Consider the following 54,117-nt stretch of genomic DNA (forward strand, 5'->3'; position numbering starts at 1 on the left):
TCCGCTGGTGCCCGCCCTGAAGGCCCCGCTCGTGGGCGCGCCGCGTCCGCAGACCCCGCAGCCGTACGGCATGCAGCCCGGCCAGCCGGGTCAGCCGGGCGTCCCCGGCGGCTACGGCTACCCGGGTGCGCAGCAGCAGTTCGGCACCCCGCAGGACCCGTCGCAGGGTGCGGGCCAGCCGTTCGGCGCGCAGGCGGCCCCGCAGCAGCACGCCCCGCAGCCGCACGCCCCGCAGCAGCCGGAGCCGCAGGCCGCGCAGGCCCCGGCCCCGCAGCCGCAGGCCTCGGCGCAGCCGGGTGCGGACTTCACGCCGTTCTGGTTCGCGGTGCCGGTCGCCCGCCAGCTGTACGCGGAGGACGGCTCGCAGGCGCCGATCGCCGAACTGGCCCCCGGTACCTGGTACCTGGCGGTCGAGCAGCGCGGTCCGGCCCTGGTGGCCCAGACCCAGGACGGCCGCCGCGGTGTCCTCCAGGACACGACGGGCATCCAGCGCGGCTGACACCGCGCGCGCACCACGTAGCACTCGACGGCCCCTCGTCCGGAATCCCTTCCGGGCGGGGGGCCGTTGGCGTACAGTCCCGGGAAACTGACCTGACGGACCGTCAGAAAGGTGGCTCGTCGTGCGCCTCGGACTCGCCCTCGGCTACTGGGGCCGCGGCCCCTCCCCCGGCCACCTCGACCTCGCCCGCGAGGCCGAGCGGCTCGGGTACGACTCCGTGTGGACGGCGGAGGCCTGGGGCTCCGACGCGTTCACCGCGCTGACCTGGATCGCCGCGCACACCTCCCGCATCAGGCTCGGGACGGCCGTCGCGCAGATGGCCGCGCGCACCCCGACCGCGACCGCGATGCACGCGCTCACGCTCGACCACCTCTCCGGCGGGCGCGTGATGCTCGGACTCGGCCTGTCCGGACCGCAGGTCGTCGAGGGCTGGTACGGCCGCCCCTTCCCCCGCTCCCCGCTGACCGCGACCCGCGAGTACGTGGACGTGATCCGCCAGGTGCTGCGCCGGGAGGGGCCCGTCGCGCTCGACGGCCGCTTCCACGCGCACCCGTACGCGGGCGAGGACGGCACCGGGCTCGGCAAGGCGCTCAAGCCGATCACCCACCCCCTCCGCGCCGACCTCCCGATCCTCCTCGGCGCCGAGGGCCCCAAGAACATCGCCCAGACCCTCGCGATCGCCGACGGCTGGCTGCCCCTCTACTGGTCCCCGGACCGCTGGGCCGAGGTGTACGCGCTCCCCGAGAAGCTCCCCGAGGGCTTCACCGTCGCCCCGATGGTCCGCGCGCAGCTCTGCGAGGACGTGGCCGCCGGGCTGCTGCCCGTCAAGGCGATGCTCGGCTTCTACATCGGCGGCATGGGGCACGCCGCCCGGAACTTCCACGCCGACCTCATGGGGCGGATGGGGTACGCGAAGGAGGCCGGCCGCATCCAGGAGCTGTTCGCGGCGGGGCGGCGCGAGGAGGCGGTGCTCGCCGTGCCGGACGCCTTCGCCGACGAGATCTCGCTCGTCGGCCCCCGGAAGCGGATCGCCGCGCGTCTCGACACATGGCGGCGGGGCCCGGTGACGGACCTGCTGGCCACCTCACCGGACCCCGCCACACTCCGCGTGCTCGCGGAGCTCAACTCCTAGTATTACCCGCCGAGTTGCGAGGCGCTCGGCACCTTCTCGACCACCACGGCACCGGCGCTCTTGCCGGCGTCCTTGACGCTGTTGATCACGGACTCGAAGGCGCCGATGTCCGCGGCGCCCACCTCACCCTTGCGGAGCTTCGTGCCGAGCTCCTTGAGCGACTCGATCCCCGCGGAGAGCGGCGCGACCGCCTTCGAGAGCAGCGGGTCGCCCTTGGCGTTCTCGACCGCCGCCTTGAGCCGGTTGTACGTGAACGCGCCCGCGAGCCCGGCCTTCACGAGGGCGAAGGTCCGCCCGTCCGCGCCCTTCGCGAACTTGCCCGCGCGATACGGCTTCACGATCCACTGGTACGTGGCACCCGCGGCGAGACCCGCGTTGGCCACGAACCGGGTCTTGGCCAGCTTCTGCTTCTCGAAGGTGCTCGTACTCGTCGGGGTCGCGGCACCGCTCGCGCTCTGCTCGTCGTCGCCGTTGCAGGCGGCGGTGGTCATGAGCAGGACGCAGGACAGCAACAGCGCCACGACACCGCGCGAAGGACTTCTGGGCACGACGGAACCTCCCTGGGGCTTGTGGCGCCAGCCTCACCCCGCCCCCGCACGCCCGCCACCGGGACGGCTCCGTACGGGTCCGTACCCCGCGTACGGACGTCCCTGGGCGACCCCGGGCGTCCCTAGGCGTCCCCGGACGTCCCCGGGCGTCCCTGAGATGCCGCCATCCCTGGTCCTGCCGCCGACGGGCGTCCGATAGTGATGCCGCCTGTTCGGCTTCACAGACTGGGGAATCTCATGAACAAGTCTCTGGCCACGCTCGCGGCTGCCGGAGTCGCCGCCGCGTCGCTGCTCGCCTTCGCCCCCACGGCCTCGGCCGCCGGGTGCGTGACCTCCGGGATCACGACGGGCTTCGACGGCCCGGGCACGGTGGCGTACAAGGCCGCCGGCCCCTGCAACGACGTGAACCTGACCTACGCCTACTCGGCCAGCTGGACCGGCCCCATCCCCTACGCCGGCTACTACAAGAACGCCTCCGGTACGTGGGTCCAGGCCTCGGCCGGCTGGATCAAGGTGAAGAACGGCGCGTACGCGGTCGACCAGATCGTCCTGATCTCCGACCTCATCCCCGGCACACCGTTCAGCGTCGGCACCTTCCTCCAGGGCGGCGAATGGACCGTGGTCACCCACTGATCACGACGGGGGCCCGCCGGGCGAGGCAGGCCCCCGCTCCCCCCGTCGCCGAACCCGAGGAAGCAGCATCAGCCATGTCCCGCCCCGCCCGTCCCACACGTCGCACCCACCGCCGCGGCGCCGCCGCGCTGTGTGCCGTCCTGCTCCCCCTCGTCGGCGCATGCGCGAGCGGCCCGGACACGGCCGCCCCTCACCAGCGGTCCGCCGATGCGCCCGCCACATCCACGACGTCCGCCACCGTCTCGTACGGCATGCCGGCGGACGTCACCGCCATGGTGCTGCCGACGACGGGAGAGGCCGGCCGGCAGGCGCAGGGCCTGGACGCCTTCGGCGCGCTGGCAGCCGCCTGGGCCGTCGACGGCTGTGCGCGCCGACAAGGCGAAACCGTGCCGGACTCCCCTCCCCCGATGTTCACCCGGTACTCCGACCTGCCCGACCTGGACTTCCTGCGGGAGTACGGCTTCGGCGGGAACACCCGGGTTCCCGGTGCGCCACACGTGGCACCGGCCCAGGCGGACGCGGCTGCCACGCCGAGCCCAGCCCTTCGGCGGTGTCTGACCGAGGGAGGTTCCGTGATCCAGGAACTCCGGCAGATCTACGGCCCGTTGCGGTCAGGGTGGTTCACGGAGATGGACTCGGTCAACCGGGCGCCCGAGGCGCAGCGGGCCTGGCGCGGCTTCGGGGAGTGCCTCGCCGGGCAGGGGGTGGACACCAAGGACGAAGCGGCCTTCTTCGCCCTCGCCGACCGGACCATGCAGGCCGCCGACACCGCCGGCAGCCGCCGGCTCGGGGGCTTCTACGCGACCTGCATGAAGCCCGTGGAGGCCGCGCGGGAGCCGCTGCGCGAGCGGGCGGCCAGGAGGTTCCTGGCCGCCAACTCCGCCGACATCGCCCGCTTGCGCACCGAACTCCCGAAGAAGGTCGGCGAGTTGGAGAAGCGCTACCGGATCCGGATCTCGTTCCCGAAGATCTGAGCCGCCCGGCCCGCGGCCCGGACGGCTCCGTGCGCGTCAGGCCCCGCAGCAGTCCGGTTCGAGGCCCTTCGGGAGGCGTTCGCCGCCGAAGACGGCGACGGTGGCCTCCTCGCCGCCGAGGGCCGCCACCGCGAGCAGCAGGGACCCGGCGGTCCAACTGGTCTGCTCCTCGGGCCACATGGCCTTGTCGCTCTCCGTGTCGCCCTCGAAGACGTACCCCGTCCAGTACATGCCGTTCGCGGCCCGCAGGTGCTGGATGTCCTGGAGGATCGTGAGGGCCCGGTCGGACTCCCCCATCGCCCAGAGGGCGAGGGCGAGTTCGCAGCTCTCGCCGCCGGTGACCCACGGGTTGGGGATCACGCACCGCACGCCGAGGCCGGGCACGACGAACGCGTCCCAGTCGGCGTCGATGCGGGCCAGGGCTTCTGGCCCGGTGACCGCGCCGCCGAGGACCGGGTAGTACCAGTCCATCGAGTAGCGGGACTTGTCGAGGAAGCGCTCGGGGTGCCGGCGGATCGCATGGCCGAGCGCACCCGCCGCCAGCTCCCAGTCGGGCTGCGGCTCCTCGCGGGCCTCGGCGATGGCGAGGGCGCAGCGCAGCGCCTGGTGGACGGAGGACGAGCCGGTGAGGAGCGCGTCGTTCACCGGCGTGCCGTCGGCCTCGCGCTTCCAGCCGATCTGGCCGCCGGGCCGCTGGAGCCCGAGGACGAACTCGACGGCCGCGAAGACGACGGGCCACATCCGGTCGAGGAAGGCGTCGTCGCCGGTGGCGAGGTAGTGGTGCCAGACGCCGACCGCGATGTACGCGACGAAGTTGGACTCCCGGCTCCGGTCGCTGACGTCGTCCGGGTCGCCGTCGTGGTAGGCCGCGTACCAGGAGCCGTCCGCGTTCTGGTGGCGGGCGAGCCACGCGTAGGCGCGGTCCGCGGCGGCGTGCTCGCCGGCCGCGTCGAGGGCCATGGCCGCCTCGGTGTGGTCCCACGGGTCGAGGTGGTGGCCCCGGAACCACGGTATGGCCCCGTCCTCGCGCTGGACGGCGAGTATCCCGGTGACCGTCTCGGCGGCCTGCTCGGCGGTGAGCACCCCGGGCAGGACGAGGTGCTCCGCGATCCGCTCGGGACTCGTCACTTGGCCGCGTCCGAGGAGTCCGCCTTCGGCAGGTGGGGCTTGGTCGCGTACGCCACGAAGCTCTTGCCGACGACCGGGTTGAGCAGCTGCTCGGTGACCCGGGTCAGGGCGGGCTTCTTCATGATGTCCCAGACCAGGAGCTTGTGGTAGGCGCGGACCGGCAGGGCCTTGTCGTTGTCGACGCCGAAGGCGCACTTCAGCCACCAGTACGGCGCGTGCAGGGCGTGCGCGTGGTGGGTGCCGTACGGCTTGAGGCCGGCCTGCCGGATCTTGCCGAGGAGCTCGTCGGCCTTGTAGATGCGGATGTGGCCGCCCTCGACCTCGTGGTACGCGTCGGAGAGCGCCCAGCAGATCTTCTCGGGGCCGTAGCGGGGGACGGTGATCGCGATCCGGCCGCCCGGCTTGAGGACGCGGACCATCTCGGCGAGCACGCCCTTGTCGTCCGGGATGTGCTCCATGACCTCGGAGATGATCACGACGTCGAAGGAGTCGTCGGGGAAGGGGAGGTTGAGGGCGTCGCCCTCCATCGCGGTGGCGGTCGCCCCGGCGGGGGCCTCCCCGGCCTCCTTCATCGCCGCGAACCACTTGGCGACCTCGCGGATCTCGTCGCCGTTCTGGTCGAGCGCCACGACCTGGGCGCCGCGCCGGTAGCACTCGAAGGCGTGCCGGCCCGCACCACAGCCCAGGTCGAGCACGCGGTCGCCGGGGGCGAGCGGGAAGCGGGTGAAGTCGACGGTCAGCACGAGGGCCTGCCTTCGCGGTCGGGACGGGGGCGGTGCGGGTGCATGTGGTGCGGATGCGTGAGGTGCGGGTGCACGTGGTGCGGATGTCGCGTGGGCGGGGCGGTCACCGGCGGACGCCCTGCCGGGCGCCCTGTCCGGCCACGGCGTCGCGGTAGAGGTCGGCCGTCCCCTGCGCCGCGCGGGCCCAGGTGAAGCGCTCCAGGACCCGGGCCCGACCCGCCGCACCGAGGCGGGCGCGGAGCTCCGCGTCGCCGAGGACCCGCCCGAGCGCTGCCGCCAGCGCCCCCGCGTCGCCCGGCGGCACCGCGAGGCAGGTCTCGCCGTCGGCTCCCGCGACCTCGGGGATCGCTCCGCCGGTGGTGGCGACGAGCGGCGTCCCGGTGGCCATGGCCTCGGCGGCGGGCAACGAGAAGCCCTCGTACAGCGAGGGCACGCAGGAGACCTGGGCGGAGCGCACGAGGTCGACGAGCTCGGCGTCGCTGATGCCCTTGACGAACTCGACGGCGCCCCCGAGCCCGTACCGCTCGATGGCCTGGGCGACGGGGCCGTCCTCGGCGCGCTTGCCGACGACGACGAGGTGGGCGTCCGGGTTCTCGGTGCGGAGCTTGGCGAGCGCCTCGATCAGGTGGATCAGGCCCTTGAGGGGGACGTCGGCGCTGGAGGTGGTGACGATCCGGCCGGGGACCTCGGCGACGGCCGGGTCCGGGGACCAGAGCGTGGTGTCGGCGCCGATGTGGACGACCCGGATGCGGTCCTCGCGTACGCCGAGGTGCTCGACGATCTCCTGGCGGGAGGTGCCGGAGACGGTGAGGACGGACGGCATCCGGCGCGCGACCCGCTTCTGCATGCGGGTGAAGGCGTACCAGCGGCGGACGGAGGCGCGGCGCTTCCAGTCGGCTGCGGCGTCGAGTTCGAGCTGCCGGTCGACGGTGATGGGGTGGTGGATCGTGGTGACGAGCGGCGCGCCCAGGGCTCGGGGGCCGCCGAGGAGGCCGTAGCCGAGGGTCTGGTTGTCGTGGACGACGTCGAAGTCGCCGCGGCGGGCGGCGAGCATGCGCCGGGCCCGCAGGGAGAAGGTGAGCGGCTCGGGGAAGCCGCCGGTCCACATGGTGGCGACTTCGAGGCCGTCGATCCAGTCCCGGTACTCGTCGCGCTTCGGCGTCCGGAAGGGGTCCGGCGAGCGGTAGAGGTCGAGGCTGGCGATCTCGGTGAGCGGCACGCCGTCGTCGAGCGTCGGGTACGGCTGGGAGCCGATGACCTCGACGTGGTGGCCGAGGCGGGCCAGCTCACGGGAGAGATGGCGGACGTAGACGCCCTGGCCGCCGCAGAACGGGTTCCCCTTGTACGTGAGGAGAGCGATCCGCAAGGGACCGGCACCGTCCGCGGTGACGCCCTGTCGGGGGCTTGCCGGGCTTGCCTCTATGGCTTCCGCGGTCATGCGCGACCCCCTTCGAGCGTGTTTCGCCGGAGCGTAACCGCTCGCGCTAATCTAGAACAAGTTACAGACTTGATCGTTCTCGATCTTCTTGCATGATCTTCTTGAGCGTTCAAGGAGGACAGAATCTACCGGCAGGTAGCTCCGTGGTGAGAGCCGGAACAGGTGATTCGCGCCACGACGGCCGGACCGCGATACTGTCGCTCCCCACCTCCGCTCCCACCGCACGGAACGGGACCTCATGACCGCAGACAACAGAGCGGACCTCAGCCCCTCGGCACCGGCCCTCACGGAGCGCCAGGAGGCGCGGCGCCGTCGCATCCTGGACGCCAGCGCCCAGCTCGCGGCGCGGGGCGGCTTCGACGCCGTACAGATGCGTGAGGTCGCCGAGGCGGCCGGGGTGGCCCTCGGCACGCTGTACCGCTACTTCCCGTCCAAGATCCACCTGCTGGTCGCGACGATGCAGGACCAGCTCCAGCACATGCACACCACGCTGCGGAAGCGGCCGCCCGCGGGCACGGACCCGGCGGAGCGGGTCGCGGAGACCCTCATGCGGGCCTTCCGGGCACTCCAGCGGGAACCGCAGCTCGCCGACGCGATGGTGCGGGCGCTGACCTTCGCGGACCGGGGGGTGAGCCCCGAGGTCGACACGGTCTCGCGGCTGACGACCGCGATCATCCTGGACGCGATGGGGGCGGAGCACCCGAGCCCGGAGCAGCTGTCGGCGGTGCGGGTGATCGAGCACACCTGGCACTCGGCGCTGATCACCTGGCTGTCCGGGCGCGCCTCGATCGCGCAGGTGAAGATCGACATCGAGACGGTCTGCCGACTGATCGACCTGACGGCGCCGACACCGGGCCAGGCTGCGCGCTGAGACGTCCGGCTCACGCCGGATCGTGAGGCGCGCCGAGGTCCCGCCCTCGCCGCTGCTCACACCGCCGCTCACGCCGCCGCCCGCACCGCCCGCGCCCCCGGCGTTCCCGCACGGGGGCACGAGCCGCACAAGGTCAGGACTTGGCCTTGGCGTTCTCCTCGGCGATGGCCGCCGCGCACTCCGGGCCGCTGTCGACGGCGACGAACATGACCAGCTTCAGCGGGCCCTGGGAGTGGTTGCTGGCCTGGAGCTGCCAGCTGCTCTTCTTCAGGGACTTGATGACCGAGCCGCCCTGACCGGAGCTGCGCTCCTCCGTCCAGCCGCCCTTGGTCAGGGTCGCCACGGTGTCCGTGTAGGACTTCGCCGGGTCGGCGGCCTTCTCGGCGTCGGCCGTCCAGCTGACCATGCAGTCCTTGACCTCGGCCGGCACCTGCTCGCCCGAGGCGTCCTGCGTGAAGCCGGCCCCCGTCGCCGCGTCGGTCAGCTCCTTGGTGACCGCGGCCCCGTCGAGCCGCTCGCCGCCCGAACCGCCCGAGCCGCCCGTCGCCGCCGAGCCGGCCGAGGACGAACCCGCGGACGACGAACCGCCCTTGTCCGCACCGCCCTCGCTGCCACAACCCGCGACCAGCAGCACCACACCGGCGGCCGCGGCCACCCACTTCGCCTTGCGCACAACACTCCCAAAGACGTGCGCACGAAGGCCCCTTGCCCCCGTGACCAAGGGCCTAGTTTTGCACAAGGGAACGACAACGGGCCGTGATGCGCCAGCCGTTCCCGTCGAGCGTCCGGTCCTGCCGCTTCCCGGCCGGCCCTCCAGCCGCCGCGCCTCCGTGGCCCCGTCCGACGCCGTGCCGAGGGAGTGTCGCACGGGGGCCGGGCCCCCCGTCACCGGAGGAATAGGGGGACGGGGGACGGGCCCCCGTCCCCCTATTCCTCGGGCGGGAACACCGGCTCCCCTCCGTCCGCGAGGGCGATCAGGATGGCCTCCACCGGGCAGCCCTCGGCCGCCGCGAGCAGCGTCTCCCCCGCGTCCACCTCCGGTTCCACCGGATGGGACTGGCGGGCCGTGTCGAGACGGAAGGCGGCCGGGGCGTGGTTGACGCACATGCCGGAGCCGATGCAGACGCTCCGGTCGACCTCGACGTGCCAGCGGTCGCCCATCACTCCGCCGCCGGGGACTCGTAGCCGCCGGGCAGGTGGATCATCTTGTGCTCCAGGTACTCGCCGAAGCCCTCGGGGCCGAACTCCCGTCCCAGACCGGAGTTCTTGTAGCCGCCGAAGGGGCCGAGCATGTCCAGGCTGAAGGTGTTGACGTTGAACGTGCCCGTCCGCACGCCCCGTGCGAAGTCGATGCCGTGCTCCACGTCGCCGGTCCAGACGCTGCCGCTGAGGCCGAAGTCGGAGTCGTTCGCGATCCGGAGGGCCTCGGCCTCGTCCCCGTACGGCAGGAGGCAGATGACGGGGCCGAAGATCTCCTCGCGGGCGATCCGCATGGAGTTGTCGACGCCGCCGAAGAGCGTCGGCTCGACGTACCAGCCGCGGTCGAGGGAGGCCGGGCGCCCGCCGCCCGCGAGGACCTTGGCGCCCTCGGCCTGGCCGATGCCGATGTAGTCGAGGGAGCGCTGCTGCTGGCGCCGGGCGACGAGCGGGCCGACCTGGGTGGCCGGGTCGAGCGGGTCGCCGACGACGAGCGCGCCGGCCGCCGCGGCGAAGGCCTCGGCGATCTCCTCGTAGCGGGAGCGCGGGGCGAGGATACGGGTCTGGGCCACACAGGCCTGACCGTTGTTCATCCAGGCGGCGGGGACGATCCCGGCGACGGCGGTGTCCAGGTCCGCGTCGGGCAGGATCACGGCGGCCGACTTCCCGCCGAGCTCCAGGGTGACGCGGGTGAGGTTGCGGGAGGCGACCTCCATGACCCGCTTGCCGGCCGCGACCGAGCCGGTGAAGGAGACCTTGTCGACGCCGGGGTGGCCGACGAGGTACTCGCTGACCTCGCGGTCGGCGGGCAGGATGCTGAGCACGCCCTCGGGCAGCCCGGCCTCGGTGGCGATCTCGGCGAGGATGTACGAGTCGAGGGGCGACTCCGGCGAGGGCTTGAGGACCACCGTGCAGCCGGTGAGCAGCGCGGGCCCCAGCTTGGCGGCGGCGGTGAACTGCGGCACGTTCCACGGGATGACGGCCGCGACCACGCCCACCGGCTCGCGCCGGACGAGCAGCGGGCCGAGGACACCGCCGCGCCGCTCCTCGTACGCGAAGTCCCGGGCGACGGTGATCGCCGCGTCCCAGACCATCATCGCGCCGAGCGCCTGGGCGAGGACGGACCAGGAGTACGGGGAGCCGTTCTGCGAGCTGATGGACCGGGCGATCTCCTCGTAACGGACGGCGATCGCGTCCTTGATGCGGGTCACGACCGCGATCCGCTCCTCGACCGCCATCCGCGGCCAGGGCCCCTCGTCGAAGGCCCGGCGGGCGGCGGCGACGGCCCGGTCGACATCGGCCGCGGAGGCGTGCGGGACGCGCCCGATGACCTCCTCGGTGTGCGGCGAGATCACCTCGATGACCGCATCGCCGAGCGGATCGGTCAACTCCCCGCCGATGAACAGCTTTCCGTGCTCCACAAGCTCGGTCATGACCGCGGCCTCCCGAGGAGATGAAATTCTCTGACGATGCCTCAGAACTGATACCAGTTCTAGTTATAGTGAGCAATGCAGCGGACGAAATAGGTCCCCACCAGCCACTTTGCTGCCGGTGGGGGCCATCGTCATGCCGCCTGGGCCGCCTCTGGGCCGTCAGCCGCCCCGCTGACCCTCCGATACATGTCGTCGACGGCCGTCCGGGTGCGGCTCTCACTGCTCGGCATCAGGCGCGTGTACACCCGGAGCGTGAACCCAGGGTCCACGCGCCCGAGGTAGCCAGCGCGACGGACGACCCGATGGTGGTACATCAGCTTGCGCGCGAGGCGGGGGCAGACGTTCTGGCCGCCGTCGCGGCGGCGCTCACGGCGGCGGAGGTCAGAGCAGGCAGTGTCGCCGACGCGCCGACTGTCGGCGCCGTTGACGCCCTGAAAGCGGCACGTGCATCAGGGCGGCGTGTCGCTGTCGTGAGCAACAACTCCGCCGAGTGCGTGCACGCCTACCTGTCAACGCAGGGGCTTTCGGATGCCGTCGAAGTGGTGGCGGGTCGGCCGGCCCTACGGCCGGATCTCATGAAGCCGTCACCACACCCCCTACTCGAAGCCGCGGCGATCCTCGGCGTGGCACCGGATCGGACCGCGCTAGTGGGTGACTCCGTCAGCGACACCGAGGCCGCCAGAGCAGCGGCTGCAAACAGCATCGGCTTCGCCAACAAACCGGGCAAGACCGAAGCGCTCGCCGTAGCCTGCGCCGTCATCGCGGACACGGGTGCGCTTGCTCGGGCTCCGACTGCGCTGCCAGGCGGTCGCTGAACTCGTCCCGGCGGGAAGGAGGCGGCTCAACTCAATTCACCTGCCGGGTCAAGTACGTCAGCCTGGATACGATCCCCTTATGCCGAGTCCGCCCACGAAGCAGACTGTCGCCATGCAAATAACCGAGGCAGTTACTCGGATTTCTTCCACCATCGACTGCTGGAGACCCCAGAGGCTTTAGGCTCGCCCTTCTCTTTCTGCTTCTTTAGGTGCTTCCGCGCAGATTTCAACCTCCACCAGGCTTCTGGAGACGCACCGTCCTCGTTCTCTGGATTCGCTGCCCGCTCAAGGTAGGGAATAGCCTCCTCGTATCTCTCTAGACCAAAGAGTACGATCCCGAGCTTCTCGTTTGCGACACCAACTCCACCCTCAGTCGATTTTCGGAGCCATGAAATAGCACTCTCATATTCTTCCGTTTGATCGAGTTTGCGGCGCGTGGCCCCCTGCGCAAACTCAGCCCGCATGAGGATTCTGGAAGCCACCTTGTAGCAGGATTGAGGATCCCCCACCTCGGCAAGTCGCTGAGTCCAAGCTGTGGCGTTGTTAGCCCTCTTGGTTACCTCATATAGCAGCACCAGGAGTTTGCCAGCCTCGATGTTGCCAGCCTCAGCTGCCGTCAACAGCGGAAACTCGGCCTCCTGAAAGTCTCGGGCCTCGAGCTTCATCCGGCCATAGCGGTAGCATGTCTCAGGGTCCGCGCCAGCCAAAGCACCGCCGCCATAGAAGTACTGCGTCACCTCATTACTCTGGGTCCCCTGACCTAGGTTGAAGACGACGGACTCGCCGTTCGCGTTTACTGACTGCGTAATACCCTCCTCCGGGCCTTCGCCACTCATGCGCCGGGTACCGAGTTGTGCTGAGTTCCGGATCCGAGATTGAAGACGATTCCGCCGCTGGTCCGAACATGCTGCTCCACGCGGTACCTCTGCTCTGCAGATTTATCGCCTTCGAATTCTGCCAACATTGTACGAATTTCATCAAGGAGCATGGGGTTCTGCGTCAGGGCTCGTCGGAACCTGCTCCGCCACTCGGCCATGACCTCGTTCCGCGTCTCCTCGCCGCCTTCTGCGCCGAGGAGACGCTGACGCGATTCTTCAAGCTCCTCCGCGACGTCGGACGCGTCCTCGGAGCGTCGCGACAGGATGCCGGTGAACCGATCTCTGACGCTGCCCCACAAGTCCCCCATCATCGCGCCCACAAGAGCTTGGGCGGCTGGAGCCGCCCATTGCGCGATCTCAAGCTCGCTCACTTCGACCCCTCGTACCGTGAAGCACCCCCGAAAGGGGACTGCTTGACCGAATGCTGGGCGCATTCTAGGAGGAGACCGCTCCAGCGGACAGGCGGTGGCTGGTTCTGGCTGATCGACCTTCCATACCGGATCGCCGCCCCCTCCACGAGCCCGTGCGGGCAAGCCCAGCGCGACTGGGCCGATGGCCAACAAGGCCCGCCGCCGCAGGGGTTGAGACGGCAGACGCCTCGAACTGCTGCCCGAAGGGCCTTCGCCTCTCATCGGCAGGCAGCTGCCACCCGATCGATGGCCACTCTGAAACTCCCCGGCGAGTCACCGCGCCCCACGTCACCCCTCACCAAGTGAGCGAAGCTCATCCCGCTACAGGGCCGCCGACTCCGCAGTCCTCATGCAACGCCAACTTCAGCAAGACGTGATCCACAAACAAACCTCAGCCGTGCGCGCCACATGCGACTCGGTGTCGACGCACCCACATGTCGGGCTGCCCCTGGGCCGTGCGAGGCGGCCCGGCAGCGACCAGCAACGACCAATGACGACGGCGTGATCCCAGGTCAGGAACAGGGCAATGACGGTGCGACGCAAGCCACTCTGACGGATCGTCAGTTCTAGTTATGATGGACAACAGAACGAGCAGCAGTACCGGCAAGGTCGAGCAAGCTCCGCAAGGTCTTGGAGAGATGAGGGCACATGACCCAGGTGACCGAGCACGGCGGAGGCGTCTGGTCCTTGCGGGTGCCCATCCCGGACAATCCGCTCGGCCACACCCTCGTGCACGTCGTCGATACCGACCGCGGTCCCGTCCTCGTCGACACCGGCTGGGACGACCCGGACTCCTGGGCCGAACTCACCGGCGGACTCGACGCGTTGGGGCTCTCCGTCCAGGAGATCCACGGGGTCGTCATCACCCACCACCACCCCGACCACCACGGTCTCTCCGGCCGCGTCCGCGAGGAGTCCGGGGCCTGGATCGCGATGCACGCCGCCGACACCGCCGTCGTCCGCCGCACCCGCGAGGCCGAACCCGGCACCTGGCTCGACTACATGGTCCAGAAGCTGACCGCCGTCGGCGCCCCCGAGGAACACGTCGCCCCGCTGCGGGCCGCCCGGGCCGCCGGCCACCTGCGGACCCTTCCCGGCCTGCGCTCCGCCGTCCCCGACCGCGAGATCGTCCCCGGCGAGCTCCTCGACCTCGCCGGCCGGCGGCTGCGCGCGATCTGGACGCCCGGCCACACCCCGGGCCACGTCTGCCTCCACCTGGAGGAGGAGCACCCCGCCGGGCTGCCGGGCCACGGCCGGCTCTTCTCCGGCGACCACCTGCTGCCCGGGATCTCCCCGCACATCGGGCTGTACGAGCACCCGGGCGACGCCCACGAGACCGACCCCCTCGGCGACTACCTCGACTCGCTCGAACGCATCGGCCGCCTCGGCGTCGCCGAGGTCCTCCCCGCCCACCAGTACGCGTTCGCCGACGCCGCCGGCCGGGTCGACGAGCTCCTCGCCCACCACGAGGAACGGCTCACCGGGCTCCTCGCCCTCCTCGCCACCCCGCTCACCCCCTGGCAGCTCGCCGAGCGGATGGAGTGGAACCGGCCCTGGGCGGAGATCCCCCACGGCTCCCGGAACATCGCCGTCAGCGAGGCCGAGGCCCACGTCCGCCGCCTGGTGAAACTGGGCCGCGCGGAGGCGACGGGGGACACGGACCCCGTCACGTACGTCGCGGTGTGAGGCGCCTCGCCCCGAAGTCGCCCGGCGGGTGCGAGCCGGTGTGAGGCGGTGTGAGGCGCCTCGCACCCCCGGGGCGGCGGGCGTACGGGCCGGTAGAGTGAGCGGGTCGTCATCATGCCCGTACGGGGGGAAGCCGGTGCGAATCCGGCACTGACCCGCAACCGTGAGCCGCCCCGTCCAAGGGCGGCGAGTCGGAATGCCCCGCCCGGGACGTGACCGCCGGCACCGTCGAGGAATACGGAGCCGGAGCCTGGTGCCCCTGAGGCGTGCCGGTGCCCGGCCGCAGGAGAGGGCCCCATGAACACCGTCCGCCGCGGCGCCGCCGCGCTCGCCGCCGCAGCAGTCGTACTCGGCACCGGAGCGGCCCTTCCGGCCGCCGCCGCGCCGTCTCCGTCCGCATCCGCCTCCGCCTCCGCCGATACGGCCTCCCCGTCGGCATCCGCATCCGGCGGCACCGCCTCCAGCGGTCTGTACGGCACGACGGACCCGACGTACGACGGTGTGTGGCGCCAGTCGCTCGCCTTCCTCGCCCAGCGCGGCACCGGCTATCAGCCCGCCGACCAGGCCGTGGACTGGCTCCTCGGCCAGCAGTGCGCCGACGGTTCCTTCAGCTCCTACCGCGCCGACACGACGCAGCCCTGCGACGCGAAGACGATGCGGGACACCAACGCCACCGCCCTCGCCGTCCAGGCGCTCGGCGCCGTCCGCCGCCAGGCCGCCGAACCGGAGAAGGTCAACACGGCCGTCACCGCCGGCGCCGACTGGCTGCGGTCCGTGCAGAACAAGGACGGCGGCTGGAGCTACACCCCCGGCGGCCCCAGCGACGCCAACTCCACCTCGGTGATCGTCGGCGCCCTCGCCGCGGTCGGCGTCAAGCCCGGCTCCTTCACCTCCCCCGAGGGCCGCACCCCCTACGACACGCTCCTCACCTTCGCCGTGCCCTGCTCCGACAAGGCCGGCGCCGGCGCGTTCGCGTACCAGCCCGACAAGACCGGCAAGCTGCTCGCCAACGCGGACGCCACCGCCGCGGCCACCCTCGCCGGGCTCGGCAAGAGCATCGTCTCCACCAAGGCCTCCCCGGACCAGGCCCCGACCTGCCAGGACCTGACGAAGCCGACCATCGAGCGGGCCGCCCTCAACGGCGCCTCCTACCTGACGAAGGCCCTCGCGAAGACCGGCCACCTCACCGCCCCGCCGATGCCCGGCTCCACCGACACGACGGAGAAGCCGGACATCGGCAACACCGCCGACGCGGTCGTGGCGCTCGCCGCCGCCGGTGCCGCCAAGGAAGCCCAGCCCGCGCTGGAATGGCTGGAGAAGAACTCCGCCGCCTGGGCGAAGGAGAGCGGCCCCGCCGCCTACGCGCAGCTGATCCTGGCCGCCCGCGCGACGGAGACCGACCCCCGCGAGTTCGGCACGACCGACCTGGTCGAGCAGCTCAACGCCCTGGGCCCCGCGCCCAAGAGCCCGGACACCTCCGCCGCCGCCACGAGCGACGACGAGGAATCCGGCTTCGACATCTGGTGGATCATCGGCATCGGCATGGTCGTCGGCGTCGGCATCGGCTTCCTCGTGAGCGGCCGCAAGAAGTGACGACCGCCATCACCGGACGTACGGCCCGGATCGCGGGCGCCGCGGCCGGGGCGCTCCTGACGCTCACCGCCGTCGCGGCGGCCCCGGCGCAGGCCGCCGGGTACCGCTACTGGTCGTTCTGGGAGAGCGACGGCGGGACGTCCTGGACCTACGCCACCCAGGGCCCGGCGACCGCCCGCCCCGCCGACGGCGACGCGATCGGCTTCCGCTTCGCGATCAGCCAGGGCACGAGCGACACGTCCAAGCCCTCCGCCGCCCCCGACTTCGCGGAGATCTGCGCGGGCGTGGAGAAGGAGGACGGCAGCAAGCGGATCGCGGTCGTCGTCGACTCCGGCGGCCCGAAGGACGCCCCGACCGGCGAGAAGCTCCCGGCGAAGCGGGTCGAGGTCGGCTGCGCGCAGGTCCGCGAGGACGCGACGGCCGCGGAGGCCCTGGCCGAGGTGGCGAAGCCGCTGCGGTACGACGGCGCGGCGATGCTGTGCGGGATCGCCGGGTATCCGGCGCGGGGCTGTGGCGAGCAGGTCGCGGAGAACGGTGAGAACACGGGAAGCGGAGAGCAGTCGGCGGCGCCGACCTCCACTCCCGCTGTCTCCGCTTCCTCCTCCGCCTCCGCCTCCGACGAGGGGAACGGCAGCCCGTCGATCGGCGTGCTCGCCGGCGGGGCGGCCGTGCTCGCCCTCGGCGGCGCCGCGATCTGGAAGGCCCGCCGTCGCGGATGAGCCCCACCCGTAGCAGCAGCAACAAGAACGACAACAGGAACACCAGCAGCAGGTTCACGGCCCCGGTGGCGAACCGGTCGAACGCCCTCCACGCCGGAGCCTGGTGGCTGTGGGCGCTCGGCCTGGCCGTCGCCGCCTCGCGCACGACCAACCCGCTGCTGCTCGGCCTGCTCGTCGGGGTCGCCGGGTACGTCGTGGCGGCCCGCCGCACGGACGCGCCCTGGGCGCGCTCGTACGGGGCGTTCGTGAAGCTCGGCCTGTTCGTCGTCTTCCTGCGGGTGGTCTTCTCGCTGCTGCTCGGCTCCCCCATCCCGGGGACCCACGTCCTGTTCACGCTGCCCGAGGTGCCGCTGCCCGAGTGGGTGCAAGGGGTACGGATCGGGGGCCGGGTCACCGCCGAGCAGCTGGTCTTCGCCCTCTACGACGGGGCGAAGCTGGCGACCCTGCTGATCTGCGTGGGCGCGGCGAACGCGCTGGCCAACCCGGCGCGGCTGCTGAAGTCGCTGCCGGGGGCCCTGTACGAGGCCGGGGTCGCCGTCGTCGTGGCGATGACCTTCGCGCCGAACATGGTCGCCGACGTGGTGCGCCTGCGGACCGCCCGCCGCCTCCGGGGCCGCCCCACGGGCGGGGTCCGGGCGGTGCTCCAGATCGGTCTTCCGGTGCTCGAAGGCGCGCTGGAGCGGTCGATCGCGGTGGCGGCCTCGATGGACGCGCGGGGTTACGGCCGGACGGCCCAGGTCCCCGCGTCCGTACGCCGTACGACGAACGCGCTGACCCTGGGCGGGCTGCTCGGGGTCTGCGCCGGTTCGTACGGGCTGCTCGCGGCGGAGGGCGCCGGGTACGGGCTGCCGCTGCTCGCCGCGGGGCTCCTCGCGGCCATGGCGGGGCTCCGGCTGGGCGGGCTGCGGACCGTACGGACCCGGTACCGGCCCGACCGCTGGGGCGTGCGGGCCTGGCTGGTCGCGGGCTCCGGGGTGGCGGTCGCGGTCCTGATGATCTGGGCGAACGCGTACGCACCGGAGGCGCTGCACCCCGGGGTCGTCCCCCTGGAGGCGCCGGAGCTGCCGCTGTGGCCGGCCGTGTCGATCCTGGTGGGCCTGGTCCCGGCGTTCGTGGCCCCCGTACCGCAGGAGTCCGTACCGCGGGAGTCCGTCCCCCGGGACACCGTCGCCAAGGAGAGCTCGTGATCCGCTTCGAGAACGTCTCGGTGAGGTACGAGGAGGGTGCCGAGCCCACCCTGCGGGACGTGAACCTCACCGTCCCCGAGGGGGAGCTCGTCCTGCTCGTCGGCCCGTCCGGCGTCGGCAAGTCGACCCTCCTCGGCGCGGTCTCCGGCCTCGTCCCGCACTTCACGGGCGGCACCCTGACCGGCCGGGTGACCGTCGACGGCCGGGACACCCGCGCGCATCCGCCGCGCGAGCTGGCGGACGTGGTGGGCACGGTCGGGCAGGACCCGTCGGCACACTTCGTGACGGACACGGTCGAGGACGAGCTCGCGTACGGGATGGAGTCCCTGGGGCTCGCCCCGGCCGTCATGCGGCGCCGGGTCGAGGAGACCCTCGACCTCCTGGGCCTCGCGGAACTCCGCGACCGCCCGATCGCCACGCTCTCCGGCGGGCAGCGGCAGCGCGTCGCGATCGGCTCGGTCCTGACGCCGCACCCCAAGGTCCTCGTCCTCGACGAGCCGACCTCGGCGCTGGATCCGTCGGCGGCGGAGGATGTCCTGGCGGTGCTCCAGCGCCTGGTCCACGACCTGGGCACGACGGTCCTCCTGGCGGAGCACCGCCTGGAGCGGGTCGTCCAGTACGCGGACCAGGTCATCCTCCTGCCGGACGGCGTCATGGGCCCGCCGGCCGAGATCATGGCGGCCTCACCGGTCCACCCGCCGGTGGTGGCGCTGGGCCGCCTGGCGGGCTGGGACCCGCTGCCGCTGACGGTGCGGGACGCGCGGCGGAGGTCGGGCGAGCTGAAGGAGCGGTTGGCGGGCCGGCTGGAAGGGCGGGACCCTGCGGGGCTGCTCCCCCACCCCGCCCCTTCCCGAAACCGGGGCTCCGCCCCGGACCCCGGTCCTCAGACTCCGGACGGGCTGGATCACTCAGGCGCGAGCGCGGCTCCGCCGCAGGGGGATTTTCCGGCCCCCACAGCGCCTTCCCGGCGGGGAGCCGTTTCAGCCCCGCCGGCGTTTGAGGCGCGGGGGTCCGGGGGCGGCGCCCCCGGTTTCGGGAAGGGGCGGGGTGGGGGAATCCTCCCGTTCCTACGCCGCCGCAACCGCACGACCGACCCGGCCACCGGCCCGGCCACCGACCCCACCCTCACCACACCCGCCACTCCCACCACTCCCCTCCTCCTCGCGGACGCGCTCGGCGTGCGGCGCGGCCGCGTCGAAGCCCTCCGCAGGGTGGACCTCCAGGTCCGGGCCGGTGAGACCGTCGCGCTCATGGGGCGGAACGGCGCGGGCAAGTCCACCTTCCTCTCCACCGTCGTCGGCATGATCCCGCCGACCTCCGGCACGGTCCACGTCGCCGGCCGCACCCCCCACACCACCGCCCCCCGCGAGCTGATCCGCCAGGTCGGCCTCGTCCCGCAGGAGCCGAGGGATCTGCTGTACGCGGACACCGTCGCCGCCGAGTGCGCGGCGGCCGACGCGGACGCGGGCGCGGCGCCCGGGACCTGCCGGGACCTGGTCTCCGAGCTGCTGCCGGGCGTCGCGGACGACACCCACCCCCGGGACCTCTCCGAGGGGCAGCGGCTCGCGCTCGCGCTGGCCGTGGTCCTGACCGGCCGCCCGCCCCTCCTCCTGCTCGACGAGCCGACGCGCGGTCTGGACTACGCGGCCAAGGCCCGGCTGGTCGCGCATCTGCGCGCGCTCGCGGCGGACGGTCACGCGATCGTGCTGGCCACGCACGACGTGGAGCTCGCGGCGGAGCTGGCGCACCGGGTGGTGATCATCGCGGACGGCGAGGTGGTCGCCGACGGCCCGACGGCCGAGGTCGTCGTGTCGTCCCCCGCGTTCTCCCCGCAGGTCGCCAAGATCCTCGCGCCGCAGCCCTGGCTCACGGTCGAACAGGTGGAGGCGGCGCTGTGAAGCACTCCGGCACCGGCACCGGCACCCGCCCCGTCCGGCTCGGCCCGCGCTCGATCACCGCGCTCGCCCTGGTCTCCTTCATCGGGATCGTCGGCATCTGCTGGCCGCTCTTCGCGGACGCGTCCTCGGCCGTCACCACGCACTCGGCGGATGCGCCGTGGCTCTTCGCCGCTCTGCTGCCGCTGCTGATCGCGGTCGTGATCGCGACGATCTCCGACTGCGGGATGGACGCCAAGGCGATCGCGATGCTGGGCGTGCTCGCCGCCGTGGGGGCCGCGCTCCGCCCGCTGGGGGCGGGGACGGCCGGCCTGGAGCCGATGTTCTTCCTGATGGTGCTGAGTGGCCGGGTCCTCGGGCCGGGCTTCGGTTTCGTCCTCGGCTCGGTGACGATGTTCGCGTCCGCGCTGCTCACGGGCGGGGTGGGCCCCTGGATGCCGACGCAGATGCTCGCGATGGGCTGGTTCACGATGGGGGCCGGGCTGCTGCCGGCTCCTGAGCGGCTCCGGGGCCGGGGTGAGCGGCTGATGCTCGCCGCGTACGGCTTCGTGGCGGCGTTCGCGTACGGCACGATCACCAATCTCTACGGCTGGGTGACGATCGGTGGCGCAGAGGTAGCGGCGGGCGACGGAAGCGGTGGAATCTACTTCGTGCCCGGCGATTCGACCCACGAGAACCTGGTCCGCTTCCTCGCCTACGTCGTCGCGACCTCCCTCGGCTGGGACCTCGGCCGCGCCGCCCTCACCGTCGTCCTCACCCTCACCATCGGATCCACGCTCCTGAAGGCCCTCCGACGTGCCACACGAAGGGCGAACTTCGAGGCCCAGGTCACATTCGAAGGCCTGGAAAAGGCCGCTGCGGGTGAGCCGCCCCACAGGACCTACGTCACGTACGAGCGGAAATAGTAGCCAGGCGTACCCGCCCAAATCGCCCCACAGCAGGGCATGACCTGCGGAAATCCCCCACACCCACCCCGCACTCACCCCCCGGGACCTTCCGCCCGGGTCCGAACCTTCCTCGTACAAGGGGTCGTTGCGTCGGCGCTCCGGCCCTGGTTCTGTAGAGGACGTCGCCAGGCAGCCGGTGTTCATCACGGCGCTTCGGACGGCCGGTTCCCCCCAGTTCCCGGGTCTCCCGGGCTCTGGTTCCGGCATGCCGAAATCGCCCGGCGCGGCCCTTGTTCCCGACGTTAGGTAGATACGTTGTTCCGCTCGCTCACCACTCGTGCCTCTGCCCGCAACAAGAAGATCGCCGCCACCGCAGCCGTGCTGCTGGGTGCGTCGGGTGCGGTGCTCGGCACGACCGGCTCGGCTTCGGCCGCCAGCCCGCAGGAGCTCGCTCGCGACATCGTCCCCTCCTCGCAGTACGCGTCCTTCAGCAAGATCGTCGAGCACGAGTCGCACTGGAACCACACCGCGACCAACTCGTCCAGCGGCGCGTACGGCCTGGTCCAGGCCCTCCCGGCCTCGAAGATGTCCTCGGCCGGTTCCGACTGGAAGACCAACCCGGCCACGCAGATCAAGTGGGGCCTGAACTACATGAACGAGCGCTACGGCTCCCCGAACGCCGCCTGGGCGTTCTGGCAGGCCAACGGCTGGTACTAAGAGTCCCTGCCGCCGCACAGCGCACCCGCAAGGCCCCGCCCTCCTCACGGAGGGGCGGGGCCTGCGGCGTTTTCGGCTCTGGATTTTTAGTAGACCGGTCGTCTAGTGTTCGGGGCACCGGCGGGCGCCGCACCCGGAAGACCCCGCCGCGACCGACCCCGGAGGCCACCCCATGTCCGCACCCGCACCCGCGCCCACGCCCAGACCCACACCCACTCCCCTCCCGCCCGGCCGGTTCGGCGAGCTCGTCGGCATCGCGCTCCCGATCGTGCAGGGACCCTTCGGCGGCGGCCTGTCCTCCGTCGAGCTCGCCGCGACGGTGTCCGAAGGCGGCGGCCTCGGCTCGTACGGGGCCCACATCCACACCCCGGAGGAGATCACCGCCCTGGTGGCCCGGCTCCGCGCGGCCACCGACCGCCCGTTCGCGGTGAACCTCTGGGTGCCGCAGGAGGGCGAGGCGCGCGGGCTCCCGGCGGCCGCGCCGGCCGAGCACGCCGCCCCGGCCGAGCACGCCGAGCACATCGCACCGGCGGAGCACGCCGAGCTCGCCGAGCACGTCGAGCGGCTGCGGCCGTACTACGAGGAGCTCGGCGTACGGGCTCCGAGCGCCGAGGACGTACGGGCCCGGCCGGACTTCGACGAGCAGCTCGACGCCCTGTTCGCCGCGGCCCCGCCCGTGATCAGCCTGGTCATGGGCCTGCCGCCGCGCCGCCTCGTCACCGAGGCCCGGCGGCGCGGGATCGTCGTGGTGGGCACGGCGACCACGGTCGACGAGGCCGTGGCCCTGGAGAAGGCCGGGGTGGACGCGGTCGTCGCGTCCGGCAGCGACGCCGGCGGGCACCGGGGCGCTTTTCTCCGGCCGGTACGGGAGTCCCTGGTCGGCACCTTCTCGCTCGTCCCGCAGGTGGCGGACGCGGTGTCCGTCCCCGTCGTCGCGGCGGGCGGGATCGCCGACGGGTGCGGGATCGCCGCAGCGCTCGCGCTCGGCGCGGACGCGGTCCAGATCGGCACGGGCTTCCTCGCCGCCCGCGAGTCCGGGGCGAGCGAGGCGCACCGGCGGACCCTCGGCACCCCGGAGTCGCGGACGACCGTACTGACCCGGCTCTTCTCCGGGCGTACGGCGCGGGGCATCCCGAACGGCTTCGTCCGGGACATGGCGGCCCACGAGGAGCTCGTCCCCCCGTACCCCGTGCAGAACGCGCTGATGGCGCCGATCCGCCGGGCCGCCGCCGAGCAGGGCCGGCCCGAGTACGTGAACCTCTGGGCCGGCCAGGCCGCCGCGCTCGCGCAGGAGTCGCCCTCGGCCGCCGCGTACCTCTCCGCGCTCGTGGAACAGACGGTCAGAGCCGCTGGATGATCGTCCCGGTGGCGACCGCGCCGCCCGCGCACATGGTGATGAGCGCGAACTCCTTGTCGGTGCGCTCCAGTTCGTGCAGGGCGGTGGTGATGAGCCGCGCTCCGGTCGCGCCGACGGGGTGGCCGATGGCGATGGCGCCGCCGTTGACGTTGACCTTCTCCAGGTCCTGGTCGAAGACCTGCGCCCAGCTCAACACCACCGACGCGAAGGCCTCGTTGATCTCGACGAGGTCGATGTCCTTCAGGCTCATCCCGGCCTTGCCGAGGACCGCGCGGGTCGCGTCGATCGGCCCGTCGAGGTGGTAGTGCGGGTCGGCGCCGACGAGGGCCTGGGCGACGATCCGGGCGCGCGGACGGAGCTTGAGGGCCCGGGCCATGCGCTTGGAGGCCCACATGATCGCGGAGGCGCCGTCGGAGATCTGGGAGGAGTTCCCGGCGGTGTGGACGGCGGTCGGCATGACGGGCTTGAGCCGCCCGAGGCCCTCCATGGTGGTGTCGCGGAGGCCCTCGTCGCGGTCGACGAGCCGCCACATGCCCTGGCCCGCGGCCTGTTCGGCCTCGGTGGTGGGGACCTGGACGGCGAAGGTCTCGCGCTTGTACCGCTCCTCGGCCCAGGCGACGGCGGCCCGTTCCTGGGAGAGGAGGCCGAGGGAGTCGACGCGCTCGCGGGTGAGGCCGCGGCGGCGGGCGATGCGCTCGGCGGCCTCGAACTGGTTGGGCAGGTCGACGTTCCACTCGTCGGGGAACGGCTTGCCGGGGCCGTGCTTGGAGCCGGAGCCGAGCGGGACGCGGGACATGGCCTCGACGCCGCAGCTGATCCCGATGTCGATGACGCCGGCCGCGACCATGTTGGCGACCATGTGGCTGGCCTGCTGCGAGGAGCCGCACTGACAGTCCACCGTCGTGGCGGCCGTCTCGTAGGGCAGCCCCATGGTGAGCCAGGCGGTGCGCGCCGGGTTCATGGACTGCTCGCCGGCGTGGGTGACCGTACCGCCGACGATCTGTTCGACGCAGTCGGCGTGGATGCCGGTGCGGCCGAGGAGTTCACGGTAGGTCTCGCCCAGGAGGTAGGCGGGATGGAGGTTGGCGAGCGCGCCTCCGCGCTTGCCGATGGGGGTGCGTACGGCTTCGACGATGACGGGTTCCGCGGCCATGAGCTCGTCCTCTCCTCGACCGGTCGGGGTGTCCCGGCACCTCGTCCGGTCGGCGTCCCGGGGGAACTAGTACGCGTTCTAGTTCTGAGTGCAGTCTTATGACTGCTACCTCGGGTACGCAAGGGTCCGGGACGCAACAGTTCTCGCTCCGCCTCTTGCTACTTGGCGAACTCGTTACTAACTTTCCCGGCAGTTTCTGATGGGCCATCAGATAATCATCGGATAATGGAGCGTGTTGCCGATGCCCTGCCCTCACCTCCCCGAAGGGTTCGACGCCACGGACCCCGACCTCCTCCGTACCCGCGTACCCCTGCCGGAGTTCGCCGAACTGCGGCAGACCGCCCCCGTGTGGTGGTGCCCCCAGCCGGCCGGCGTCACGGGCTTCCAGGACGAGGGGTACTGGGCCGTCACGCGTCACGCGGACGTCAAGTACGTGTCCACGCACCCGGAGTTGTTCTCCTCGAACCTCAACACCGCAGTGATCCGCTTCAACGAGAGCATCGCCCAGGAGCAGATCGACGTCCAGAAGCTGATCATGCTCAACATGGACCCGCCCGAGCACACCCGGGTCCGCCAGATCGTCCAGCGCGGCTTCACCCCCCGGGCGATCCGCAGCCTGGAGACGGTCCTGCGCGACCGCGCCCGCGCCATCGCCGAGGAGGCCCGGCAGGGCGCCGGACCCGACGGCACCTTCGACTTCGTCACCCAGGTCGCCGTCGAACTGCCCCTCCAGGCCATCGCCGAACTCATCGGCGTCCCCCAGGAGGACCGCTCCCGGATCTTCGACTGGTCGAACAAGATGATCGCGTACGACGATCCCGAGTACGCCATCACCGAAGAGGTCGGCGCCGAGGCCGCCATGGAGCTCATCGGCTACGCGATGACCATGGCCGCGGCCCGCAAGGAGTGCCCGGCCGCCGACATCGTCAGTCAGCTCGTCGCCGCCGAGGGCCAGGGCAACCTCTCCTCCGACGAGTTCGGCCTCTTCGTCCTCCTCCTCGCCGTCGCCGGCAACGAGACCACGCGCAACGCCATCAGCCACGGCATGCACGCCTTCCTCACCCACCCCGACCAGTGGGAGCTCTTCAAGCGGGAACGGCCCGCGACCACCGCCGAGGAGATCGTCCGCTGGGGGACCCCCGTGGTCTCCTTCCAGCGGACCGCGACCCAGGACACCGAGATCGGCGGGCAGAAGATCAGCGCGGGCGACCGCGTCGGCATCTTCTACTCCTCCGCCAACAACGACCCCGAGGTCTTCACCGACCCCGAGCGCTTCGACATCACCCGCGACCCCAACCCGCACCTCGGCTTCGGCGGCGGCGGACCGCACTTCTGCCTCGGCAAGTCGCTCGCCGTCAAGGAGATCGACCTGATCTTCAACGCGATCGCGGACGTCCTGCCCGACCTCACGCTCGCGGGCGAACCCCGCAGGCTGCGGGCGGCCTGGCTGAACGGCGTGAAGGAACTCAGGGTCCGCACGGCATGAGCCGTGCGCCCGGCGGAACCGGATCACCACGGGCGGCGTCCGACCCCACATGCGGGGGACACACGGAACAAGCCCGACCACCGGACTCCTGGCCACCAGACTCCTGGCCACCGGCCGGGCCCTGGCCACCAGCCTGACCGGCCGGGCCCTGGCCGGCAGAGTCGTCACCATCGTCATCGCGCTGCTCGCGCTCCAACTCGGCCAGCTCGTCGCACCGGCGTACGCCTGCGGCTGCGGCGCCATGATCCCGGACAAGGCCGAACGCATCGGCGTCGACCGCGAGGAGTCGGCCGTCCACTGGGACGGCGACACCGAGACCGTCGTCATGCGCTTCCGCGTCCACGGGAACGCCCGGCGGGCCGCCTGGATCATGCCGGTGCCCGCCCGGGCCGACGTGTCCCTCGGCGACCCGGCGCTCTTCGACGCGCTCGACCGGCTCACGGAGCCCGAGCAGCGCGACCGCCACTACTTCTGGCCGCGCGAGGACGACTGGCCGTTCGACGACGACTACGGCGACGGAGCCGGGGTCGGAGCCCCGCCCCCCGGCGCGGACGCCGGCGTCGGGCTCGTCGGCCGCGAGCGGCTCGGCCCCTTCGACGTGGCCCGGCTGACCGCCACCGACCCCGACGCCCTCGGCGACTGGCTCCGCGCCAACGGCTTCGAACTCCCCGAACGGCTCACCGGCGCGCTGCGCCCGTACGTGGACCGGAAGTGGGAGTACGTCGCGGTCCGCCTCGCGCCCGAGGAGAAGGACGCGGTCCTCTCCGGCGAGCTCACCCCGCTGCGGATCGCCTTCGCCTCCCCCGAACTCGTCTACCCCATGCGGCTGTCGCGGCTCGCGAAGAACGCCCAGACGCTCGGCCTCCACATCCTCGCCGACCACCGGATGGAGCCGCGCTCCCCCATCGGAGGCGAAAGCCCCGAGGTCACCTTCGCGGGCCGGATCGACACCCCGGAGGGCGCGGTCGCCGGACTCGCGGGCTCGGGACCGACCTACCTCACCGCCCTGGAGCAGCGGTTCCCGCAGCCCGACCGCATCGACGACGACCACCACCTCCGCGCGGTCGCGGACACTCCGTACCGCGAAGTCGTCTACCACGACCGCCTGTTGACGTTCGGCGGCGGAATCCCCGCCTGGCTCGCGACGGTCGGCGGCGGCGCGCTGCTCGCGACGGCGGCGACGCTCCTCGCCGTACGCGCGTCGAGGCGCCGTCCGGACCCCACCCCAGGTGTACGTTCGCCCGCATGACGAACCCTCAGTGGAGCGAAGTCGACCGATACGTCACCGAGCTGCTCGCCCCGGCCGACGAGGCGCTGACCGGCGCGCTCGCCGCGTCCACGGCGGCCGGCCTGCCCGAGATCGCGGTCGCCCCGAACCAGGGCAAGCTGCTGCACCTGCTCGCCGCGATGCAGGGCGCCCGGAACATCCTGGAGATCGGCACCCTCGGCGGCTACAGCACGATCTGGCTGGCGCGCGCCCTGCCCGCCGACGGCCGGCTGATCACCCTGGAGTACGACCCCGCCCACGCGGACGTCGCCCGCGCCAACATCGCCCGCGCCGGCCTCGACAAGCTCGTCGAGGTCCGCACGGGCGCGGCCCTGGACAGCCTGCCGCAGCTGGAGGCGGAAGGCGCGGGCCCGTTCGACCTGGTGTTCATCGACGCGGACAAGGTCAACAACCCGCGGTACGTGGAGTGGGCGCTGAAGCTCTCCCGCCCGGGCACGGTGATCGTCGTCGACAACGTGGTGCGCGGCGGGAAGGTCGCCACCGCGCACCCGGACGACCCGGCGATCACGGGCACGCGCGAGATGTTCGAACTGGTGGCACGCGAACCCCGGCTGGACGCGACCGCGTTCCAGACGGTCGGCACGAAGGGCCACGACGGCCTGCTGCTGGCCCGCGTCGTCGGCTAGGGCCCGTCGGCCAGAGCGCGTGGCCAGGGGGCGTCAGCCAGGGGGCGTCGGCTAGGGAGTGTCCTGCCGCCACCCCACGAACAGCGGCACCTCCCCGTCGCCGTCGAGGACGACGACGCCGAAGGGCCGGTCGAAGGCGATCCGCTCCACCACGGTGGGGCGGGGCGCGGCCCCAGTCCGGGTCATCGTCACCTGGGTGACGGCCGCGGCCTCGACCCCCTCCTCGGCGACCTCCACGACGGCCTCCTGGAGGACCTTGTCGATGTACATGTCGGCCGCGGAGATCCCGGAGAAGTCGGCCTCGGGCCCCAGCGCGAGCCGGACGCCGAGGGCGTCGAGGTGCGGGCGGACGTCGGTCTTCGTCCGCAGCGTGAAACGCGGCAGCAAGAGGTCGACCGAGTCGGCCGCGAGCGGCGTCCGCTCCCGGGGCCCAGCCCCGTCCCCGTCCCCGGCCCAGGCGGCCGGCAGTACGTCACGGGGCCCGGCGCCCTCCGCCCCCAGCGCGAACCGCACCCGGGCCCCGCCCTCGCACGGCAGCTCGACGACGGCGACCCCGTCCACGTACCGGACCCACGCGGCGGGAATCCGCTGCCGCATGGTCGGTACGGGCCGGGTGACGCCGCTCCCGTCGGTGAAGGGCTCGTCGCGGGTCAGGTGCGCGGGGAAGGCGGTCCGCCAGGAGGCCTTCAGGGCGAGGGCGTTGAGCAGAACGAGGTCCTCGGACCCTTCGAGGTCGAGCGGCAGGGACGACATCCGCCCGCCGGTGACCCGCCGCACCCACGCGTCGAGCTCCTCCTGGGCGTCGGGGATCTCCCCCGACGACATGTCGTCCGTCGCTCCGAAGACCGAGTCGGGCAGGGCCTGGTAGGCCGCGCCGGGCAGCACCCCGAAGCCGACCCCGGGCAGCCCGCGCCGGAAGCCGTCCAGGATCGGCATCGTGCTCCACACCCCGGTCGCCACCGCGACCCCGTCCGTCCCCCCGAGCCACCGCCCGACCTCGGTCACGGCCCGCGCCGCCGCCTCCCCCTCGACCCCGAGCAGCCCCGCCAGCTCCTCCCCGGTCCGCCCCCGCGCCCCGGAGGCGACGGCCACGAGGGCCAGCCACAACCCGACGGGCGACACGACGAAGTCACCGCCGTCGCCGTCCGCGACACGGGTCAGCCAGCGCCCGGCCAGTTCTCGCACCGCGCCCGCTCCACCCGCCACCTCGAACCCGACCATGCCCACGCCACCCACACCCTGCCCCCTGTCTCGTCCGTCGTGCCTCACGAGCATGATGACCGCTCACACCGTCCCGACGTGCGGTGTAGGAGACTGCAGACACATGACCAAGGCCCGGCACAGCGCCCGGCCTGCAGGTACGTACTGAGAGGTGTCGTGTGCCCAGTGTGGTGAAGATCAACGTCCTGACCGTTCCGGCCGAGCAGCGTGAGGTCCTGGAGCAGCGCTTCGCCTCCCGCGCCGGGTCCGTGGAGGGATCCGACGGCTTCGAGTGGTTCGAGCTGCTGCGCCCGCTGGAGGGCACCGACCAGTACCTCGTCTACACCCGCTGGCGCAGCGAGGAGGACTTCCAGAACTGGATGAACGGCTCCATGAAGGCCGCGCACGGCGGCGGTGGTGGCGGCGAGGGCGGCGAGCGGCCGAAGCCGGCCGCTTCCGGGTCCACCCTCTGGTCGTTCGAGGTCGTGCAGCAGGCGTCCCCGAAGAACTGAGCTGCGCCCCAGGCCGTGCGCGCCGCACAATGGCGCGCATGACCTGGACCTTCTCCACCGAGCGCGTCGACACCCCGGACGCGTCCGCCCTCCGCCGTGACTACTACGACGACGTCGCCAGCCGCTACTGGAAGCGCCCCGCGACCGAGGCCGAGATCGACGAGGGGCTGACCAACGACGGGGTCGAGCTGCTCACGCCGCCGACCGGGCAGTTCTTCGTCGCGCGGTACGAGGGCAAGGCGGCCGGCTGCGGCGGGGTCCTCATGCTCGACGGCGAGCGCGGCGAGCGCGCCGAGCTGACCCGGGTCTTCCTGCGGCACGCCTTCCGCGGCCTGGGCGGGGCCGGGGCCCTGCTCGGCGAGCTGGAGGACGCGGCGCGCGGCCTCGGCGCCCGCCGGATGGTCCTCAACACCCGCCTGGACCTGGTCGAGGCACGCGCCCTGTACACACGGCACGGGTACGAGGAGATCCCGGCGTACTGCACAGGGCCGTACATGGACATCTGGTACGGCAAGCAGCTCTGACCGTGCTCTGACCGCGCTCTGACCGAGGGGTCAGCCGCTCCAGACGACGACGTCGAAGACGCCGCTCGTGTCGGAGCCCTGCCCGGTCACTTCCTTGACGGTCAGCCGGGCGAGCCTGCCGTCGTTCGTGCGGGCGCAGACGACCAGGCCCGTCTTCATCTTCATGTCCGTCGACGTCCCCAGGGTGTCGACGACACCGGCGCAGTCCGCGTGCGTCGGCACCTTCGCCGCGTCCTTCCACACCAGCGACTTGGCCCCGGCCTCGGGCCGCAGCATGGGGGTCGTGCCGAAGGGATAGACGGAGAAGTCGTTCTCCTCGTTGATCTCGGACTCCACGGGGGGCGCGGAGTCCAGATCCTTGTCCTCATCGAACGTGATCGCCAGGGCGCCCTGCCACTCGACCGTCCCGGCCGGCTTCGCGGGCGGGGTCGTGGGCGGGGTCGCCGAAGCCGACGACTCCGGGGACTGCGTGGAGTCCGTACCGCCCGTGGAGTCCGTGCCGGCCGTGGCGCCCTGGCTCTGCGACGCGTCCGAGGGAGCGTCGTCGCCGCCCCGGACTTCCTCGCCGGGCGTGGTGGTCGAGGTCGCCGGTGCCTGTGCGGCGGGCGGTGCGGGGTCCGCGTTGGTTTTGCCGCTGCTCACCAGGTACGTACCGACGACACCGATGACCGCCGCCACGAGAGTGGCACCCGCGCCGATCCAGGCCCCTCGGTGCGAGGCCGCGCGTGCCGGAGCGGCCGGTACCTGTGTGCCGTAGGCGCCGTTCGCGACGTACCCGCCGTTCCCGCCGTTTCCGTCGTTCGACCAGCCCTGACGTGGCTCTCCGCTGTTCATCCTGCCCATCCCCCCTGTGATGCGATCTTGAAGGGGACAGCCTACTGAGGGGCCCTGAACAGCCGTCATACAGGGTTCGCCGTCATGGAGTTCGCCCCTACGCGTGGTGGTCGCGCGGCGGTTCGGGGGTGTTCGGGCGCTCCCCGTCCGAGCCGTTCAGCTCCGCCGTCAGCTCCTCCACCAGCTGCACGAGGTCGGTCGGCCGGTCGGGGCCCCACCAGTCGCCGAGCAGCTCGGCGAGCGACTCCTCGCGCGCATGGGCGAGCTTCGTCGCCACCTCGACGCCCTCCTCGGTGAGGATCAGCTGGACTCCCTCCCGGGTGGCCAGCCGTCCCTCCTCCACCTGCCGGGCGGCTTCCGTGATCACCCGCAGGGGTACGGGGGTGGTCTCGGCGAGCCGGGCGGGTTCGACGGTGCCGTGGCGGCGGATCCGCAGCAGCAGCCAGCTCGCGGCGGGCTGCAGGTCGAGCCCGGCGCGGGCGGTGATCTTCACGTAGATCTCCCTGCGGCCCTCCCGGGAGCCGAGGAGGGAGAGCGCCCGGGCGCATTCCTCGTACGAGGAGCGCTCGACGGGGTTCGAGGCGAGGGTCTGGCTCGTGTCCGGGGCCGTGACCGCGCCGCGCAGCTTGTCCTCCTTGAGGAACCAGGCGACGACGAAGGCGACGAGGACGACCGGCGCCGCGTACAGGAACACGTCGGTGATGGACGTGGCGTACGCGTGGAGGACGGAGGGGCGGAGGTCGGCCGGGAGCTCGCCGATGGCGCGCGGGTCGGCGGCGACCTGTTCGGGGCCGATGCCGGGCGGGATCTCCTCTCCGGCGCCCGCCGCACTCGCGAAGACGTCGTCGAGTTTGTTCGTGAGCCGGCTGGTGAAGACGGTGCCGAAGACGGCGACGCCGAAGGACGCGCCGATGGAGCGGAAGAAGGTCGCTCCGGAGGTGGCGACGCCGAGGTCCTCGTAGGAGACGGCGTTCTGCACGACCAGGACGAGGACCTGCATGACGAGGCCCAGCCCGGCGCCGAAGACGAAGAAGTAGATGCTCATCTCCCACGTGGAGGTGTTCTCCGTCAGCTCGTTGAGGAGGAGCAGCCCGAGTGCGGTGAGGGCCGTGCCGGCGATCGGGAAGACCTTCCAGCGGCCGGTGCGGGAGACGATCTGGCCGGAGGCGGTCGTGGTGATCAGCATGCCGAGGACCATGGGCAGCATGTGGACGCCGGACATGGTCGGGGTGACGCCCTGCACCACCTGGAGGAAGGTGGGGAGGTAGGTCATCGCGCCGAACATCGCGAAGCCGACGATGAAGCTGATGACCGAGACCAGGGTGAAGGTCCGGATCCGGAACAGCTTCAGCGGCAGGACGGGTTCGGCGGCGCGCCGCTCGACGTGCACGAACCAGACGAGGAGTACGGCTCCGAGGACGGCGAGGCCGATGATCTGCGCCGAGCCCCAGTCCCAGGTGGTGCCGCCGAGGGAGGCGACCAGGACGAGGCAGGTGGCGACCGAGGCGATGAGGAAGGTGCCGAGGTAGTCGATGGAGTGGCGGGTGGAGCGCACCGGGATGTGGAGCACGGCGGCGATGACGAAGAGGGCGACGATCCCGATCGGCAGGTTGATGTAGAAGACCCAGCGCCAGGAGAAGTGCTCGGTGAAGAGGCCGCCGAGCAGCGGTCCGAGGACGCTGGTGGCGCCGAAGACGGCGCCGAAGAGCCCCTGGTACTTGCCGCGCTCGCGCGGGGACACGAGGTCGCCGACGATCGCCATCGACAGGACCATGAGGCCGCCGCCGCCGAGGCCCTGGAGGGCGCGGAAGCCGATGAGCTGCGGCATGTTCTGGGCGATGCCGCAGAGGGCGGAGCCGATGAGGAAGAGGACGATGGCGGCCTGGAAGAGCTTCTTGCGGCCGTACTGGTCGCCGAGCTTGCCCCAGAGCGGGGTGGCCGCCGTGGACGCCAGCATGTAGGCGGTGACCACCCAGGAGAGGTGTTCCATGCCGCCGAGTTCGCTGACGATGGTCGGCAGGGCGGTGGAGACGATCGTCTGGTCGAGGGCGGCGAGCAGCATGCCGAGCAGCAGCGCGCCGATCGCGACGAGGACCGTGCGGTGGCTCTGCCCCTCTCCGGGCAGGGGATCGCCACCGAGCTGGGACGGGCTCGTTTCCTGGGCCATGGGCATGTCTCCTCGGGCCGCTCCTCGGACAACTCCTCCATCCTGATCCGAATGTCCCTATATGGCCTGCTGGGGGGTGCTACCGGCCCCCTCCGGCCGGAGCGCCGAACAGGGGCAAGCTGCATAATCGCTCGCAGTTGTCTCGGGGAGGGGACCCATCATGACCGGACATGCCTGTCCTGAATGCGGTGGACAAAGACCTGGCTGCACCTGCGCCCAGGCGGAGATAGCGGCGGCCGAGGACTTCGATCCGCTCCGGATCCGTCCGTACGTGACGCTGGACGCGACGGAGCCGACGGGGGGTATGGGGCCTGTCGGGCCTATGGGGTCTGTCGGGCCTGCGGGGCTTATGGGGCCCGCGGGGCCTGGGGGGCTTGCGGGGCCCGCCGGGCCTGCGGGGGCTGCCGGGAGCTACGCGGCGGAGGACCCGCCGACGGCCCAGCTGGCGGCGATCCGCCCGGAGGGCCCGGGGGCGGCGCCAGGGCCGACCTCGTACGCCGACCCGCACGCCGACCCGTACCCCGACACGTACCCCGACACGTACCCCGAAGGCGACCCCTCCGAGACCATGCCGCTGTTGCTGCACGGCGTCGGCCGCGTCGTCGACCCGGCGGCCGAGCGGGAGCCGGCAGGGGGGCGCAGGCGCGGCATGGTGGTCGCGGCGGTGGCCGCCGTCGCCGTGGCGGGCACCGCGGCCTTCGCGGCGGCCGTCCTCGGCGGCACGGACGCGTCCGACGACCGGGCCTCCGGGCTCGAAGTGACCACGAGCGCGTCCCTCAACGTCGCCGTGTCGGAGGCCCCGTCCCCCTCCGCGTCGTCCGAGACCCCGGAGCCGAGCTCGACGCCCCCGTCCGTACGCCCGACCACCACCTCGGCCTCCGCCTCACCGTCCGCCACACCCACGCCCACCCCTTCCGACTCCCGGACCACCCCGGCCCCCGGCGCCACGACCGGCGCGGCGGCCCCTCCGGTCGCCACCGCCACGGCCACCCCGACGACCGCGACGCCGTCGACCGCGACCACGGCCCCGCCCACCTCACAGGCCCCCGAGGAGACCGAGGAGCCCACGACCACCCTGGACTACGGCTCCACCGGCCCCGAGGTGGTGGAGCTCCAGGAGCGCCTGACCCTCGCGGGGGCGTACCACGGCAGCATCGACGGGGAGTACAGCCAGGAGGTCTGGCGCGCGGTGAAGAGCTACCAGTCCTGGATGTTCATCGAGGGCGACCCGAAGGGCGTGTACGGCCCCCACACGCGCGAGGCACTGGAGCGGAGCACCTGGCTCTGAGGCACCTCCGGGACGGCCGCGGGACCACGGAACGCGGACCGGTTGGCCAAGACGCCCTCCGGTTTTGTATCGTAGAAAAACAAAGTGGCCCCGCCCGTACACCCTGACCGGCGGGCGGGACCGCTTCGTTCTCCGTACCCCTCTCGGGAGACCCGATGCCTGCCACCACCCCGGCACAGCTCACCGCCCGCGCCCTCCTCCTCGACATGGACGGCACCCTCGTCAACTCGGACGCCGTCGTCGAGCGCTGCTGGCGCCGCTGGGCCGAGCGGCAGGGTCTCGACGCGGACGCCGTCCTCAAGGTCGTCCACGGCCGCCAGGGCTACGCGACGATGGCCGTCCTCCTCCCGGACCGCCCGATGGACGAGAACTACGCCGACAACCGGCTGATGCTCGCCGAGGAGACCGCCGACCTGGACGGCGTCGTGCCCGTCCCCGGCGCCCCCGCCTTCCTGGCCGCGATCGCCGAGGTGCCGTACGCCCTGGTGACCTCGGCCGACGAGGCCCTCGCGCAGGCACGGATGGGGGCGGCGGCCCTGCCGATGCCCGGGATCCGGGTCACCGCCGAGTCCGTCGGGGCCAGCAAGCCGGACCCCGAGGGCTTCCTCAAGGGCGCGGCCGAGCTGGGCTTCGCCCCGGCGGACTGCGTCGTCTTCGAGGACTCCGAGGCCGGTATCCAGGCGGGCCGCGCGGCCGGCATGCGGATCGTGGGCGTGGGCCCGCGCGCGGCGGCCTTCGCTCCCGACCTCCACGTCGAGGACCTCACCCGACTGCGGGTCGAAACGGCGACCGACGGCACGATCACCCTCACCGCCCTGGCATAGCCCCCTCACCGCCGCGGCGTAGGGCTCACCGCCGCGGCGTAGGGCTCACCGCCCCATCGCAGGGCTCACCGCCCCGCCGCAGGGCTCTCCGCGCCCGCCTCCCGGGGCCGGGTGATCCGGCCGCGCGCGACCAGCTCCAGGGTGGTCGCGGCGGCCACCGCCTGCACCGCGAGCAGCGCGATGAGCACGAAGAGCTGGACGGCGCCCGCGTGCAGCGGTGACGCGCCGCCGAGCAGCATGCCGACGAAGGCCCCCGGCAGCGTCACGAGCCCCACCGTGCGCGTCTGGTCCATGCCGGGGAGCAGCGCGTCCGCCGCGGCCTTCCGCGCCACTTCGAGCCGCGCGTCCCGCTCGATCAGCCCGATCGCGAGACCCGCCTCCACCTCACCCCGCCGCGTCTCCAGCTCGTCGAGCGCGCGCCGCCCCGCGAGGACGGTGGCCGTGAGCGCCCCGCCGACGAGGATGCCGGTCACGGGGACGAGCGTGATCCCCTTGACCGGTACGAGTCCGGTCACGACGAGCGCGAGGACGACGGGCGCCACGGCGGCGGCGATCGGCACGCCCGCCCACCACCAGCCGCGCCCCGGGGCGGGCACGACCCGCCGCCCCGCCGTCCGTACCGCCACCGCGTACATCAGGAGCAGGAAGCAGAGCAGCAGCGGTACGGAGCGGACGACCCACCCGATCACGAGCGAGACGGCGATCAGCTGGACGGCGGCGCGCACGCCGGCGAGCAGGGTGTCGCGGGCCCGGCCGAGGTGCGCGAGGGCGACGACGCCGGCGGCGAGGGCGAGCAGGACGGCGAGTACCGCCCCAAAGGTGACGTTCACGTCCAGAAGCACACGACCACAGTAGAGCTCTCGCGCAACGCGGGGACGCCGGGCGGAATCTGGCGCTCCATCAGTCACGCCGCACCCCTTGATGTGACGTGCTCATGTCGCCACCCTGTTACCTGGCGCACCCCCCAACGAAACCTGGCGCCGCCACGATGACCGGGCCAGCGCCCGGCACCCCCGCGGGGACGGCACCCAGCCAAGGTCCCCCCACCTCAAGGGAGTTCCCATGCCCGTCGGCATGATCTACGCGCGTCGACTCGCCGTACTCGCCACCTCCGCCGCCCTCACCGTCACCGGCCTCCTCGCCACGGCACCGGCCGCCCAGGCCGCCATGCCGACCCCCGTCAGCGCGGCCACCGCCCGTACCTACCTCGCCGCCCTCACGGTCAAGGCGGAAGGTTCCTCCTCCGGCTACAGCCGGGATCTCTTCCCGCACTGGATCACCCAGTCCGGGGCCTGCAACACCCGCGAGACGGTCCTCAAGCGCGACGGCGTGAACGTCGTCACCGACTCCAGCTGCGCCTCGGTCAGCGGCAGCTGGTACTCCGAGTACGACGGCGCCACCTGGACCGTCGCCTCCGACCTCGACATCGACCACATGGTCCCCCTCGCCGAGGCCTGGCGCTCGGGCGCCAACGCGTGGACCACCGCGCAGCGCCAGTCCTTCGCGAACGACCTCACCCGGCCGCAGCTGATAGCCGTGACGGACAACGTCAACCAGTCGAAGGGCGACCAGGACCCGGCGGAGTGGCTGCCCTCGCGCACGTCGTACCGCTGCACGTACGCCCGGGCGTGGGTGCACGTGAAGTACTACTGGAACCTCAGCGTCGACTCCGCGGAGAAGAGCGCCCTGCAGTCCGTCCTCAACGGCTGCTGACCACACAGCCCCTGAACCACCGTCACCACGGCGGCCCCGGGGAGTGAACCGCACCACACACTCCCCGGTGGCCGAATGTTGAACTTGCAAGTACTAGTGAGGGGTGCCTAACCTTACGGCTTCGTCGGTTTCCGTCCCCCGCACCCCGTCCTCCCCACGGACGGGGTCAGGCCGAAGGAGTTCCCCCCATGAGCACCACCAGCCAGAACAGCCTCACAGCCCGCCTGAACCAGGCCCAGCCCTACGCGCTCGGCCTGTTCCGCATAGTCGTCGGCCTGCTCTTCGCCTGCCACGGCGCCGCCTCGCTCTTCGGCGTCCTCGGCGGCACGATGGGCGGCGGCACCGTCCCGGCCGGCACCTGGCCGGGCTGGTACGCGGCCGTGATCCAGCTCGTCGGCGGCGTCCTGGTCCTGGCCGGACTCGGCACCCGGAGCGCCGCGTTCATCGCCTCGGGCTCGATGGCGTACGCGTACTTCAAGGTCCACCAGCCGGAGGCCCTCTTCCCGCTCCAGAACGGCGGCGACACCGCGGCCCTGTTCTGCTGGGCCCTCGTCCTGCTCGTCTTCACGGGCCCGGGCGCGCTGGCCCTCGACGGACTCTTCGGCGCCCGGAGCGGCGCGGCCACGAGGACCGGCGAGGAGCACGAGAAGCAGGGCGCGCCGATCGCGGCCTGAACCACGCCCTGATGGAAGGCGCCGGAAACCGGAGGACGGTTTCCGGCCTTTTCCGTACGCGGCACCCGGCCCGCCGCGCACCACACCCCAGCCCCGCCCTCAGCCGCACCCCCAGCCCCGCCCCACACCACCCCACCCCAGCCCCGCCCAGCCCCGCCCCGCCCCGGCAGGGGCTTCCCCCCACACCCGCACCCATCCGCACGCACATCCCGGCACCCGCCCGGAAGGGGCTCCCGGACCCCCGCGTAGGCTCTGGCCCGTGAATCTGCTCGACAGCCTCGGCTCGCTGCGGTCGTTGACCGCCGGCCCGTGGATCTACCCGGTGGTGGCGGCGTCGATCCTGCTCGACGTCTTCCTGCCCGTGCTGCCGAGCGGTTTCCTGGTGATCACCGCCGCCACGGCCGCGGCGACGGCCACCGCGGCCTCCCCCGACGTGCCGTCGGTCCTCCCGCTGCTCCTCTGCGCGGCCACCGCTTCCGTACTCGGCGACTTCCTGGCGTACCGACTCGCCCGGCGGGGCGGCGCCAGGCTGGACAGGGCGATCGCCCGCTCGCGCCGCCTCTCCCTGGCGCAGGAACGTCTCGGCACCGCACTGGCCCGGGGCGGCGGGCTGCTCGTCGTGCTCGCGCGCTTCGCCCCGGCGGGCCGCTCCGTGGTCTCGCTGGGCGCGGGCGCGGCCAAGCGGAGGATCAAGGACTTCCTGCCGTGGTCGGCGCTCGCGGGCGTGACCTGGGCGTCCTACAGCGTGGGGCTCGGCTGGCTGGGCGGGCAGTGGCTGGGCGCGACCTGGTTCAGCGCGGGGGTGTCGACCCTCGCGCTCTTCCTGGCGGGCGGCCTCGCCGCGTACCTCATACGGCGTCCGGCTGCGGCTCCGGCTCCGGTCTCCTGACGGCGGCGGGGTGCGCCCCGCGCACCTCCAGGCCGGCGAGGAGCCTCGCGGTCGCCTCGGTGATCTCGTCCACGGCGCGGTCGAAGACCTCGCGGTTGTGGGCGGCGGGCGCGCGGAAGCCGGAGACCTTGCGGACGTACTGCAGGGCGGCGGCCCGGAAGTCCTCCTCGGTCGCCTCCTCGGGCAGCGCGGGCGGTCGGAGCGTCTTGATGCTGCGGCACATGCTTCCAGTGTGGCGCGCCCCACTGACAATCGCCCCGAATCAGCACCTCACCGCACAACACGGCACCCACCCGCCCCCTCCCTCACCTCACCTCACGAGAGGCCACGCCTGCTGCGCGCGTTGATCTCGGCGGCGCGGGCCCGCAGCTCGCGCAGGGGCGTGGCGAGCTGTACGTCGGCGGGGTCGGCCTCCCACTCGGCGCCGCCGTGGACGGTCCGGATCAGAAAGCGCCCGGAGACGCTCTCCACATAGAAGCCGACCCGCCCGGTGGCGGCGTCGCGGATGAGGTCACCGACCTCCGGCAGTGGCTGCACGCATCCCCTCCGTCCCGAATTCCTGAAGCCTGGGGACCACAAGAGAAGCGGCGCCACCCCGCCCTGTCAACGTATCTCTAGAGATGTCCCCCGATGGATGGATCGACCCGGCGGGACGGCGCACACGTGTGCACCCTGGCCCGGGGGTGCGCCTAGGGTGTCCCGCAGATGAAGGGAGTGGTCCACCCGTGACTGACCAGGACAGTGTTCGCCGGCCCAAGTACCAGCGCATCGCCGATGAGTTGAGAACCGCGATCCAGTCGGGCGCCTTCGCGCCGGGCGACCGGCTCCCCGGCGAGAACGACCTCATGTCGACGTACGACGTGGCCCGGATGACGGCGCGCCAGGCCCTCTCCGTCCTGCGCACCGAGGGTCTCGCCGAGGCCCGCAAGGGTGCGGGGGTCTTCGTCCGGGTCTTCCGCCCGCTGCGCCGCCGGGGCATCCCGCGCCTCGCCGGGGACCACTGGGGCAGCGGGCGCTCGGTCTGGTCGGCGGACGTGGAGGACCGGACCCTGGTGGTCGACCAGATCGAGGTGGCGGAGGCGGAGGCCGGCGTGAGGGTGGCGGGGGCGCTGAACCTCGCGCCGGGCGCGCCGGTGTGCGTCCGCAGCCGCCGTTTCGTCCTGGACGCCAAGCCGGTGCTGCTGTCGGTCTCGTACCTCTCCGCGGAGCTGGTGCGCGGGACGGCGATCACGGAGCCGGACACGGGTCCGGGCGGCACGTACGCCCGGCTGACCGAGCTGGGGCACGGGCCGGTGAGGTTCCGTGAGGAGATCCGCTGCCGGATGCCTACGGCGGACGAGTCGGAGCGGCTGGCCCTGGAGTTCGGCACGCCGGTGGTCCTGATCGGGCGTACGGCGTACACGGGCCCCGGGGTCGCGGTGGAGCTCAACGAGATGACGCTCGACTCGTCGTCGTACGTGCTGGAGTACGACTTCGACGCGTGACCTCGAAGCGGGCGCCGGGGTCGGCGTGGGCGACGTCGCCGGGGAACTCGGCGGCGGCCAGGGCGACGGCCTCGGCGGGCTCGACGCCGGACCCGACATGGGTCACGACGAGCCGCCCGGCACCGGCTTCGGCGGCGCTCCGCCCGGCCTGTGCGGCGGAGTGGTGCCCGGCCACGTCCCCATCGGCCTCGCAGACGAACAGGTCGCACTCGCGGGCGAGTTCGACAAGGGAGGGGCAGGGGCGGCAATCGCCTGAGTAGACCAGGGAACGCCCGTCCTGGTCCTCGACGCGCAGCGCGAAGGCGTCGAGGCCGCCATGGTCGACGGCCCGGGCCGAAAGGCTGAGCCCACCGATCCTCGCCACATGCCCGTCGCACAACTCCTCTATGGCGAAGGCGCTTTCGACGGGACTGCGCTCGGCCCCGTTGGTCAGGAACCCGGCGAGCCGGTCGGCGATGCCGGCGGGCCCGAAGAGGGCCACCGGTACCGAGACGTCCAGCCCCGCGTACAACAAGGCGTAATAGGCGGTGAGCAGGTCGGCGCTGTGGTCGGCGTGCAGGTGGGAGATCCAGACGGCGTCGATGTCGCCGAGAGCGGCGTACCGCTGGAGCTCGGCGAGGGTACCGGTGCCGGCGTCCACCCAGACACGGACGCCGCCGCCCTCGACAAGGTACCCGGAGCAGGGATTGCCGGGCCGGGGAAAGGGGGTGGCGGACCCGAGAACGGTGATCCGCAGTACGTCACGATCCATGACCCCAAACTAGGCGAACGCCACCCCGCCCTCCCCTTCCTCCTCCCCCTCCCTCCCCCTTGGCCGAACTTGTGCGGAAGGGGTGAAGGACGTGCGTATCCTGTGTGCTCGCCGGGCCCCATCGGCGGGTGCCCGGCAGAAACTGAGGGACATTCATGCTTCGTGCACGCACGCTCGCGGCGCTGACCGCGGCCGCCGCTTCCGGCGTCCTGCTGCTGCCTTCGCCGGCCCAGGCCGCCGGCTCGGTCCACCTGTACAAGATCTACTACGACAGCCCGGGCTCGGACCTGCGCTCGAACACGAGCCTCAACGGCGAGTACGTGCAGATACGCAACACGACCGGTGCCGCGGTGAACCTGCGGGGCTGGACGGTCACGGACGCCGCGAACCACAAGTACACCTTCGGGTCCTTCACCCTGGGCAAGGGCAAGATCGTGACGGTCCGCACGGGCCGCGGCACGAACACGTCCGCGAACGTCTACCAGAACCGCGGCGCGTACGTCTGGAACAACGACAAGGACACGGCGACGCTGCGCAAGAGCAACGGCACGTGGGTCGACAACTGCTCGTACAACTCGACGCGGGTCGACTACAAGTGGTGCTGACCCCGCACCGCACCTGACGAACCGCGGGCCCCGGCGCACCCGGGGCCCGCGGCCGCCTCAGGAAGGCTCCGACTCCTGCCGGGCGGCGGGAACCCCATGCTGCGCCACATCGGCATTGACCTGCCCACCAAGCGTCATCACGTTCAACGTCGCCGAATTCTCACCGGCGATGGCCCGCTCGACCCGGGCGACGAGCGCGGAGAAGGCCTCGCGCCTCGACAGGCCGTGGTAGGGCCCCACTTTGGTCTCGAAGTACACGCGCTCGTGCCCGAGCAGCTGCTCGGTCGACCGGTAGTTCTTCCACTGCTCCCGGTACCGGTACACGCTCTCCAGCGACACGGCGGCGACGACCACGACGCTCAGCACCGTGGCCGTGACCCGCGCGAACGCGAGGTCCACGTTCACGAACACCGGCACGAGCGCCCCACCGACGACGGACACGGTCCGCATCCGCAGATGCATCGCCTTCATCCGGGTCGCCTTGGTGTCGTACCACTCCTGGTACTGCACGAGCCTGGTCTCGATGTACCGCTGCGGCGTCATCTCACCGCTCTGCACCGCGGATTCGGGCGCGTCCCCCACCTCAGCCATGCCCCGGAGTACACCCGCCCGATCAGGCCCACGTCAACTCTCCCCATTCCCCCACGCCCCACCCCGCCCCAAGGTACGTTCATCCCACCTTCGACCAGTGACCCTCAGGGAGGACACCATGGCCCACCCCCTCCGCACGACGAAGACGACCGAGTCCGCCATCGCCCTCGCCCTCCTCGCGGCAGCCGCGGCAGCCCTGGCCCTCCCGGCAGCGACAGCCACCACGGCCAGCGACCGGGAGACCGGCACGGTCAAGCCGGTCGTCGAGGCAAGCGCCGGGGACAAGAAGGTCGAAGTCATCAAGGCCTGACCCGACCACGCTGCCGCCGGCCGATGTCAGCGCTCAGGGCTGTCCCGGCACTGCTCGCGCCGGCAGTCGTCGCCTCGCCGGCTTCCATCTCCGGCATCGCCACCGTCCCGACGCACAGATCACGCTGCGGGCAGGGGCAGGTAGCTACGCCTAAGTCCTGTCCCGTAAATGATCTCTGAGCCGTGTGGACGTGGTCGGTGACCAACCCGACTGCCCGTCTATCCGGCGAGGTTGAGGTTGTGGAGTCGGGCGATTCCGAGCATGGCGTGGTGGGCGCCGTCGCCCTTGAGGCGGCAGTCGCGGAGGATCTTCCAGGTCTTCATGCGTGCGAAGACGTGCTCGACGCGGGCTCGGACCTGTTTGTGGGACTTGTTGTGGGCCTGTTTCCAGTCGGGCAGCTCTTCGCCTTTGCGGCGGCGGTGGGGCATGACGAGCCCGGTGCCTGGATAGCCGCCGTCGGCGATCGTCGTGGTCGTGCCGACGGCGGCCTTCGCACCGGACTCCTCCCACGCCTTGCAGTCGTTGCGGTTGCCGGGCAGCGGCCGGCCGACCAGCACGACGAGCCGGGTGTCAGCGTCGATGACAACCTGGTGGTTGGTGGAGTACCGGTAGTTCTTGGACTGCTCGGCGATGGTGTGATCGCGGGTGGGCACCAGAGTGCCGTCCACGATGAGCACGGTGTCCTTGCGGAATCGCTTGCGGGGCTGCAGCGCGAGCGACGGGCCGAGGTCATCGATGATGCGGTCGGCCGCGGACTTCGAGATCCCGAAGAGCGGGGCAAGCTGGCGCAACGTGAGGTTCGTGCGCCAGTACGCCGCGACAAGCAGCACCCAGTCTTCCAGCGGAAGGGACCACGGGCGGCCCTTGCGCACCGGATCCGCACCCTCGCGGCGCAGTTCAGTCACCAACTTGCCGAAGACACGTGGGCTCAGCCCCGTGAACGGGGTTATCCAGGACGACTCCGACGCCGTGATCACACCAGACACCACAAGATCGTTTCATGGTGCCGACACAACGTCGAGAATGCTCCCATGGCTGAAAAGCTGGTGAAGTTTCTCAAGGCGCGGCTCGACGAGGAGGCCGACTTGGCACGACGCTGCGACGGCGACGGATGCGGGGAATGGTCTGCCCACGGACACACGGTCGACTTCTGCCAGGTTGACCTCTCCGGATTCCACCCCACGATTGCTCTGCATGTGGCACTGCACGACCCGGCCCGCGTCCTACGCGAGGTCGAAGCCAAGCGGCGCATCCTGGCCCGTCACGCCCGCGACCCCTGGCCGTGCCACGACCTACGTGACCTTGCCTCGCCTTACGCCGACCATCCTGACTTCCCCGCACGGGCCTGAAGCGGGGCAGGACACGAGCAGAGGACCCAGCAAGGCCGCATGCTGGACCGCGCGTCGCCCTCTGAAGATCGTTTACGGGACAGCCCTTAGGATCCGCGTTCGGCGGTGAAGATCGGCGCGAGGGAGCGATCGTGGAACAAGCGTTGTATGTCCGGTTCCAGGGAACGGTAAGGCATTCACGAGGACACTTCCCCGGCGTCTTCATTCTTGCCAATGAGCTCGCGGCACAGGGCAAGTTGACCGACGAGCAGTACCGGTTCTGGAGGTCCAACAACGACTGGTACGACGCCAATTACACAAATCCGAGCACAATCGACCCGGATGTGTACGACCCCGAGGTGAACCCCGGCGCCGTGGCCTGGTTCAAGTCGTCCGCTGAAGGTCTCATCAAGCGTGTGGACGGATACCTGGAGCTTCTCGCCGCACACGGTGTCGAGTGCCGTCGCTTGGCGTCGTCGAACCCCGGCCGGGTCATCTACGAGGACGAGAATCAGATCGTGGTCGCCCCGGCAGGAAGACCGGGCGCCTGACCCGTCCCGTCTGCCGTCGACCCACACATATGTGGCGCGAAGGAGATACCAAAGGCCCCTCGCCATGATCGGCGAGGGGCCTTTGCACTGGTGGGCGCGGACGGTTTCGAACCGCCGACATCTGCTTTGTAAGTTCGCTTGGGCCCGCCGTCCAGAGCCCTCGCCCGCACGTCACCACACCGCTGGCGACCGCTCGACACCGCCCATGTCCGGGCCCGTTGATGTCAGCTGTAGATGTCAGCCTCGCGAGTCAGCAGACCCCGTCATCGCTTCTTCCGGAGCTTCCGCATCTTCGCTTCGGCCTCCTTCTTCTTCCGCTGCTCCACCCCGTACGCGGACCACGGCCCCTGATGCTTGGCACACCGCGAGCTCCCGATGACCGCCTTGCTCTGGCACCGGCCTCCGCTCTGCGTCGGAGCACCACACTTCGACTGGACCATCCCGACCCCTTCCGTCTCCGGCATCGCCATCGATCAGACCTCGGAATGTTCCCAGCGCCAGCCACGCCAGGGGAGGCGCAGACAACGCGGACAGGAGCACGGACGGCACACGACGTCACGGGCTCGGCGCGTCTCGCGCATCGCCGTAGGTCAGTCCTTCTGTGCTGACCTACATGGGGTCCCTGTGCCCCCCAATAGGCGACATCTGAGCCGGCCCTGCCTCGGCCGACCACTCAGCACTCTGCCGCGCGTCGGCATCCAGCTCTGCACGCTCCAAGGCCGCGATCGCCTTCCGCCGCCACCGCACGGTCACAACCGTGGCGAGCACCCCCACCAGCAGAGCAGCAACAGGCGCACCCCATGCCAAGGCGCCCATGAGATACCCGAGTGGCTCCATCGCTTTCCCCCTAAAGCGGCGTTCCGTCAGCGACTGACGGGAACCTCATAGACGATCTCGCACAGAGCAGCTGGCAGCACGATGTCAGCCGTCTCCACGGGCCGCCCCTGGTCGCTGTAGTACGTCCGGCGGATGTGCGTAACGAGGGAAGCCCTCTGAACCCCGAGGAGCGACGCCTCCTCGGCGGTAGCCTGCCGCGGCTCCGGCTGCTCCACTGCATGGCTGACCGTGATGCCAATCTCGGCCATGCGATTCGCGACGCCCACCCCAGCGTGCGGCCCTCCCTCGGGAAGGACGACGACTGTGCCGGCGGTGAGGTCGTACGGCTCCCAGCTCGTAGACAGCTGTACGGGCCAGCCGTCAGCAAGGAACTCGTACACGGTGCGAACGCACAGGTCCCCTTCGGCGATACCGAGACGCGCCGCGATCTCCGCCGGCGCAGGAACCTTGGCCTCGGTCCGGCTCTCCCAGTCACCCAGCTTCCCAACGGCCTTCATGTCGGCACGGAACGGAGAACCTCCACGCTGTTCGCGCGCCGACGACCGGACCACGCGCACACGCTGACGGGGTTCGGCCACGTACGTACCGGAGCCCGCCCGGCCTTCCAGGACCCCTTGGGAGATCAGTAGCTCCTGAGCCCGGCGCACGACGTTCTCCCCGACGCCGCACTCCTCGGCGATCTGGGCACGCGAGGGAAGCCGATCCCCCGGTGTCCACTCCTGCTCCGCGATCTTCTGCCGGAGTACGTCAGCGATGCGGAGATATGGCGGCTGCTCAGGCATATGGAAAATCTAGTCCACTAGCTCTAATCTAGTTAACTAGCTTCACGCAACGTGATCACCGGTGACGGAGGCTCCCCTGTGCCTGCTTCGGACGTAACCGCGGAGGACATCGCCGCCCGGTTGTCCGCCATCGGACTCACCACGCGCATGGAGCAACACGCCGCACACACGTCGATCGAAGCGGAGGTACCGGAATCCCTCCCGGCCGAGTCATGGCGGGAGGCCCTGGAAGTGGTGGCGGAGGCCGATCGATTCGGGCTCGTCGCCACCAGCCTGAACGGCCGCACCTTATGGGCCGCCGTACACAAAGCGGTCCCCGCGACAGGCGACGTCCGGGGACCTGGCCATCAGCGCTAGGAGCTGATCAGCGTGCTCAACCGTATCCGCCGCGCCATCACGCGCACCAGAGAGCGGTACCTCCCGAAGGGCCGACACCGCCGCGCCTTAACGCCCGTGCACCCGACGGTCATCCACCTCGGACTCTCCTCCCGACCGACGCTGCCGACGGGCCAGCGCCGAGACCGCACGGAAGTCCTCCCGGGCGAGGACACCGCGCTCGTCCGCCCGTACGTACTGGCCAGCGAGGAACGCGCACGGCGACGCCAGGCCGCCGCACCTCACGACCTCCTCACGCTCACCTGGTTCGCTCCGACGGAGGCCCTCTGATGCCTCGCCGTCACTTGCCACGCGTGACACACCCCGCCACCCCCTACCGATCGAGCGCATGCCGGATCGGCACACACCACAAGTGCGCCCACTCCTCCCCCGCCGCGGCGCCGGTCGGCATCCCCGTGATCTACGAGGCATGCGACTGCCCCTGCCACTCGGCGAGCACCCGGCACACCCCGCCGGAGGCACCCCAGTGAGGGGATGGGCGCCCAGCGGCGCGCTGGCCGCCAACGTCGAGATCACCTCGACCAGCGTGCAACGGGGAGACGTCATCCAGATCGGCGGTCAGCCGTGCCGCGTGGCCGACCTCTTCCAACTCCCCGGCGGCGCCAAACGCCTCCTCTTCGAATCGGGCGAGCTGCTGACGATGCACACCCGGACCCGACTCATCGCCCTGCGGATGATGCGAGGCGGTGACTCGTTCCGTGCCTTCCCGCCGCCACACCATCGCCGATGACCTCCGAATCCAAATCTCGACGGGCCGTCTGAAGGCCGGCGAACGCCTCCCCTCGGAAACCCAGCTCGCCGCCCACTACAAGGTCAGCACGCCGACCCTGCGGAACGCCCTCGCGCTCCTCCAGGCCGCGGGACTGGTCGAAAAGGTCCACGGCAAAGGGAACTTCATCCGTTCCCCACTCCGCCGCATCACGTACACCGGCGGTGGCCGCACGCCCTTCGATCCCACACTCCAGGTCAGCATCCGCACGACCAACCTCCGGGCGCGGGGGCATCTCAGAGCCCTACTGAGGGTCTCGTCCAACAGCCCTTTGACCGAGTTCCTCTGCGTCACCCACGAGGGAATGTCGCCCCACAGCCTGGCCCGCATCTACGTCCCCCGCGACCTGGCGCCGACCGTCCAACTCGGCTTGTCGGGCGGGCTCCAGGGAACGGAGGCGACACCAACCAGGATCCGAGAGACGGTCACCGCCCGCCTCCCCACCCCGGAGGAAGCGACCACACTCAGGATCAGCTCCGCTCTGGCTGTACTCGCGATCACCAGCGTCGCAACCGACGCCACCGACCGCGTAGTAGAGGCCGCGCTCCTGGTCCTCCCCGGCGACCGCGCCGACGCAGTCTTCACCGCCCACCTGACGACCGAAGAAATGAGGGAGACGGAAGGATGACGCCTCACAACGAACTGCGGCTCCTCCCTTGGTCAGGCCCCGACGGCAAACCGTGCTTCCTGAGCACCGCCGTCCCCAACAGCCGCCTGTCCCGCCTGGCCGACACCACCGAAGCGATCCAGCTCAACCTGGCGGCCGACCTCCTGGACCACGCGGCCGAGAAGCTGAACAACGGGGACGCCGACCTAGAAGGGCTGCGAGCCCTCGCGACGGACCTCAGTGAAGCCTTGCAGGACACGTTGCGAGTAGCAGAAAGCCGCGGTCACCGCCTGCTGGCTCCCGGTCCGGGCCCCCGTGCCGACGGCACCGAAGACCCCACGCTGCCGGCGGCCTTCGGCTAGCGAGTTACGTCCCCATGCAACTACGAGTAGCCCCGGACTCGCCCCCGGGGCTTCTCTGCACTCGGATCCGGAAGCCCGTGTGGGATGACGGCAGTCCAGCGGAATGGGCTGGAGGACCTTTCACTTTCGCTGGCTGGCGGCACGCAGGATGGACGCCTCGTCGAGACCCACTCGACTAGCGGCAGCACCGAGGTCGTTCAGCTTGCGATGAGCGTGTTGAAACCGGAGTTCCGCCACCCAGACCCAGGGCTTGCGTTCCGAATCGAAAAAGACGAACTGAGTGTGCCGACCAGACCTCTTCCGGGAACGGACAACCCCACTCGTGTCGCCGGCGAAAGTATGACGCACCGTGTCGTAGTGTTTTCCTGTGGAGAAGGCAAGATGAAGGCGCTCTCCTTCAGGACTCAAGGCAACGAGATCATAGCGGTCCGAAGAACTCACAGATTTGAGAGCAACGAAGGGGAACGGGCGTTCACCGCCGACGCGGACCGTGTCACACAGAGGCATGGAACAGAGCAGATAGATCTTCTCTCGCCCAGCCCTCCCTCGAACTACTGTGCCTTCCGTCAGGATGGGAGTTCGATCTCCGGGGAACGGGGACGGATCATTGCGGGCCAAGCATGTCAAGCGCGCAAAGTCGTAATCCAAACCCTCAGCGGACCCGTCGGAAGCAAGTATGCCGGTGATGGTCTCTTTGAATTCTCGCCCCAGATTGAATTTATGGCCGGTCGCAACCTGATTGGTCACCTCAAATTGACCCCGATGATCACTGCCGGAAATGGCATCTACCAGTTCAATCTTGGATATGACAGCGGCCTTCTTCTTGACGATCAACTCGACTTGATCGGCAATATGCTCTTTGGCCCAATGTACGATCGCCTTGGGTTCCATCCATCTGCGAACGTCGGCGCTATCCAGAAGAGTTTTGATCTCATCAGCGATCAGGCGAACAACGAGCTCTTCACTTTCGGGTCCCCCCTCGTAGAACCGATGCGAGAGGAATGGCTTGTCCAGGCCAACGCTGAAGCGTGTGAGGAGTCGGTGCGCATCAGCTCTTACAGCCGCGAGCGATGCCACCGCAACATTGCTAACCAAGCCAGAGGTGAGTACAGCGAACTCCTCAACGAGCTTCTGAGGCAAGTCACTTTCTTCGACCTGGAGACCCGAATCTACCGACCCGATTGTCAGGCCACCCGCCTTCGCGAGAACCACAACGCGCATGCATCCGCAGTCAAGCCAGCGGGAAGAGTCGCTGGGGCCAGATGACGAAAGGACTGCGTCTCCGAGATGGCCTTGGATCGCTCGAAAGACGCTTTCCAGGTCTGGATGGCTGGTATAAAAGCACACCAGCCTCAGACGCCCCTGCCCCAGCTGATCCTCTGCCGCGACCTCGGACAGCAAAGCTAGCGCCGCTTGACCGTCGCCGGCGTCGTTTAGCTGCCAGTCCAAGACAAGCACATCCGCGCGGCGTGCTGCCCTAACAAGCCTCCTATTGAGCGTGCCGTCGTCCTGCTCGTCCTGAGTCGGACGAAGCACTGCACAAGTGAGGCCAATATCTGCACTCGCATCGGTGAGCACCGACACATCCAGCGAGGCGCCCCCAGGCTCAAAATCCACCGAACTATCGAGCGACTCGGATGGAGAGCCCCCGAAATTGGGCTCGATCAGCCCCGTTACCTTTTCCTGTTCCCCATACGTAGCACGATCGTCGACGACCACAATCGTGTGGAGAAACTCTTGAGCCGCACGTATGCAAAGATCCCGGTAATCCGCAGCTGAATCTACGGGATGCAGAGAAGACGACATTTCAGTCGCTGCCATCTGTGCGGTCTCCTGTCATTCTATTACGCGACGAGTCGGGGTGCGGCGAATGAGTTGGTAACAAGGAGTAATCCTTAGGCGTCGAAGTCCAGAGCTAGCGTGTCCGCGATTTCCTGCTCCTTTGATGAAGATTTTGAATCATCGTGCGGCTCTCCGAGGGTGAACCTGGCTCCACCGAGAGGTGAGGTCGATAGAGACAAGGACCACGCATCCTTCTTCAGGACATCTCGGCTGATGTGCAAGCCCATTCCGCGACCATTCGGCTTTCGAGAAAATCCGAGCTCGAAAATTCGCGCTTGGTCTACTGTCGGGACACCCGGACCGTTGTCCTCTACGATCCATTGTCCGTTCCTATAGTCGAGGCGAAGCGTCCGCGGGTTTCCGCGAGTGCTGAGCCAATAGATGGCGTTATCGACCAGATTCACGAAGACTGGGTAAAGCGTCGACGGGTAAGCTCGCACCTTTGCAGCGCGGAACTCCGCGGTGGCCTCGAATTGGATACCCTCCTGTGTGATTCGCTCCTGGAACAGGTCAAGGAGAAAACGCTCTACCTCCGCCCCCTTCATAATCGTGTCTCGCCTGTAAAGCCGTCGGTTTAGAGGAGTGAACAACCGAAGGTAGGCATCCAGGTGCTCGAAACTAGCTCGAAGATCAGCGTAGACCGGGCGCAGCGCCTTATTGGCGTCTGCCCATGACTTCAGCCTGCGAAGATTATTTCGAACCGCGCGAATACTTGAGGAGAACTCATGGTTGATTACCTGAAGTGCCAGCCCGAGCTGCGCAAGCTCGAGATCTTCATCGGCTCGATCTCGCAGCGAGACCACTTCTTGCTCTAGAGATCCGATTACATCGACGAAATCTCCCTCGGAGCGGTCCCCTTCAGTTCCGAGCGCCATATTGGCGCGATCAATTAGCTGGTTGAGTTGCGCCAAATCCCGCGACAGAGCCCCGTCGATCCTGTCTTCCAGGCTTCGGCGAATATCGGCAATATCTTGATCACTAAGACCGTCGGTGTTTACGCTCGCCAGTTCAAGTAGCACATGCCGACATTCGTCCTCGAAGGACTTCCGCTTCTCTGCTGCTTGACGCATTAGCGTATCGCGAATTGCCTCGGCAATTTCAGCGGCCTGTCGGTGTGTGCGACCCAGTGTCCCTTGGGCGTCGGAGATGCGAGTCTTGATTCCGGACTCAAGGCGCCGGCGCCTGTCGAGAGCGGAACCCAATCGTTCGGCTGCTGCAGAGCTGCGCCTCTCGATCTCTCTTCTAATTTCATCCAGGAGGCCGCGCTCCAGGACTTCGAACTCGCGCTGGTAATTGTCCCAGTCCTGAGCCACGCTCTTCGGGATTGCCACCCCTCTGGGCCTGGACACTCGATAGCTAGATCGAATCTCAATCACGGCTCGAAGCGCACGAGTTTCGGCCACAACAACCTTTTCAGAGGCTCTGGCGAGGTCTGTGTCTGACGTGGCATCGGCGAGGCTGACCTCAAGTTCCCGCAGAAGGGACCCTACCTCGCGTTCCGGTGCTCCTTCATTTAGGCGTCGCTCCGCTTTGTGTAGATCACGGCGGAAATCGGCTCGCCGCGCACGCGATTGCTTGTCGTGTCGCCGGCGAGCCTCGGCCTCGCGTTCGAGTTCGCTTCGGGTGATTCTCCAAGAATCGTCCGTGCTATCCTCACGAAAAAAATCTCGTGCTGTCTGCACGAGAAAGTTCTGAAGTAGATCTCTAAATTCGCGGTAGGCTGCGTTGGCGCGGAACCCTTCACGACCCGCCTTTTCCTGCAGGCGGAAGTTTTCCTTGCTATCGATTCCGACGACACCAAACATGCGTCGGTACGACCAGAAATAGTCAGAGGCACTTTTGCTGCGTTCGCGCTCAATATCTAGCCAGTCGAAGTCGCTTCGTCCGTAGGGAAGCATGCGAACTCTGTCACGGTAGACATAAAGCCCTCCGACGCGGGCAAGTTTGCGTGCCAATCTGTTGAAGTCTTCGTCTCCAAGGCGTGATTGACTCTTATTACCTTGAACGTAAGCAAGGTTGAGGTTGAACTCTCCACAGAGAGTCCTATTTCCACGCGACCCGGGCCAGTGAACTACGTGAGAAACAGGTTCTCTGCCGTACACGGACACCTGTCCCGTGAATTGGCCGTATTCGTCAAAGCGACCTGAGATTTGATGATCTGCAAGTTGGAAATCCTGCGGCGTGAAAAACTCGCCGTCCCCGATGACGTCCAGAGTCACTTCGCGCGAGCGGTGGTCGTAAAAATGGGCGACCATCGGCGGGGGCGGGTTTCCGGGAACCATCGTGTCGCTGAATCCGATTAGCGTCCTGAAAAGAGGGGACGCCTCTTGATCATCCTTTGGATCGCCGCTCACATCGTAGGCCAGCATCTCGTCTGTCGGCGTGATCCAGAACTGAGTTCCTGATGCTTCCCGAAGGCTCGGTCCAGCCATTCGCTGAGATAGAATAGCGGGGTCAAGATCTTCCAGTGCTGAGATCTCATGTTGGACCATCTGCGCGATGTTCTCGGTGATTCGCCCTTCGAGAATTCGGAGATTTTCTCGAACGGACCGCACGAGCTCGTGAACGTCATCCCGGCTGGGCAGCTCACCAATTGGAATCCGGCGAACGGGGATTTCAACCTCTTCTAGATCAATTCCCGGAGCCGTAAAGAGAGTCCAATTGACTAGCGAAAAGGTCAGAAACGGGTCATTGGCGCTTCGGGTCAGAACCATAACTTGAGGTCCAACCGCAGCAACTGCCAAACGCCCAATACCTTTCTCGCCTAGGATCGGGCGTTGCTCGCCATGGCTGGAATGCAGTGACGATCCTGCATTGACTTTGCTCTCTGTTCCAACGACGAGCCACTTTTCAAGAAAGTCGCGGTGAGTCATGCCGAAACCATCGTCGCGAATCACGAGAACATTCTCATCACGAAAGTAGTCGCCGATGACGTTTTCGGCGTAGGCATCGTGCGCGTTCTTGAAAAGCTCATTGATTGCCGTAGGAATTCCGGCGATCTGTTGACGTCCAAGCATATCGACTGCACGGGCGCGGGCTTTGAACGTAGCCATTTTATACAGACCTCCGGTTAGTGGTTTCCCTCGGGCCACTAGGCTTTCGCGGCAGAAATCTTAAGTTGTTTGATCCGTGGCGTCTTATCTTCAAGTATGTTATGAGGGCTGAGCGTCGTTCCCGGCAGCACGAACTGACTCGGCTTCGGTCGGGTTCCGCCCAGTATCCAGCTGCATACCCAAGCCAGTTGATGGCTAATCAGAGGGGGAACAGCATCGCCGACGTGGCGGTACGCGTTCTGCCGGCTGGTTCCCTCAAAATCGTATGTACTGGGAAATCCTTGTAGCAGCGCGAGTTCTCGCACAGTACACAGGCGATCCTGCTGCGGGTGCGTGTATCGGCCGTTTCCGACATGGCTGCATTCACGCTTGATTACCGGCGCAGGTGCATCCCATGCCATACGTCCGTACACATCGCTGAAGTGATTCGTGCGAGCCGCTTCAACCGACCGTCGCATTGCTGGCGTAGCCAGCTCGATCGTGTCAGGGCTTTCGAAGAGGCTGATCCAGGATCCGCCGTCCGTCGGAATAGCCTGGATCCGGCGCAGAACTGCGTCCGTCACATTACTGCTGACATGCGATCGATCTGCTTGGTGCGCTTGGCCGGCATGGACCTCGGGCAGGTCGTAAATTGCATGTCGCACGGTGGTCGATTTAGGATCAACCTTCCATCCAGCCCAGAGGTCATCAAGGGTGCGGAGGGAGAGTTCCGCAGCTACTGCGACGATGATGGAGCGCTCTCGGCGTTGCGGCAGGCCCATCTGATCGAGACGGTAAACCTGAGAGTGCACCGAGTATCCCAACTGCTCAAGTTGGGAAGTTAGATTTTCAGAATGCGAGCGAAAAGACCCTCGGATGAGCTCTCTGGCGTTTTCGAGAACGATGATCTTAGGTCTGAGAGCTGCGGCGAAATCAGCCACACGCCCTACTAGACTATTACGGGGATCATCCTCGCTGTGATTCTTGGGAAGAGTGCGAGTGAAGCCGGTACAGGGAGGGCAAGCAAGCAAAACGGTAGGATTGCGAAGTTTACCTTCTTGTCGAACCGCTTTATGCAAGTCGGAAGCACTTATTTCCTGGAGATCGTACTCCAGAGGTTTGACTCCGATGTTGCGTTCATAAGTGTCATTGCAATCGAGCGTACTTCGGCTCGGCTTGCTCTTCTGGGCGTCCACCGCTGCCGCAACTCGAAATGCCGGATGGGCGTGAAACCCCCAGCTCATTCCCCCTGCGCCGCTGAACAGGTCAACAACCGTCCAGCGCCTATCGCGCGCGCTCACTGTCCCTGCAGCAGGACGGCCGCCCGGAGGGACAGCTCTGCGCTCGATTGGGGACAGTGGATCAAGGACGCGTGCATGTGGAGATGGTAGCTTACGCAGCCCTGGCTTCTGGGCTCTTGGTACGGGTTCTGCCCCGAGACCACTGGGGGTGTACCGGCCCTTCCCGCATGGTGGTGGTAGCCCCGTTGAGGTCGGCGGAGCGGCTTTGGCCGGTGTCCTGCCCGGTTTGGGGTCGAGCATGATCAGGGGGCCGTACGCTCGTTGGCAACTCGGTCAGGTCTTTGGGCCTGACCGCAATGTGATCGAGTGGCCCCCTGGTCTTGCTCGACGCGGGACCCGAACCGGGGAGGTGGGTAAAGCCGTGGAGCCGACCGCCCCAGCCACAGAGGGGTTCACCGCCCATCAACCCGAGCTGTCAGGCGTGCGGACGGCGGTCGGGCTGGAGCGGGGCGGAGACAGGAGCGCAGGCCCGGGCGACGGGCCGCACGCGCCGCGCCGTGCGCGGCGGGTGCCTTGATGAAGTAGAGAAAGTCTTATCGCGCTGTGATGTCTGGGCTCTCAGAGGGCGATCGACATATAGGCCATGGCTCTGTCCACGATCTTCTCTGCCGTCGGCTCCGGATCGGGGTCCCAGTAGACGTAGTCGCTGAT

The 54,117-nt window shown here is 69.8% G+C and carries 58 protein-coding genes and 1 riboswitch (2 of these 59 running past the window's edge); of the genes, 34 read left to right on the forward strand and 24 right to left on the reverse strand.

Features of this window, described 5'->3' with window-relative positions:
* Both ACFC0G_RS19595 and ACFC0G_RS19600 read left to right on the forward strand, forming a co-directional pair.
* Positions 1 to 499: the 3' portion of a hypothetical protein gene (locus ACFC0G_RS19595; RefSeq protein WP_376404816.1), read on the forward strand. It extends 389 nt beyond the left edge of the window; only the last 499 of its 888 coding nucleotides appear in the window; its start codon lies off the left edge, out of view; the stop codon is at positions 497 to 499.
* Between the two features lie 121 nt (positions 500 to 620).
* The gene (locus ACFC0G_RS19600; RefSeq protein WP_376404818.1) at positions 621 to 1,631 is read left to right on the forward strand and encodes an LLM class F420-dependent oxidoreductase; all 1,011 of its coding nucleotides are present in this window, start codon (positions 621 to 623) and stop codon (positions 1,629 to 1,631) included.
* Positions 1,632 to 1,633: 2 nt separating this feature from the next.
* Here the strand turns inward: ACFC0G_RS19600 and ACFC0G_RS19605 are convergent, their stop codons facing one another.
* On the reverse strand, positions 1,634 to 2,179 hold the full coding sequence (locus tag ACFC0G_RS19605; RefSeq protein ID WP_376404820.1) for a hypothetical protein: 546 nt from the start codon (positions 2,177 to 2,179) through the stop codon (positions 1,634 to 1,636).
* A 237-nt stretch (positions 2,180 to 2,416) separates the two neighbouring features.
* Between ACFC0G_RS19605 and ACFC0G_RS19610 the strand changes: the two genes are divergently transcribed.
* Together ACFC0G_RS19610 and ACFC0G_RS19615 are read left to right on the forward strand one after the other, a co-directional pair.
* Positions 2,417 to 2,812 (forward strand): hypothetical protein, encoded by a 396-nt coding sequence (locus ACFC0G_RS19610; protein ID WP_376404822.1) that lies wholly within the window; start codon positions 2,417 to 2,419, stop codon positions 2,810 to 2,812.
* A gap of 74 nt (positions 2,813 to 2,886) precedes the next feature.
* On the forward strand, positions 2,887 to 3,786 hold the full coding sequence (locus ACFC0G_RS19615) for a hypothetical protein (RefSeq protein WP_376404824.1): 900 nt from the start codon (positions 2,887 to 2,889) through the stop codon (positions 3,784 to 3,786).
* A 36-nt stretch (positions 3,787 to 3,822) separates the two neighbouring features.
* Here the strand turns inward: ACFC0G_RS19615 and ACFC0G_RS19620 are convergent, their stop codons facing one another.
* From ACFC0G_RS19620 to ACFC0G_RS19630, 3 genes are all read right to left on the reverse strand, one after another.
* Positions 3,823 to 4,914, reverse strand: coding sequence for a prenyltransferase (locus ACFC0G_RS19620; RefSeq protein WP_376404827.1), 1,092 nt, complete (start codon positions 4,912 to 4,914; stop codon positions 3,823 to 3,825).
* Positions 4,911 to 5,657 carry a class I SAM-dependent methyltransferase gene (locus ACFC0G_RS19625; RefSeq protein WP_376404829.1) on the reverse strand — a complete coding sequence of 249 codons (747 nt, stop codon included), beginning with the start codon at positions 5,655 to 5,657 and terminating at the stop codon, positions 4,911 to 4,913. The genes ACFC0G_RS19620 and ACFC0G_RS19625 overlap by 4 nt, the downstream gene beginning before the upstream one ends.
* A 103-nt stretch (positions 5,658 to 5,760) precedes the next feature.
* Positions 5,761 to 7,095, reverse strand: a complete 1,335-nt coding sequence (locus ACFC0G_RS19630; protein ID WP_376404831.1) for a glycosyltransferase family 4 protein — start codon at positions 7,093 to 7,095, stop codon at positions 5,761 to 5,763.
* Positions 7,096 to 7,333: 238 nt separating this feature from the next.
* Between ACFC0G_RS19630 and ACFC0G_RS19635 the strand changes: the two genes are divergently transcribed.
* Positions 7,334 to 7,966, forward strand: a complete 633-nt coding sequence (locus tag ACFC0G_RS19635) for a TetR family transcriptional regulator (RefSeq protein ID WP_376404833.1) — start codon at positions 7,334 to 7,336, stop codon at positions 7,964 to 7,966.
* Positions 7,967 to 8,099: 133 nt separating this feature from the next.
* Here the strand turns inward: ACFC0G_RS19635 and ACFC0G_RS19640 are convergent, their stop codons facing one another.
* From ACFC0G_RS19640 to ACFC0G_RS19650, 3 genes are all read right to left on the reverse strand, one after another.
* Positions 8,100 to 8,639 (reverse strand): hypothetical protein, encoded by a 540-nt coding sequence (locus tag ACFC0G_RS19640; protein WP_376404835.1) that lies wholly within the window; start codon positions 8,637 to 8,639, stop codon positions 8,100 to 8,102.
* 254 nt (positions 8,640 to 8,893) lie between these two features.
* Entirely contained in the window at positions 8,894 to 9,127 is a 234-nt protein-coding gene (locus tag ACFC0G_RS19645) for a ferredoxin (RefSeq protein ID WP_376404837.1), read from the reverse strand.
* The gene (locus ACFC0G_RS19650) at positions 9,127 to 10,596 is read right to left on the reverse strand and encodes an aldehyde dehydrogenase (protein WP_376404839.1); all 1,470 of its coding nucleotides are present in this window, start codon (positions 10,594 to 10,596) and stop codon (positions 9,127 to 9,129) included. The genes ACFC0G_RS19645 and ACFC0G_RS19650 overlap by 1 nt, the downstream gene beginning before the upstream one ends.
* Before the next feature lie 302 nt (positions 10,597 to 10,898).
* Between ACFC0G_RS19650 and ACFC0G_RS19655 the strand changes: the two genes are divergently transcribed.
* A complete protein-coding gene (locus ACFC0G_RS19655; protein WP_376404841.1) occupies positions 10,899 to 11,411 on the forward strand; it encodes an HAD family hydrolase in 513 nt (170 codons plus the stop codon).
* 131 nt (positions 11,412 to 11,542) lie between these two features.
* Here the strand turns inward: ACFC0G_RS19655 and ACFC0G_RS19660 are convergent, their stop codons facing one another.
* Positions 11,543 to 12,247 carry a hypothetical protein gene (locus tag ACFC0G_RS19660; RefSeq protein WP_376404843.1) on the reverse strand — a complete coding sequence of 235 codons (705 nt, stop codon included), beginning with the start codon at positions 12,245 to 12,247 and terminating at the stop codon, positions 11,543 to 11,545.
* The gene (locus ACFC0G_RS19665; RefSeq protein ID WP_376404845.1) at positions 12,244 to 12,660 is read right to left on the reverse strand and encodes a hypothetical protein; all 417 of its coding nucleotides are present in this window, start codon (positions 12,658 to 12,660) and stop codon (positions 12,244 to 12,246) included. The genes ACFC0G_RS19660 and ACFC0G_RS19665 overlap by 4 nt, the downstream gene beginning before the upstream one ends.
* A 687-nt stretch (positions 12,661 to 13,347) precedes the next feature.
* Between ACFC0G_RS19665 and ACFC0G_RS19670 the strand changes: the two genes are divergently transcribed.
* The 8 genes from ACFC0G_RS19670 (at position 13,348) to ACFC0G_RS19705 (ending at position 22,740) form a co-directional block, all read left to right on the forward strand.
* On the forward strand, positions 13,348 to 14,385 hold the full coding sequence (locus ACFC0G_RS19670; RefSeq protein ID WP_376404847.1) for an MBL fold metallo-hydrolase: 1,038 nt from the start codon (positions 13,348 to 13,350) through the stop codon (positions 14,383 to 14,385).
* 126 nt (positions 14,386 to 14,511) lie between these two features.
* Positions 14,512 to 14,587, forward strand: a riboswitch (cobalamin riboswitch).
* A 95-nt stretch (positions 14,588 to 14,682) separates the two neighbouring features.
* Complete coding sequence (locus tag ACFC0G_RS19675) at positions 14,683 to 15,978, forward strand: prenyltransferase/squalene oxidase repeat-containing protein (protein ID WP_376404849.1); 1,296 nt, start codon at positions 14,683 to 14,685, stop codon at positions 15,976 to 15,978.
* Positions 15,975 to 16,697: an SCO2322 family protein gene (locus tag ACFC0G_RS19680; protein WP_376404851.1), complete on the forward strand. Its 723-nt coding sequence runs from the start codon at positions 15,975 to 15,977 to the stop codon at positions 16,695 to 16,697. Before ACFC0G_RS19675 ends, ACFC0G_RS19680 begins: the two co-directional genes overlap by 4 nt.
* Positions 16,694 to 17,884, forward strand: coding sequence for an energy-coupling factor transporter transmembrane component T (locus tag ACFC0G_RS19685; protein ID WP_376404853.1), 1,191 nt, complete (start codon positions 16,694 to 16,696; stop codon positions 17,882 to 17,884). The genes ACFC0G_RS19680 and ACFC0G_RS19685 overlap by 4 nt, the downstream gene beginning before the upstream one ends.
* On the forward strand, positions 17,881 to 19,782 hold the full coding sequence (locus tag ACFC0G_RS19690; RefSeq protein ID WP_376404855.1) for an ABC transporter ATP-binding protein: 1,902 nt from the start codon (positions 17,881 to 17,883) through the stop codon (positions 19,780 to 19,782). Before ACFC0G_RS19685 ends, ACFC0G_RS19690 begins: the two co-directional genes overlap by 4 nt.
* Positions 19,779 to 20,684: an ECF transporter S component gene (locus ACFC0G_RS19695; RefSeq protein WP_376404857.1), complete on the forward strand. Its 906-nt coding sequence runs from the start codon at positions 19,779 to 19,781 to the stop codon at positions 20,682 to 20,684. Before ACFC0G_RS19690 ends, ACFC0G_RS19695 begins: the two co-directional genes overlap by 4 nt.
* Before the next feature lie 297 nt (positions 20,685 to 20,981).
* Entirely contained in the window at positions 20,982 to 21,383 is a 402-nt protein-coding gene (locus tag ACFC0G_RS19700; protein WP_376404859.1) for a transglycosylase SLT domain-containing protein, read from the forward strand.
* A gap of 172 nt (positions 21,384 to 21,555) precedes the next feature.
* Positions 21,556 to 22,740 (forward strand): NAD(P)H-dependent flavin oxidoreductase, encoded by a 1,185-nt coding sequence (locus ACFC0G_RS19705; RefSeq protein WP_376404861.1) that lies wholly within the window; start codon positions 21,556 to 21,558, stop codon positions 22,738 to 22,740.
* On the opposite strand, the gene ACFC0G_RS19710 is transcribed toward ACFC0G_RS19705, so the two are convergent.
* Entirely contained in the window at positions 22,724 to 23,893 is a 1,170-nt protein-coding gene (locus ACFC0G_RS19710; RefSeq protein WP_376404863.1) for a steroid 3-ketoacyl-CoA thiolase, read from the reverse strand. The genes ACFC0G_RS19705 and ACFC0G_RS19710 overlap by 17 nt on opposite strands.
* A 241-nt stretch (positions 23,894 to 24,134) precedes the next feature.
* Between ACFC0G_RS19710 and ACFC0G_RS19715 the strand changes: the two genes are divergently transcribed.
* Genes ACFC0G_RS19715 through ACFC0G_RS19725 form a run of 3 tightly spaced genes read left to right on the forward strand, consistent with a single transcriptional unit; the run spans position 24,135 to position 27,293 of the window.
* On the forward strand, positions 24,135 to 25,379 hold the full coding sequence (locus ACFC0G_RS19715; protein WP_376404865.1) for a cytochrome P450: 1,245 nt from the start codon (positions 24,135 to 24,137) through the stop codon (positions 25,377 to 25,379).
* Between the two features lie 49 nt (positions 25,380 to 25,428).
* Positions 25,429 to 26,628: a DUF2330 domain-containing protein gene (locus ACFC0G_RS19720; protein ID WP_376404867.1), complete on the forward strand. Its 1,200-nt coding sequence runs from the start codon at positions 25,429 to 25,431 to the stop codon at positions 26,626 to 26,628.
* Positions 26,625 to 27,293, forward strand: coding sequence for an O-methyltransferase (locus tag ACFC0G_RS19725; RefSeq protein WP_376404869.1), 669 nt, complete (start codon positions 26,625 to 26,627; stop codon positions 27,291 to 27,293). The genes ACFC0G_RS19720 and ACFC0G_RS19725 overlap by 4 nt, the downstream gene beginning before the upstream one ends.
* A gap of 51 nt (positions 27,294 to 27,344) precedes the next feature.
* Here ACFC0G_RS19725 and ACFC0G_RS19730 read toward each other — a convergent pair whose 3' ends face one another.
* Positions 27,345 to 28,514: a serpin family protein gene (locus tag ACFC0G_RS19730; protein ID WP_376404871.1), complete on the reverse strand. Its 1,170-nt coding sequence runs from the start codon at positions 28,512 to 28,514 to the stop codon at positions 27,345 to 27,347.
* Positions 28,515 to 28,672: 158 nt separating this feature from the next.
* On the opposite strand from ACFC0G_RS19730, the gene ACFC0G_RS19735 reads away from it, so the two are divergent.
* Both ACFC0G_RS19735 and ACFC0G_RS19740 read left to right on the forward strand, forming a co-directional pair.
* The gene (locus tag ACFC0G_RS19735) at positions 28,673 to 29,005 is read left to right on the forward strand and encodes an antibiotic biosynthesis monooxygenase family protein (protein WP_376404873.1); all 333 of its coding nucleotides are present in this window, start codon (positions 28,673 to 28,675) and stop codon (positions 29,003 to 29,005) included.
* Between the two features lie 29 nt (positions 29,006 to 29,034).
* The gene (locus ACFC0G_RS19740) at positions 29,035 to 29,529 is read left to right on the forward strand and encodes a GNAT family N-acetyltransferase (RefSeq protein ID WP_376404875.1); all 495 of its coding nucleotides are present in this window, start codon (positions 29,035 to 29,037) and stop codon (positions 29,527 to 29,529) included.
* A gap of 30 nt (positions 29,530 to 29,559) precedes the next feature.
* Here ACFC0G_RS19740 and ACFC0G_RS19745 read toward each other — a convergent pair whose 3' ends face one another.
* Together ACFC0G_RS19745 and ACFC0G_RS19750 are read right to left on the reverse strand one after the other, a co-directional pair.
* Positions 29,560 to 30,363: a hypothetical protein gene (locus ACFC0G_RS19745; protein WP_376404877.1), complete on the reverse strand. Its 804-nt coding sequence runs from the start codon at positions 30,361 to 30,363 to the stop codon at positions 29,560 to 29,562.
* 97 nt (positions 30,364 to 30,460) lie between these two features.
* On the reverse strand, positions 30,461 to 32,530 hold the full coding sequence (locus tag ACFC0G_RS19750; protein WP_376404879.1) for a DHA2 family efflux MFS transporter permease subunit: 2,070 nt from the start codon (positions 32,528 to 32,530) through the stop codon (positions 30,461 to 30,463).
* A gap of 349 nt (positions 32,531 to 32,879) precedes the next feature.
* Between ACFC0G_RS19750 and ACFC0G_RS19755 the strand changes: the two genes are divergently transcribed.
* Both ACFC0G_RS19755 and ACFC0G_RS19760 read left to right on the forward strand, forming a co-directional pair.
* Entirely contained in the window at positions 32,880 to 33,818 is a 939-nt protein-coding gene (locus ACFC0G_RS19755; RefSeq protein ID WP_376404881.1) for a peptidoglycan-binding protein, read from the forward strand.
* Positions 33,819 to 33,973: 155 nt separating this feature from the next.
* On the forward strand, positions 33,974 to 34,642 hold the full coding sequence (locus tag ACFC0G_RS19760; RefSeq protein WP_376404883.1) for an HAD-IA family hydrolase: 669 nt from the start codon (positions 33,974 to 33,976) through the stop codon (positions 34,640 to 34,642).
* 65 nt (positions 34,643 to 34,707) lie between these two features.
* On the opposite strand, the gene ACFC0G_RS19765 is transcribed toward ACFC0G_RS19760, so the two are convergent.
* Positions 34,708 to 35,484: an ABC transporter permease gene (locus ACFC0G_RS19765; RefSeq protein ID WP_376404885.1), complete on the reverse strand. Its 777-nt coding sequence runs from the start codon at positions 35,482 to 35,484 to the stop codon at positions 34,708 to 34,710.
* Between the two features lie 220 nt (positions 35,485 to 35,704).
* Between ACFC0G_RS19765 and ACFC0G_RS19770 the strand changes: the two genes are divergently transcribed.
* The 3 genes from ACFC0G_RS19770 to ACFC0G_RS19780 all read left to right on the forward strand — a co-directional run bounded on the left by ACFC0G_RS19770 (position 35,705) and on the right by ACFC0G_RS19780 (position 37,918).
* Complete coding sequence (locus ACFC0G_RS19770; RefSeq protein WP_376404888.1) at positions 35,705 to 36,355, forward strand: HNH endonuclease family protein; 651 nt, start codon at positions 35,705 to 35,707, stop codon at positions 36,353 to 36,355.
* Positions 36,356 to 36,543: 188 nt separating this feature from the next.
* Positions 36,544 to 37,029 carry a DoxX family protein gene (locus tag ACFC0G_RS19775; protein WP_376404890.1) on the forward strand — a complete coding sequence of 162 codons (486 nt, stop codon included), beginning with the start codon at positions 36,544 to 36,546 and terminating at the stop codon, positions 37,027 to 37,029.
* A gap of 265 nt (positions 37,030 to 37,294) precedes the next feature.
* On the forward strand, positions 37,295 to 37,918 hold the full coding sequence (locus ACFC0G_RS19780) for a DedA family protein (RefSeq protein ID WP_376405220.1): 624 nt from the start codon (positions 37,295 to 37,297) through the stop codon (positions 37,916 to 37,918).
* On the opposite strand, the gene ACFC0G_RS19785 is transcribed toward ACFC0G_RS19780, so the two are convergent.
* Both ACFC0G_RS19785 and ACFC0G_RS19790 read right to left on the reverse strand, forming a co-directional pair.
* Positions 37,878 to 38,141, reverse strand: coding sequence for a DUF2277 domain-containing protein (locus tag ACFC0G_RS19785; RefSeq protein WP_376404892.1), 264 nt, complete (start codon positions 38,139 to 38,141; stop codon positions 37,878 to 37,880). The genes ACFC0G_RS19780 and ACFC0G_RS19785 overlap by 41 nt on opposite strands.
* Positions 38,142 to 38,233: 92 nt before the next feature.
* Positions 38,234 to 38,455 carry a hypothetical protein gene (locus ACFC0G_RS19790; RefSeq protein ID WP_376404894.1) on the reverse strand — a complete coding sequence of 74 codons (222 nt, stop codon included), beginning with the start codon at positions 38,453 to 38,455 and terminating at the stop codon, positions 38,234 to 38,236.
* A gap of 188 nt (positions 38,456 to 38,643) precedes the next feature.
* Here ACFC0G_RS19790 and ACFC0G_RS19795 point away from each other — a divergent pair, with 188 nt between their 5' ends.
* Entirely contained in the window at positions 38,644 to 39,402 is a 759-nt protein-coding gene (locus tag ACFC0G_RS19795) for a GntR family transcriptional regulator (RefSeq protein WP_376404896.1), read from the forward strand.
* On the opposite strand, the gene ACFC0G_RS19800 is transcribed toward ACFC0G_RS19795, so the two are convergent.
* Positions 39,344 to 40,153 carry an MBL fold metallo-hydrolase gene (locus ACFC0G_RS19800; RefSeq protein ID WP_376404899.1) on the reverse strand — a complete coding sequence of 270 codons (810 nt, stop codon included), beginning with the start codon at positions 40,151 to 40,153 and terminating at the stop codon, positions 39,344 to 39,346. The genes ACFC0G_RS19795 and ACFC0G_RS19800 overlap by 59 nt on opposite strands.
* A 155-nt stretch (positions 40,154 to 40,308) precedes the next feature.
* Here ACFC0G_RS19800 and ACFC0G_RS19805 point away from each other — a divergent pair, with 155 nt between their 5' ends.
* Positions 40,309 to 40,758, forward strand: a complete 450-nt coding sequence (locus ACFC0G_RS19805) for a lamin tail domain-containing protein (RefSeq protein ID WP_376404901.1) — start codon at positions 40,309 to 40,311, stop codon at positions 40,756 to 40,758.
* A 57-nt stretch (positions 40,759 to 40,815) separates the two neighbouring features.
* Here ACFC0G_RS19805 and ACFC0G_RS19810 read toward each other — a convergent pair whose 3' ends face one another.
* Positions 40,816 to 41,349 (reverse strand): DUF4231 domain-containing protein, encoded by a 534-nt coding sequence (locus tag ACFC0G_RS19810; RefSeq protein WP_376404903.1) that lies wholly within the window; start codon positions 41,347 to 41,349, stop codon positions 40,816 to 40,818.
* Between the two features lie 118 nt (positions 41,350 to 41,467).
* Between ACFC0G_RS19810 and ACFC0G_RS19815 the strand changes: the two genes are divergently transcribed.
* Positions 41,468 to 41,659 (forward strand): hypothetical protein, encoded by a 192-nt coding sequence (locus tag ACFC0G_RS19815; RefSeq protein ID WP_376404905.1) that lies wholly within the window; start codon positions 41,468 to 41,470, stop codon positions 41,657 to 41,659.
* A gap of 218 nt (positions 41,660 to 41,877) precedes the next feature.
* Here ACFC0G_RS19815 and ACFC0G_RS19820 read toward each other — a convergent pair whose 3' ends face one another.
* A complete protein-coding gene (locus ACFC0G_RS19820; RefSeq protein ID WP_376404907.1) occupies positions 41,878 to 42,645 on the reverse strand; it encodes a transposase in 768 nt (255 codons plus the stop codon).
* A 45-nt stretch (positions 42,646 to 42,690) separates the two neighbouring features.
* On the opposite strand from ACFC0G_RS19820, the gene ACFC0G_RS19825 reads away from it, so the two are divergent.
* Entirely contained in the window at positions 42,691 to 43,008 is a 318-nt protein-coding gene (locus tag ACFC0G_RS19825; RefSeq protein WP_376404909.1) for a DUF6221 family protein, read from the forward strand.
* 131 nt (positions 43,009 to 43,139) lie between these two features.
* Complete coding sequence (locus ACFC0G_RS19830; protein ID WP_376404911.1) at positions 43,140 to 43,538, forward strand: hypothetical protein; 399 nt, start codon at positions 43,140 to 43,142, stop codon at positions 43,536 to 43,538.
* 863 nt (positions 43,539 to 44,401) lie between these two features.
* Here the strand turns inward: ACFC0G_RS19830 and ACFC0G_RS19835 are convergent.
* Positions 44,402 to 45,157 carry a GntR family transcriptional regulator gene (locus ACFC0G_RS19835; protein ID WP_376404913.1) on the reverse strand — a complete coding sequence of 252 codons (756 nt, stop codon included), beginning with the start codon at positions 45,155 to 45,157 and terminating at the stop codon, positions 44,402 to 44,404.
* A 78-nt stretch (positions 45,158 to 45,235) separates the two neighbouring features.
* Between ACFC0G_RS19835 and ACFC0G_RS19840 the strand changes: the two genes are divergently transcribed.
* The 5 genes from ACFC0G_RS19840 to ACFC0G_RS19860 all read left to right on the forward strand — a co-directional run bounded on the left by ACFC0G_RS19840 (position 45,236) and on the right by ACFC0G_RS19860 (position 47,291).
* On the forward strand, positions 45,236 to 45,514 hold the full coding sequence (locus ACFC0G_RS19840) for a hypothetical protein (RefSeq protein WP_376405222.1): 279 nt from the start codon (positions 45,236 to 45,238) through the stop codon (positions 45,512 to 45,514).
* A gap of 96 nt (positions 45,515 to 45,610) precedes the next feature.
* The gene (locus ACFC0G_RS19845) at positions 45,611 to 45,823 is read left to right on the forward strand and encodes a hypothetical protein (protein ID WP_376404915.1); all 213 of its coding nucleotides are present in this window, start codon (positions 45,611 to 45,613) and stop codon (positions 45,821 to 45,823) included.
* A 196-nt stretch (positions 45,824 to 46,019) separates the two neighbouring features.
* Positions 46,020 to 46,283, forward strand: a complete 264-nt coding sequence (locus ACFC0G_RS19850) for a hypothetical protein (protein ID WP_376405224.1) — start codon at positions 46,020 to 46,022, stop codon at positions 46,281 to 46,283.
* Entirely contained in the window at positions 46,252 to 46,950 is a 699-nt protein-coding gene (locus tag ACFC0G_RS19855) for a GntR family transcriptional regulator (RefSeq protein ID WP_376404917.1), read from the forward strand. Before ACFC0G_RS19850 ends, ACFC0G_RS19855 begins: the two co-directional genes overlap by 32 nt.
* Complete coding sequence (locus tag ACFC0G_RS19860; protein WP_376404919.1) at positions 46,947 to 47,291, forward strand: hypothetical protein; 345 nt, start codon at positions 46,947 to 46,949, stop codon at positions 47,289 to 47,291. The genes ACFC0G_RS19855 and ACFC0G_RS19860 overlap by 4 nt, the downstream gene beginning before the upstream one ends.
* A 120-nt stretch (positions 47,292 to 47,411) precedes the next feature.
* Here the strand turns inward: ACFC0G_RS19860 and ACFC0G_RS19865 are convergent, their stop codons facing one another.
* From ACFC0G_RS19865 to ACFC0G_RS19880, 4 genes are all read right to left on the reverse strand, one after another.
* The gene (locus tag ACFC0G_RS19865; RefSeq protein WP_376404921.1) at positions 47,412 to 49,112 is read right to left on the reverse strand and encodes a response regulator receiver domain; all 1,701 of its coding nucleotides are present in this window, start codon (positions 49,110 to 49,112) and stop codon (positions 47,412 to 47,414) included.
* 74 nt (positions 49,113 to 49,186) lie between these two features.
* A complete protein-coding gene (locus tag ACFC0G_RS19870) occupies positions 49,187 to 52,186 on the reverse strand; it encodes an ATP-binding protein (protein WP_376404923.1) in 3,000 nt (999 codons plus the stop codon).
* 38 nt (positions 52,187 to 52,224) lie between these two features.
* Entirely contained in the window at positions 52,225 to 53,706 is a 1,482-nt protein-coding gene (locus tag ACFC0G_RS19875) for a DNA cytosine methyltransferase (RefSeq protein ID WP_376404925.1), read from the reverse strand.
* A 318-nt stretch (positions 53,707 to 54,024) separates the two neighbouring features.
* A protein-coding gene (locus ACFC0G_RS19880) for an e9imm peptide (RefSeq protein ID WP_376404927.1) crosses the window boundary here: on the reverse strand, positions 54,025 to 54,117 show its 3' end. Its footprint extends 138 nt past the window's final position; the window shows 93 of its 231 coding nt (coding positions 139-231); its start codon lies off the right edge, out of view — the gene reads right to left on this strand; the stop codon is at positions 54,025 to 54,027.

Origin of the sequence: Streptomyces sp. NPDC056169 (genome assembly GCF_042268445.1) — a bacterium.
GTDB lineage: Bacteria > Actinomycetota > Actinomycetes > Streptomycetales > Streptomycetaceae > Streptomyces.

Bases quoted from the DNA above. Each gene is read 5' to 3' on its own strand.
- ACFC0G_RS19610 (WP_376404822.1), top strand. From the start codon at position 2,417: ATGAACAAGTCTCTGGCCACGCTCGCGGCTGCCGGAGTCGCCGCCGCG.
- ACFC0G_RS19615 (WP_376404824.1), top strand. From the start codon at position 2,887: ATGTCCCGCCCCGCCCGTCCCACACGTCGCACCCACCGCCGCGGCGCC.
- ACFC0G_RS19630 (WP_376404831.1), bottom strand. From the start codon at position 7,095: ATGACCGCGGAAGCCATAGAGGCAAGCCCGGCAAGCCCCCGACAGGGC.
- ACFC0G_RS19635 (WP_376404833.1), top strand. From the start codon at position 7,334: ATGACCGCAGACAACAGAGCGGACCTCAGCCCCTCGGCACCGGCCCTC.
- ACFC0G_RS19645 (WP_376404837.1), bottom strand. From the start codon at position 9,127: ATGGGCGACCGCTGGCACGTCGAGGTCGACCGGAGCGTCTGCATCGGC.
- ACFC0G_RS19650 (WP_376404839.1), bottom strand. From the start codon at position 10,596: ATGACCGAGCTTGTGGAGCACGGAAAGCTGTTCATCGGCGGGGAGTTG.
- ACFC0G_RS19655 (WP_376404841.1), top strand. From the start codon at position 10,899: ATGGTGGTACATCAGCTTGCGCGCGAGGCGGGGGCAGACGTTCTGGCC.
- ACFC0G_RS19660 (WP_376404843.1), bottom strand. From the start codon at position 12,247: ATGAGTGGCGAAGGCCCGGAGGAGGGTATTACGCAGTCAGTAAACGCG.
- ACFC0G_RS19670 (WP_376404847.1), top strand. From the start codon at position 13,348: ATGACCCAGGTGACCGAGCACGGCGGAGGCGTCTGGTCCTTGCGGGTG.
- ACFC0G_RS19675 (WP_376404849.1), top strand. From the start codon at position 14,683: ATGAACACCGTCCGCCGCGGCGCCGCCGCGCTCGCCGCCGCAGCAGTC.
- ACFC0G_RS19685 (WP_376404853.1), top strand. From the start codon at position 16,694: ATGAGCCCCACCCGTAGCAGCAGCAACAAGAACGACAACAGGAACACC.
- ACFC0G_RS19705 (WP_376404861.1), top strand. From the start codon at position 21,556: ATGTCCGCACCCGCACCCGCGCCCACGCCCAGACCCACACCCACTCCC.
- ACFC0G_RS19710 (WP_376404863.1), bottom strand. From the start codon at position 23,893: ATGGCCGCGGAACCCGTCATCGTCGAAGCCGTACGCACCCCCATCGGC.
- ACFC0G_RS19715 (WP_376404865.1), top strand. From the start codon at position 24,135: ATGCCCTGCCCTCACCTCCCCGAAGGGTTCGACGCCACGGACCCCGAC.
- ACFC0G_RS19720 (WP_376404867.1), top strand. From the start codon at position 25,429: ATGCGGGGGACACACGGAACAAGCCCGACCACCGGACTCCTGGCCACC.
- ACFC0G_RS19725 (WP_376404869.1), top strand. From the start codon at position 26,625: ATGACGAACCCTCAGTGGAGCGAAGTCGACCGATACGTCACCGAGCTG.
- ACFC0G_RS19730 (WP_376404871.1), bottom strand. From the start codon at position 28,514: ATGGTCGGGTTCGAGGTGGCGGGTGGAGCGGGCGCGGTGCGAGAACTG.
- ACFC0G_RS19740 (WP_376404875.1), top strand. From the start codon at position 29,035: ATGGCGCGCATGACCTGGACCTTCTCCACCGAGCGCGTCGACACCCCG.
- ACFC0G_RS19745 (WP_376404877.1), bottom strand. From the start codon at position 30,363: ATGAACAGCGGAGAGCCACGTCAGGGCTGGTCGAACGACGGAAACGGC.
- ACFC0G_RS19750 (WP_376404879.1), bottom strand. From the start codon at position 32,530: ATGGCCCAGGAAACGAGCCCGTCCCAGCTCGGTGGCGATCCCCTGCCC.
- ACFC0G_RS19755 (WP_376404881.1), top strand. From the start codon at position 32,880: ATGGGGCCCGCGGGGCCTGGGGGGCTTGCGGGGCCCGCCGGGCCTGCG.
- ACFC0G_RS19760 (WP_376404883.1), top strand. From the start codon at position 33,974: ATGCCTGCCACCACCCCGGCACAGCTCACCGCCCGCGCCCTCCTCCTC.
- ACFC0G_RS19770 (WP_376404888.1), top strand. From the start codon at position 35,705: ATGCCCGTCGGCATGATCTACGCGCGTCGACTCGCCGTACTCGCCACC.
- ACFC0G_RS19775 (WP_376404890.1), top strand. From the start codon at position 36,544: ATGAGCACCACCAGCCAGAACAGCCTCACAGCCCGCCTGAACCAGGCC.
- ACFC0G_RS19785 (WP_376404892.1), bottom strand. From the start codon at position 38,141: ATGTGCCGCAGCATCAAGACGCTCCGACCGCCCGCGCTGCCCGAGGAG.
- ACFC0G_RS19800 (WP_376404899.1), bottom strand. From the start codon at position 40,153: ATGGATCGTGACGTACTGCGGATCACCGTTCTCGGGTCCGCCACCCCC.
- ACFC0G_RS19805 (WP_376404901.1), top strand. From the start codon at position 40,309: ATGCTTCGTGCACGCACGCTCGCGGCGCTGACCGCGGCCGCCGCTTCC.
- ACFC0G_RS19810 (WP_376404903.1), bottom strand. From the start codon at position 41,349: ATGGCTGAGGTGGGGGACGCGCCCGAATCCGCGGTGCAGAGCGGTGAG.
- ACFC0G_RS19815 (WP_376404905.1), top strand. From the start codon at position 41,468: ATGGCCCACCCCCTCCGCACGACGAAGACGACCGAGTCCGCCATCGCC.
- ACFC0G_RS19825 (WP_376404909.1), top strand. From the start codon at position 42,691: ATGGCTGAAAAGCTGGTGAAGTTTCTCAAGGCGCGGCTCGACGAGGAG.
- ACFC0G_RS19835 (WP_376404913.1), bottom strand. From the start codon at position 45,157: ATGCCTGAGCAGCCGCCATATCTCCGCATCGCTGACGTACTCCGGCAG.
- ACFC0G_RS19860 (WP_376404919.1), top strand. From the start codon at position 46,947: ATGACGCCTCACAACGAACTGCGGCTCCTCCCTTGGTCAGGCCCCGAC.
- ACFC0G_RS19865 (WP_376404921.1), bottom strand. From the start codon at position 49,112: ATGGCAGCGACTGAAATGTCGTCTTCTCTGCATCCCGTAGATTCAGCT.
- ACFC0G_RS19870 (WP_376404923.1), bottom strand. From the start codon at position 52,186: ATGGCTACGTTCAAAGCCCGCGCCCGTGCAGTCGATATGCTTGGACGT.
- ACFC0G_RS19875 (WP_376404925.1), bottom strand. From the start codon at position 53,706: ATGCTCGACCCCAAACCGGGCAGGACACCGGCCAAAGCCGCTCCGCCG.